The 57,671-nt window shown below is 41.9% G+C and carries 58 protein-coding genes, 1 tRNA gene, 1 riboswitch and 1 other annotated feature (2 of these 61 running past the window's edge); of the genes, 10 read left to right on the top strand and 49 right to left on the bottom strand.

Annotated features, from left to right (window positions below):
• Positions 1-1,134: the 5' portion of an acetolactate synthase large subunit gene (gene ilvB, locus M1D84_RS06195; protein ID WP_025092480.1), read on the bottom strand. It extends 591 nt beyond the left edge of the window; the window shows 1,134 of its 1,725 coding nt (coding positions 1-1,134); it begins with the start codon at positions 1,132-1,134; its stop codon lies off the left edge, out of view.
• A gap of 122 nt (positions 1,135-1,256) precedes the next feature.
• Positions 1,257-1,502, bottom strand: a binding site (T-box leader).
• A gap of 8 nt (positions 1,503-1,510) precedes the next feature.
• Entirely contained in the window at positions 1,511-2,425 is a 915-nt protein-coding gene (gene ilvE / locus M1D84_RS06190) for a branched-chain-amino-acid transaminase (RefSeq protein ID WP_122631800.1), read from the bottom strand.
• Positions 2,426-2,857: 432 nt separating this feature from the next.
• Here ilvE and M1D84_RS06185 point away from each other — a divergent pair, with 432 nt between their 5' ends.
• A complete protein-coding gene (locus M1D84_RS06185) occupies positions 2,858-3,901 on the top strand; it encodes a lactonase family protein (RefSeq protein WP_034621158.1) in 1,044 nt (347 codons plus the stop codon).
• 32 nt (positions 3,902-3,933) lie between these two features.
• Here the strand turns inward: M1D84_RS06185 and M1D84_RS06180 are convergent, their stop codons facing one another.
• From M1D84_RS06180 to M1D84_RS06150, 7 genes are all read right to left on the bottom strand, one after another.
• Positions 3,934-4,353 carry a YkvA family protein gene (locus tag M1D84_RS06180; protein WP_024423190.1) on the bottom strand — a complete coding sequence of 140 codons (420 nt, stop codon included), beginning with the start codon at positions 4,351-4,353 and terminating at the stop codon, positions 3,934-3,936.
• 95 nt (positions 4,354-4,448) lie between these two features.
• A complete protein-coding gene (dltD, locus tag M1D84_RS06175; RefSeq protein ID WP_025092477.1) occupies positions 4,449-5,615 on the bottom strand; it encodes a D-alanyl-lipoteichoic acid biosynthesis protein DltD in 1,167 nt (388 codons plus the stop codon).
• Positions 5,615-5,851 carry a D-alanine--poly(phosphoribitol) ligase subunit 2 gene (dltC, locus tag M1D84_RS06170; RefSeq protein WP_024423191.1) on the bottom strand — a complete coding sequence of 79 codons (237 nt, stop codon included), beginning with the start codon at positions 5,849-5,851 and terminating at the stop codon, positions 5,615-5,617. The genes dltD and dltC overlap by 1 nt, the downstream gene beginning before the upstream one ends.
• A gap of 21 nt (positions 5,852-5,872) precedes the next feature.
• Positions 5,873-7,057: a D-alanyl-lipoteichoic acid biosynthesis protein DltB gene (gene dltB, locus M1D84_RS06165; protein ID WP_332284051.1), complete on the bottom strand. Its 1,185-nt coding sequence runs from the start codon at positions 7,055-7,057 to the stop codon at positions 5,873-5,875.
• The gene (dltA, locus tag M1D84_RS06160; RefSeq protein WP_332284050.1) at positions 7,054-8,559 is read right to left on the bottom strand and encodes a D-alanine--poly(phosphoribitol) ligase subunit DltA; all 1,506 of its coding nucleotides are present in this window, start codon (positions 8,557-8,559) and stop codon (positions 7,054-7,056) included. The genes dltB and dltA overlap by 4 nt, the downstream gene beginning before the upstream one ends.
• Before the next feature lie 14 nt (positions 8,560-8,573).
• Positions 8,574-8,723 carry a teichoic acid D-Ala incorporation-associated protein DltX gene (locus M1D84_RS06155; protein ID WP_024427820.1) on the bottom strand — a complete coding sequence of 50 codons (150 nt, stop codon included), beginning with the start codon at positions 8,721-8,723 and terminating at the stop codon, positions 8,574-8,576.
• Between the two features lie 252 nt (positions 8,724-8,975).
• Positions 8,976-10,277 carry a Kelch repeat-containing protein gene (locus M1D84_RS06150; protein WP_415474723.1) on the bottom strand — a complete coding sequence of 434 codons (1,302 nt, stop codon included), beginning with the start codon at positions 10,275-10,277 and terminating at the stop codon, positions 8,976-8,978.
• A 230-nt stretch (positions 10,278-10,507) separates the two neighbouring features.
• Here M1D84_RS06150 and M1D84_RS06145 point away from each other — a divergent pair, with 230 nt between their 5' ends.
• Entirely contained in the window at positions 10,508-12,079 is a 1,572-nt protein-coding gene (locus M1D84_RS06145) for a T7SS effector LXG polymorphic toxin (protein WP_415475364.1), read from the top strand.
• Between the two features lie 20 nt (positions 12,080-12,099).
• Positions 12,100-12,489, top strand: a complete 390-nt coding sequence (locus M1D84_RS06140) for an immunity 50 family protein (protein ID WP_008345913.1) — start codon at positions 12,100-12,102, stop codon at positions 12,487-12,489.
• Positions 12,490-12,678: 189 nt separating this feature from the next.
• On the opposite strand, the gene M1D84_RS06135 is transcribed toward M1D84_RS06140, so the two are convergent.
• Together M1D84_RS06135 and M1D84_RS06130 are read right to left on the bottom strand one after the other, a co-directional pair.
• Positions 12,679-12,948 (bottom strand): DUF4241 domain-containing protein, encoded by a 270-nt coding sequence (locus M1D84_RS06135; RefSeq protein WP_332284047.1) that lies wholly within the window; start codon positions 12,946-12,948, stop codon positions 12,679-12,681.
• Positions 12,949-12,988: 40 nt separating this feature from the next.
• Positions 12,989-13,150 carry a DUF4241 domain-containing protein gene (locus M1D84_RS06130; RefSeq protein WP_415475361.1) on the bottom strand — a complete coding sequence of 54 codons (162 nt, stop codon included), beginning with the start codon at positions 13,148-13,150 and terminating at the stop codon, positions 12,989-12,991.
• A 414-nt stretch (positions 13,151-13,564) separates the two neighbouring features.
• On the opposite strand from M1D84_RS06130, the gene M1D84_RS06125 reads away from it, so the two are divergent.
• Positions 13,565-14,284 (top strand): hypothetical protein, encoded by a 720-nt coding sequence (locus tag M1D84_RS06125; RefSeq protein WP_332284046.1) that lies wholly within the window; start codon positions 13,565-13,567, stop codon positions 14,282-14,284.
• Between the two features lie 153 nt (positions 14,285-14,437).
• Here M1D84_RS06125 and M1D84_RS06120 read toward each other — a convergent pair.
• From M1D84_RS06120 to M1D84_RS06075, 10 genes are all read right to left on the bottom strand, one after another.
• A tRNA-Arg gene (locus tag M1D84_RS06120) sits at positions 14,438-14,511 on the bottom strand.
• A gap of 120 nt (positions 14,512-14,631) precedes the next feature.
• A complete protein-coding gene (locus M1D84_RS06115; RefSeq protein ID WP_185853743.1) occupies positions 14,632-15,156 on the bottom strand; it encodes a YfcE family phosphodiesterase in 525 nt (174 codons plus the stop codon).
• A 14-nt stretch (positions 15,157-15,170) separates the two neighbouring features.
• Positions 15,171-15,773, bottom strand: coding sequence for an XTP/dITP diphosphatase (locus M1D84_RS06110; protein ID WP_162860205.1), 603 nt, complete (start codon positions 15,771-15,773; stop codon positions 15,171-15,173).
• A gap of 10 nt (positions 15,774-15,783) precedes the next feature.
• Positions 15,784-16,512 carry a ribonuclease PH gene (gene rph / locus M1D84_RS06105; RefSeq protein ID WP_024427165.1) on the bottom strand — a complete coding sequence of 243 codons (729 nt, stop codon included), beginning with the start codon at positions 16,510-16,512 and terminating at the stop codon, positions 15,784-15,786.
• Between the two features lie 151 nt (positions 16,513-16,663).
• Positions 16,664-17,725, bottom strand: coding sequence for a GerMN domain-containing protein (locus M1D84_RS06100; protein WP_024423204.1), 1,062 nt, complete (start codon positions 17,723-17,725; stop codon positions 16,664-16,666).
• A 100-nt stretch (positions 17,726-17,825) separates the two neighbouring features.
• Positions 17,826-18,644: a glutamate racemase gene (gene racE, locus M1D84_RS06095; protein WP_369810464.1), complete on the bottom strand. Its 819-nt coding sequence runs from the start codon at positions 18,642-18,644 to the stop codon at positions 17,826-17,828.
• A 7-nt stretch (positions 18,645-18,651) separates the two neighbouring features.
• Positions 18,652-19,092 carry a MarR family winged helix-turn-helix transcriptional regulator gene (locus tag M1D84_RS06090; protein ID WP_024423206.1) on the bottom strand — a complete coding sequence of 147 codons (441 nt, stop codon included), beginning with the start codon at positions 19,090-19,092 and terminating at the stop codon, positions 18,652-18,654.
• A 149-nt stretch (positions 19,093-19,241) separates the two neighbouring features.
• Entirely contained in the window at positions 19,242-19,466 is a 225-nt protein-coding gene (gerE, locus tag M1D84_RS06085) for a spore germination transcription factor GerE (RefSeq protein WP_003184172.1), read from the bottom strand.
• 205 nt (positions 19,467-19,671) lie between these two features.
• Positions 19,672-20,988: a CitMHS family transporter gene (locus M1D84_RS06080; RefSeq protein WP_185853744.1), complete on the bottom strand. Its 1,317-nt coding sequence runs from the start codon at positions 20,986-20,988 to the stop codon at positions 19,672-19,674.
• 153 nt (positions 20,989-21,141) lie between these two features.
• The gene (locus tag M1D84_RS06075) at positions 21,142-22,002 is read right to left on the bottom strand and encodes a LysR family transcriptional regulator (RefSeq protein WP_024423208.1); all 861 of its coding nucleotides are present in this window, start codon (positions 22,000-22,002) and stop codon (positions 21,142-21,144) included.
• Between the two features lie 135 nt (positions 22,003-22,137).
• On the opposite strand from M1D84_RS06075, the gene M1D84_RS06070 reads away from it, so the two are divergent.
• A complete protein-coding gene (locus M1D84_RS06070) occupies positions 22,138-23,268 on the top strand; it encodes a 2-methylaconitate cis-trans isomerase PrpF family protein (RefSeq protein ID WP_171464563.1) in 1,131 nt (376 codons plus the stop codon).
• A gap of 27 nt (positions 23,269-23,295) precedes the next feature.
• Here the strand turns inward: M1D84_RS06070 and M1D84_RS06065 are convergent, their stop codons facing one another.
• From M1D84_RS06065 to M1D84_RS06045, 5 genes are all read right to left on the bottom strand, one after another.
• Positions 23,296-24,015 carry a biotin--[acetyl-CoA-carboxylase] ligase gene (locus M1D84_RS06065; protein WP_024427167.1) on the bottom strand — a complete coding sequence of 240 codons (720 nt, stop codon included), beginning with the start codon at positions 24,013-24,015 and terminating at the stop codon, positions 23,296-23,298.
• Positions 24,016-24,092: 77 nt separating this feature from the next.
• Positions 24,093-24,554: an acyl-CoA thioesterase gene (locus M1D84_RS06060; RefSeq protein WP_024423210.1), complete on the bottom strand. Its 462-nt coding sequence runs from the start codon at positions 24,552-24,554 to the stop codon at positions 24,093-24,095.
• 121 nt (positions 24,555-24,675) lie between these two features.
• Positions 24,676-25,440 (bottom strand): succinate dehydrogenase iron-sulfur subunit, encoded by a 765-nt coding sequence (sdhB, locus tag M1D84_RS06055; protein ID WP_047202633.1) that lies wholly within the window; start codon positions 25,438-25,440, stop codon positions 24,676-24,678.
• Between the two features lies 1 nt (position 25,441).
• On the bottom strand, positions 25,442-27,202 hold the full coding sequence (gene sdhA / locus M1D84_RS06050; RefSeq protein WP_024423212.1) for a succinate dehydrogenase flavoprotein subunit: 1,761 nt from the start codon (positions 27,200-27,202) through the stop codon (positions 25,442-25,444).
• A gap of 37 nt (positions 27,203-27,239) precedes the next feature.
• Entirely contained in the window at positions 27,240-27,848 is a 609-nt protein-coding gene (locus M1D84_RS06045) for a succinate dehydrogenase cytochrome b558 subunit (RefSeq protein WP_024423213.1), read from the bottom strand.
• A 283-nt stretch (positions 27,849-28,131) separates the two neighbouring features.
• On the opposite strand from M1D84_RS06045, the gene M1D84_RS06040 reads away from it, so the two are divergent.
• A complete protein-coding gene (locus tag M1D84_RS06040; RefSeq protein WP_024423214.1) occupies positions 28,132-28,575 on the top strand; it encodes a YslB family protein in 444 nt (147 codons plus the stop codon).
• Positions 28,576-28,729: 154 nt separating this feature from the next.
• Here the strand turns inward: M1D84_RS06040 and M1D84_RS06035 are convergent, their stop codons facing one another.
• The 15 genes from M1D84_RS06035 to zapA form a co-directional block, all read right to left on the bottom strand.
• Positions 28,730-29,965, bottom strand: coding sequence for an aspartate kinase (locus M1D84_RS06035; protein ID WP_103131856.1), 1,236 nt, complete (start codon positions 29,963-29,965; stop codon positions 28,730-28,732).
• A gap of 133 nt (positions 29,966-30,098) precedes the next feature.
• Positions 30,099-30,276, bottom strand: a riboswitch (Lysine riboswitch).
• 61 nt (positions 30,277-30,337) lie between these two features.
• Positions 30,338-32,110, bottom strand: a complete 1,773-nt coding sequence (gene uvrC, locus M1D84_RS06030) for an excinuclease ABC subunit UvrC (RefSeq protein ID WP_024423216.1) — start codon at positions 32,108-32,110, stop codon at positions 30,338-30,340.
• Positions 32,111-32,249: 139 nt separating this feature from the next.
• The gene (gene trxA / locus M1D84_RS06025; RefSeq protein WP_007501629.1) at positions 32,250-32,564 is read right to left on the bottom strand and encodes a thioredoxin; all 315 of its coding nucleotides are present in this window, start codon (positions 32,562-32,564) and stop codon (positions 32,250-32,252) included.
• 246 nt (positions 32,565-32,810) lie between these two features.
• A complete protein-coding gene (locus M1D84_RS06020; RefSeq protein WP_103131855.1) occupies positions 32,811-34,289 on the bottom strand; it encodes an alpha-N-arabinofuranosidase in 1,479 nt (492 codons plus the stop codon).
• 75 nt (positions 34,290-34,364) lie between these two features.
• Positions 34,365-35,342, bottom strand: coding sequence for an electron transfer flavoprotein subunit alpha/FixB family protein (locus tag M1D84_RS06015; RefSeq protein WP_103131854.1), 978 nt, complete (start codon positions 35,340-35,342; stop codon positions 34,365-34,367).
• Positions 35,343-35,385: 43 nt separating this feature from the next.
• Positions 35,386-36,159, bottom strand: a complete 774-nt coding sequence (locus M1D84_RS06010) for an electron transfer flavoprotein subunit beta/FixA family protein (protein WP_024427173.1) — start codon at positions 36,157-36,159, stop codon at positions 35,386-35,388.
• Between the two features lie 31 nt (positions 36,160-36,190).
• Positions 36,191-36,970: an enoyl-CoA hydratase gene (locus M1D84_RS06005; RefSeq protein WP_025092456.1), complete on the bottom strand. Its 780-nt coding sequence runs from the start codon at positions 36,968-36,970 to the stop codon at positions 36,191-36,193.
• 26 nt (positions 36,971-36,996) lie between these two features.
• Complete coding sequence (locus M1D84_RS06000; RefSeq protein ID WP_024427175.1) at positions 36,997-37,581, bottom strand: TetR/AcrR family transcriptional regulator; 585 nt, start codon at positions 37,579-37,581, stop codon at positions 36,997-36,999.
• A 168-nt stretch (positions 37,582-37,749) separates the two neighbouring features.
• A complete protein-coding gene (locus tag M1D84_RS05995; RefSeq protein WP_041115046.1) occupies positions 37,750-39,468 on the bottom strand; it encodes an AMP-binding protein in 1,719 nt (572 codons plus the stop codon).
• Positions 39,469-39,567: 99 nt separating this feature from the next.
• Positions 39,568-40,023, bottom strand: a complete 456-nt coding sequence (locus M1D84_RS05990) for an immunity 63 family protein (protein ID WP_073208389.1) — start codon at positions 40,021-40,023, stop codon at positions 39,568-39,570.
• A 162-nt stretch (positions 40,024-40,185) separates the two neighbouring features.
• Entirely contained in the window at positions 40,186-40,590 is a 405-nt protein-coding gene (locus M1D84_RS05985) for a DUF350 domain-containing protein (RefSeq protein WP_007501637.1), read from the bottom strand.
• Positions 40,591-40,604: 14 nt separating this feature from the next.
• On the bottom strand, positions 40,605-42,962 hold the full coding sequence (locus M1D84_RS05980) for an endonuclease MutS2 (RefSeq protein ID WP_024423224.1): 2,358 nt from the start codon (positions 42,960-42,962) through the stop codon (positions 40,605-40,607).
• Positions 42,963-42,983: 21 nt separating this feature from the next.
• Positions 42,984-44,696 carry a DNA polymerase/3'-5' exonuclease PolX gene (gene polX, locus M1D84_RS05975; RefSeq protein WP_458106428.1) on the bottom strand — a complete coding sequence of 571 codons (1,713 nt, stop codon included), beginning with the start codon at positions 44,694-44,696 and terminating at the stop codon, positions 42,984-42,986.
• A gap of 114 nt (positions 44,697-44,810) precedes the next feature.
• Positions 44,811-45,344: a CvpA family protein gene (locus M1D84_RS05970; RefSeq protein ID WP_024423226.1), complete on the bottom strand. Its 534-nt coding sequence runs from the start codon at positions 45,342-45,344 to the stop codon at positions 44,811-44,813.
• Positions 45,345-45,351: 7 nt separating this feature from the next.
• Positions 45,352-45,609 (bottom strand): cell division protein ZapA, encoded by a 258-nt coding sequence (gene zapA, locus M1D84_RS05965; RefSeq protein ID WP_012010831.1) that lies wholly within the window; start codon positions 45,607-45,609, stop codon positions 45,352-45,354.
• 179 nt (positions 45,610-45,788) lie between these two features.
• Between zapA and rnhC the strand changes: the two genes are divergently transcribed.
• Together rnhC and M1D84_RS05955 are read left to right on the top strand one after the other, a co-directional pair.
• Positions 45,789-46,667: a ribonuclease HIII gene (gene rnhC / locus M1D84_RS05960; RefSeq protein ID WP_044335331.1), complete on the top strand. Its 879-nt coding sequence runs from the start codon at positions 45,789-45,791 to the stop codon at positions 46,665-46,667.
• A gap of 111 nt (positions 46,668-46,778) precedes the next feature.
• Positions 46,779-47,929 (top strand): IS3 family transposase gene (locus tag M1D84_RS05955; protein ID WP_206534229.1). Its coding sequence is split into 2 segments (ribosomal slippage): positions 46,779-47,052 and positions 47,052-47,929, totalling 1,152 coding nucleotides; the frame shifts between segments, so codons are not numbered across the junction.
• 64 nt (positions 47,930-47,993) lie between these two features.
• Here the strand turns inward: M1D84_RS05955 and pheT are convergent.
• From pheT to M1D84_RS05940, 3 genes are all read right to left on the bottom strand, one after another.
• Positions 47,994-50,408, bottom strand: a complete 2,415-nt coding sequence (gene pheT, locus M1D84_RS05950; RefSeq protein ID WP_024425728.1) for a phenylalanine--tRNA ligase subunit beta — start codon at positions 50,406-50,408, stop codon at positions 47,994-47,996.
• Positions 50,409-50,423: 15 nt separating this feature from the next.
• Positions 50,424-51,458 (bottom strand): phenylalanine--tRNA ligase subunit alpha, encoded by a 1,035-nt coding sequence (gene pheS / locus M1D84_RS05945; RefSeq protein ID WP_024425727.1) that lies wholly within the window; start codon positions 51,456-51,458, stop codon positions 50,424-50,426.
• 376 nt (positions 51,459-51,834) lie between these two features.
• Positions 51,835-52,578: a TrmH family RNA methyltransferase gene (locus M1D84_RS05940; RefSeq protein WP_024425726.1), complete on the bottom strand. Its 744-nt coding sequence runs from the start codon at positions 52,576-52,578 to the stop codon at positions 51,835-51,837.
• 113 nt (positions 52,579-52,691) lie between these two features.
• Here M1D84_RS05940 and sspI point away from each other — a divergent pair, with 113 nt between their 5' ends.
• The gene (sspI, locus tag M1D84_RS05935; RefSeq protein WP_024425725.1) at positions 52,692-52,913 is read left to right on the top strand and encodes a small acid-soluble spore protein SspI; all 222 of its coding nucleotides are present in this window, start codon (positions 52,692-52,694) and stop codon (positions 52,911-52,913) included.
• A 41-nt stretch (positions 52,914-52,954) separates the two neighbouring features.
• On the opposite strand, the gene cstA is transcribed toward sspI, so the two are convergent.
• Complete coding sequence (cstA, locus tag M1D84_RS05930; RefSeq protein WP_024425724.1) at positions 52,955-54,751, bottom strand: carbon starvation protein CstA; 1,797 nt, start codon at positions 54,749-54,751, stop codon at positions 52,955-52,957.
• A 344-nt stretch (positions 54,752-55,095) separates the two neighbouring features.
• A complete protein-coding gene (locus tag M1D84_RS05925; protein ID WP_024425723.1) occupies positions 55,096-56,184 on the bottom strand; it encodes a M42 family metallopeptidase in 1,089 nt (362 codons plus the stop codon).
• A 179-nt stretch (positions 56,185-56,363) separates the two neighbouring features.
• On the opposite strand from M1D84_RS05925, the gene M1D84_RS05920 reads away from it, so the two are divergent.
• Positions 56,364-56,768 carry a hypothetical protein gene (locus tag M1D84_RS05920; protein WP_024426127.1) on the top strand — a complete coding sequence of 135 codons (405 nt, stop codon included), beginning with the start codon at positions 56,364-56,366 and terminating at the stop codon, positions 56,766-56,768.
• A 17-nt stretch (positions 56,769-56,785) separates the two neighbouring features.
• Here the strand turns inward: M1D84_RS05920 and M1D84_RS05915 are convergent, their stop codons facing one another.
• The 3 genes from M1D84_RS05915 to rpmI all read right to left on the bottom strand — a co-directional run.
• Positions 56,786-57,052: a DUF1294 domain-containing protein gene (locus M1D84_RS05915; protein ID WP_024426128.1), complete on the bottom strand. Its 267-nt coding sequence runs from the start codon at positions 57,050-57,052 to the stop codon at positions 56,786-56,788.
• A gap of 63 nt (positions 57,053-57,115) precedes the next feature.
• Complete coding sequence (gene rplT, locus M1D84_RS05910) at positions 57,116-57,475, bottom strand: 50S ribosomal protein L20 (protein WP_007501659.1); 360 nt, start codon at positions 57,473-57,475, stop codon at positions 57,116-57,118.
• Between the two features lie 31 nt (positions 57,476-57,506).
• On the bottom strand, positions 57,507-57,671 hold the 3' portion of the coding sequence (rpmI, locus tag M1D84_RS05905) for a 50S ribosomal protein L35 (RefSeq protein WP_003216324.1). The gene runs 36 nt beyond the window's last position; 165 of the gene's 201 nt are visible here — the last part of the coding sequence; its start codon lies beyond the right edge, outside the window; the stop codon is at positions 57,507-57,509.

The raw sequence follows: 57,671 nt of genomic DNA, 5'->3' as shown, positions 1-57,671 counted from the left end.
AAAGCCTTCTGCTTCGTTTTCAACGTACCAGAGTGGATATTCTTCCTTCCACTGATCTAATTGATTTTTCCATTCGTCTGATTCCCCTTGCTTCCCGTCTTGCTTGATCAGTTCTTCAAGAACGAGCTTACTGTCTCCAACAACCGGGATATGGGTATGAATGTTCTTGCCGATTTCCGCTGGGTCGATGTCAATATGAGCGACCTTCGCATGTTTCGCAAAATGATTGAGGTTGCCTGTTACCCTGTCATCAAATCTTGCTCCGATTGAAATGAGCAGATCACATTGATGAAGAGCCATGTTCGCTGCATATGTGCCATGCATACCAGCCATCCCTAGGAAAAGAGGATGCTTTGCCGGGAATCCGCCAAGTCCAAGCAATGTATGAGCGACTGGGATTTGCTGCTGCTCTACATACTGTCTTAATTCTTCAGATGCTTTGCCATGAAGAACGCCGGCTCCTGCTAGAATGACTGGTTTTTTCGCTCTGCTGACAGCTTCTACTAATTTGCGAATTTGCAAATAGTTCGGCTCTACTTTTGGCTGATAACCAGGTAAATCAATTGGCTGATCATATTCAAAGGTTCCTTCAATGCCTGCGACATCTTTTGGAATATCAATTAAGACTGGACCAGGTCTGCCTGTTGTTGCGATATGGAATGCCTCTTTAATGACACCTGGTAATTCCTCTGGATTCCTTACCTGGTAGCTGTGCTTTGTAATTGGCATTGTGATGCCGAGTACATCTGCTTCTTGGAATGCATCCGATCCAATGACTGACGTTGCCACCTGCCCTGTGAATACAACAAGGGGAAGTGAATCAATCATCGCATCTGCAATTCCTGTCACAAGGTTTGTCGCTCCCGGCCCTGATGTGGCAATGACCACACCCGGTTTACCAGATACTCTTGCGTATCCTTCTGCTGCGTGAATCGCTCCCTGCTCATGTCTTGGCAGGACATGAAATAAACCAGAATCGTAAATTTTATCGTAGATTGGCAAAACTGCTCCGCCCGGATAGCCAAAAATGACTTCTACTTTTTCTCTTTTGAGTGCTTCAATTAACATGAGTGCACCGTTCATCGTTTGTGGTGCTTTTGATTTTTCCGTCTCCATTTGTACATTTGTCCCCATTTGATTTCCTCCTCTTTGTCTTGCTTCAGTCAAGTCCTTTCACCCTTTTCCATTCAAGATAGAGATATGAGACCATATAAAAAAGCCTTCTCACCCCACAATGACACTACTTTTCACTAGGTCAAAGGGGCGAAAAAGCTTTGTTTTTCGCGGTACCACCCTTGTTCACGGCAACCCTGCTGCCGTCTCATGGACATCTTTCGTCCATTTTGGTAACGAGTGAGCAATGTCACTCGGCCTGCCCTACTATCATTTCAAGCAGACACTCAGAGGTGAGTTCACTTTAGAAAGTAACACCGGTTTCCAGCTAGCACCGGCTCTCTGTAGATACTGACTCTAAAGCTACTAGTCCTCTTCAACGTTTATCGATATCTATTTAACTTGCATGAATGTTTTCATCTGCAAAAACGACTTTTTCTCCCTCTTCAACTACTCGCTTACGGAATTGTTCAAGAAGTTTGTTTGTGTGGAACCCAGGTTTTCCTTCACCGATTGTACGGCCGTCAACTTTTACAACGGCGATAACTTCGGCTGCGGTTCCTGTTAGAAATACTTCTTCAGCTGTATACACATCATGTCTTGTGAATGGTTCTTCTTTCACTTCGTAGCCTAAGTCTTCTGCAATCTCCATGATGGCATTTCTTGTAATGCCTTCAAGTGCGCCAATATAACCTGGCGGTGTAAAAAGCTTACCTTTTTTATAAATAAACACGTTGTCTGCAGAACCTTCCGCCACGTACCCTTGATCGTTCAGCATCAGCGCTTCACTCACACCGGCCATATGGGCTTCGATTCGGACAAGAATGTTATTCAAATAATTTAATGATTTCACTTTTGGGCTAAGGACATCTGGACGATTTCGTCTTGTTGGAACCGTCACAATATCAATACCCGTTTCATATAGGTGCTTTGGAAAAATGGCCAGCGGCTCTACAATGATCACTGTATTGGCTCTCCCGCAGTTGTTAGGATCTAACCCAAGATCACCTGCTCCTCTTGAGACGACAAGGCGGATATAGGCATCCTTTAGGCCGTTCCTTTCAACGGTATGAATCATTTTTTCCGTGAGTTCCTCAAGTGAATATGGAATGTTCAGCATAATGGATCTAGCGGAATCATACAGGCGGTCTAAATGTTCTTTCATTCGAAAGATATTTCCGTTATACACGCGAATCCCTTCGAAAACACCGTCGCCATATAAGAAGCCATGATCGTAAACTGAAATTTTCGCATCCTCTTTTTTCACGAGTTCATCGTTTAAAAAGATCCACTGTTCCTTTTGGTCTTCCATTTTCAGTGAGCACCCTCTCTTTCAAACAAAAAGTAGTTGAATTTTCAGACACTTTATATTGAAGTGTCTCTCGCTTGCACTGCGTGTTTGTTTAGCTTTTGTTGAACCCATCTTACGCCGCTTTCCATACAGTGTCAACAGCATTTTTAAAATTATTAGACAATTTAGACTAATCAAAATTAAATGTATACGCTTACACCTTTGCTAGACAAGGAATGAAAAAACTTAAAATTTTTTGTATTTTTTCTTCAATTTATTTACTTTACATGAACGGTTTTCTTTTGAGAAAACTTTTGTGATATTTTTTCACAACATTTTTGATGAATATTGTGAGATTTCTTTGGCTTTGTTTTTCTTTTGGCATGCCTTTCTAAAGCGTTTTCCTATGAATTTATGATAGAATGAGAGCATCTAATAGAAGGAGGGCAATACATGGCTAACATCAGAGGTTATATCGGTACGTATACAAAGGGAGACAGTAAAGGTGTTTATACGTTTACATTAAATACGGACAAGCAGCAGATTGAGCAAGTAGAAGTTGCTGCTGAACTTGAAAATCCTACATATTTAACCGTGTCAGAGGATCAAAAGTTTGTTTATGCTGTTGTGAAAAAAGGATCACAGGGCGGCCTTGCTGCGTATCAAATTGATTCAACAACAGGCAGACTTCACTTCATCAACCAAGAGCTTGCCGATGGAGCTTCTCCTTGCCACGTCAGCGTGGACAGTCAAACGAAAACGGCGTATACAGCGAACTATCATAAAGGGACAGCAGAGATGTATGAAATCGATGCTGAAAACGGCTCAGTGATCCGCACGCTCTCACAGGCGCAGCATGAAGGAACTGGCCCTAACGAAGATCGTCAGGAAAAGCCGCACACTCACTTTATGGGTCTCACGCCAGATGAACAATTTGCAGTGGCTGTTGACCTTGGAACAGATGGAATTTATACGTATAAGAAAGAAGACGGCAAACTTGAGCTTGCTCATACATTTGAAACAAAGCCAGGCAGCGGACCTCGTCATATCACATTCCACCCAACGAAACCTGTGGCATATGTCATGACAGAGCTAAGCTCAGAGGTCATTGTGCTTCGTTACTTTGAAGATGGTCATTTTGAAGAGATCCAAACAATCGCGACCATTCCAAGCGATTTTACGGAGAACAATCAAGGAAGTGCCATTCATGTCTCTTCAGACGGACAATTTGTTTATGCAGGAAATCGCGGTCATGACAGCATTGCGATTTTTAAAACAGACGCTGATGGCCAATTAAGCCTAGTCGAGATTGCTTCTTCTGAAGGAAACTGGCCTAGAGATTTTGTACTTGATCCAACAGAAGAATTCCTCGTCGGTTCAAACCAAGAATCTAGCAATCTTGTGTTATACAAACGCGACAAAGAAACAGGACGACTCACTGTCTTACAATCAGACATTACCGTCCCTCATCCAGTTTGCGTGAAATTTTTAGGGTAAAGAAAAAAGCCTCCAATAACGGAGGCTTTTCTTTATACAGACGGCATACCGCCATCTTCAAGCTTTTGATCAATCAAAGACGTATCGGTTTTTTCGCCGAACCATTTTGACAGTCTGTCTTTTGCTTTCCCTTTCACATCATCATCAATGTACATTGCTACTTGAAGCAAAGCAAATGTAATGGCTCCTAAATCATCTGTATAGCCGACACCAATCAATGTATCCGGAATGAGATCAAGTGGAAGGATAAAATAGCCGAGTGCTCCAATAATCAAGGTCTTTGCTTTGACCGGCACTTCGGGTTTTTGCAATGTATAGTAAAGTAATAGCACAGCATAGACAAGAGAGACACCAGCTTTTTGTGCCGTCTTTTTTAACTTTTCCCAAAAGGCATGATCATTAAAATGCTTCTTCGAACGCTTTAATAGTTCTTTTTTCTCAGAACGATTCATCATATCGCCTCCATCTACAGCATAGCCCTTTTCCCTTAGTTATACAAGATATCCGCCGATTCGACAAACAAAAAGCAGCAGAAAGCTGCTGCATTCTACTGCTCTTTGTAAAACTTTTCAATTGCCTTATCGATGTACACCCATCCTTTATAAGACACATGAATCGTATCTTTAAAGAAATATGGATCGTACTCATGCTTAGTCAAATCCGCGACTTCATACCCATTATCTCGAATTTGACGATTGATTTTTTCATAATAACCTGTACGGCCTTCTTTCGGAAAACCGGTGTAGTCATACCACTTTCCGTTGACAGGAATCGTTACAAACAAAGGCTTTGCCCCTGCCTGTTTTAAAATATCAAGCATGATTTGAAAATCTTTATATTCTGGTGATTCCGCATAAGAATGACCTTCACGGGAATCTTTCATCTTTTTCATGATCGGTTTCAGCTTGTGGTCAAACAGTTTTTGATTAATATAAAACGGGTTGTCCCCTGCTCTTTTCGCACCAAAAATGCTCGCTTCTTTTTCAAGCTCAGCCCATGTTTTTCCTTTGACTGAAGGAGACGGTTGAAGCTTGCGCTCATGCCCCGATCCAATCGTATAGTACATGTCTTTCTTTTGAAGCATGCCATAGTACATTTTCGCAATAGGAGAAATCGCGCCATAAGCGAACTTGTTCCCAGATAGCTCTGCTTTAAAAAGCTCTGTAATCACCATGTCGTTTTTGACTGCTTTAAATTTCATGATTCTTTTAATCAGCTCTTTTTTCACAGTTGGATCAATTTCTTTATTATAGGCAAGATTCAGCGCTTGAAGCGCTGAATAGTTAGGTGCAAAGTGATTCTCGTCAGATCCCCATTTCACAAACCACTGCGGGGACACGATAAATACAAGCTTCTTCCCTTTCAATTCATCCATATGCGCTGCGAAGTTCATCGCATGAATTAATGATTGCGATCCACCTTTTCCAATAAGATAAGGTGTAAACCCTTGAGGATTCTCATGAAAGAAATTCGAAGGGTGATATGGATCAAAACGTGATAGTTCAGAAGATCCATAGATCGGCAAATAAGTTGGATCTTTTAGCATTTCATCTTGTAAATAGAGCCCTTGGAACATCCCTGGATCTAATTCTGTGGCTGACTTTTGTAATTTGTCTTTTGGGATCAGGTGTGAGAGCCATGCATTTGGTACAAGAAGAACACCAATGAATAGAACAGCCGCTAAAATAAGCGGCCCAAAAAAACGCTTTTTCATTACTTCATCTCTGCCAGCTGCTCAGCAATATGATTCGGCGTATCCCACACATCACGATCGAATTCTGTAATCGGAACAGTGATTCCGAGTTGACTTTCAATTGCCATAAGCAGTTCTACTGTACCAAATGAATCAAGAAGACCTTCTTCAAAAATCGCAATCTCTGGATTTTCTTTCACAACGTCGTCCTGACAAACCTCTGCAATAATACCGTATACTTGATTTTTAAATTCCATAATTTTCTACTCCCTTAATCATTAATGATGAAATGGTTTTCCTGAAAAAATATAAAATCCGAAACAAATCACATGGAATGTAATAATGATTGACACAACCATTGTGACCTTATTATCCGGCCACCACTTGTGCTTTTTATTCCATTTCTCAAATAAATTGTAACCGGACATGACAACTGCATGATATAGTCCGTAAATAATATATTGAAGGGCAAGGCCATGCCAAGCACCCATCAATAGAAAGAGGACAAAGTACCCAATATTTGATACAGCCATTCGGTTCTTGATCCACTTCTTTTTGGTCATAAAGAACACAAATCTCATAAACACGTAGTCTCTGAACCAGAAGGACAGGGACATATGCCAGCGATTCCAGAAGTCTTTAATGTTTCGGCTGATAAACGGTTTATTAAAGTTCTCTGGCGACTTAATGCCCATAATATAACTCACACCTACAGCAAACATTGTATATCCAGCAAAGTCAAAGAACAAATACATGCTGTAGGCATACATATACGTTAACTGCTGAACAAAGTGACTGCTGCTAATATGATGGATATTCATCAGAATATATGTGTGAATTAGATAACCAATAATAAACTTATATAAGAAGCCAATGAAAATTTTATGAATACCGGCATATAGAAGATCACTGTATGCTTCCTTTTCAGGCGGCGTATCCATATCCTTTTCAAACCGGCGGTAACGGTCAATCGGACCTGATGAAATCGTCGGGAAAAAGACAATGAAATAGACCAAACGGTGAATCGGAATTTTCTTCTTAATCAAGCCGTCTCTTGTCTCAATAATTAACTGAACACCTTTAAATGTTAAGTACGAGATCCCCAAAAAGCTCAGCCAGTTCATTGGCGGCGGCTGGTGCGGCTGATGAGTTAAAAAGAACGGTAAAATCTTTGACAGTACAAGCGGCAAAATAGATGCCACCACTGCTGCATAGAAAACAGATGCCTGATTCGCCTTTAGCCGGTATGCAAGGTACAGGCGGATGATGAAGACTTGCCACACCGTGAACAAGAAGAGCAGCAGCGCGCCATGGGCATCCTTTGAGAAAATAAGTACCAGCGCCACAACCGTTGCAAACATGTTGTAGCCCTGCATTCTTTTGCCGCGAAGTCCAAGAATGATCGTCGGCAAAAGAAGAATACCAATTAGAATGAAGAAAAAGAATGAACTAAACGGAATCATAGAAGAACCTCTTTCGCGATTCTCTTACGGTCAACCTTCCCGTTTGGTGTCATGTACAGCTGCTCAAGATAGACAAACTTTCTTGGGATCATGTACGCTGGCAGTGAATCCGCCATTTCTTTCTTAATCGCGCTTGTCAGCTGATACTCTTTTTCAAATGAATGAGCTGCTGGAACAATCGCTGCAATCAAGTACTCAACATGACCGTTTGGCTGGAATGGCACAATCACACAAGCATTGACATAGGTTGTCTCGCTCACATGATATTCAATTTCTTCAAGCTCCATTCGGTATCCATGAAGCTTAATTTGATAGTCGAGACGGCCATGGCACGTAATTAAACCATCATGCGCCACACCCGCGTCACCTGTACGGTAAGCAGGACGTCCTTCGTATTCAAAGAACACTTTATCTGTCAAGGCTTGTTCACCTAAATAGCCACTCGTGACGCTTGGCCCCACGATGACAATTTCGCCTTTTTCACCATCAGGAAGTGTCTTGCCTTCTTCATCTAAAATGACGATGTCTGTATCAGGTTTGGCATAGCCGACTGGTAAAGAATCGTGCTGATCGAGAATCGCCTGTGTGACTTCAATCGATGTGATCGCAACAGTTGCTTCAGTTGGACCATACGTATTAAAGACCTGCGCCTTTGGAAAACGCTCCAGAAGTGAACTTGCTACAGCTACAGGAAGCGCCTCACCGCAGAACAAGAAAACTTTCAGCTCTGGTAAAAGCTCCCCTGTAAAGGATGGGTCCATTAAGCACATTTGCACAAAAGAAGGTGTTGATGTCCACACTTCAACGTCAGATTGACCAAGTGCTGCAAACATATCCTTTGGCTTATTGACGAGATCTTTTACTAAACAGTAAAGCGTGCCGCCTGATTGAAGCGCTGGATAGAGATCCATCACTGATAAGTCAAAAGAAAATGGTGCTTGATTTAAGAATGTGCGTCCCTCACCAATTGGGAAGTCACGGCACATCCAATCTGTAAAGCTTTCTAGATTATTGGCTGTTACCTGAACGCCTTTCGGTTTTCCGGTACTGCCAGAGGTATAAATAATGTAAAAAACATCATCTTGTTGAACCCACTGCGTGGATGGCGGTGCTTCTTTTTCAAGTGCTAAAAGCGATGCCGCACTCTTCACTTCAATGTGTTCTTCTACATCTAATACATTCTGCTCATTTGCACAAATCAATAGACTGGCTTTTGAGCTTTCAATAATTGAGACGATACGCTCGACAGGTATTGAGATGTCGACCGGAATATATGGTCTGCCTGATTTCACACTGCCTAAGAAAGAAATCAGCATCTCTGGCTCCATATGACCGTATACAATGACAGGTTCACTGCCTGCTGCGACTGCATCGATCGCACCAGCCATTTGGTCTGATAAATACCAAAGCTCATCATATGTGATCGACGCATGTTGAGAAACAAATGCTGGCTGTGTTGGTTTTGTTTGCTGGTATTCATGAATCGTTTGTAATAGTTTCATAGTTTAATCTCCAATTAAAAATCGTTGTAAATGAATGATCCCGTATTTGCTGTATGGAATCCGTAAATAAAGAACAATAATAGCAAAATAAGTAAGTAAAAGCTTGTATATCCTATCCATTTTACAGACTTATTTTCTGATAGCTTTTTGAATAGCATATTGATAACCTCTTTTCTTTTGACACTTATAGAGACGCATGACTCAATCAAAGAGTTTCATATCAAACCATAAAATTTTTAAGAAATACTAAAAAAATGTCGAACCTTGGAACGTCTCATTTGAGCAAAGCTGTCTTATTGTAACAAAGATTTAATACATTTGAAATGAAATCCGATCTTAAATTTGCCTTAAAATTGCTGAAAGCTGTCGAACTAACGCAAAAGCCACCTAGTGGGACTAGATGGCTTTGATGTCATTTACTTCTTATATTTATTGACTTCGAACATGAGAATGTTTTTAAACACTACATAATCCTTTTTACTTTCAAATGGACCTTTGTTGTTGTCATGCTCATCAATTTCATAAAAACCTGGTCCTTCTCCTGCATCACGCTTTTTGTACCAGGATAGGAAGGCGTTGACTTCTTTCATGGAAAGGTCATACTCTTTCTGCAAGCCATTGACCATTGTGATGATGAGAAGGGCATCACCGTCTTCATTTGTTGTATCGTCTGTAGGCGGTGTGGTTGGTTCTGGGTCTTTGTCTCCTAGATTTGTAGAATCATCTTTTGGTGGTGTTGTCGGTTCTGGATCTTTGTCACCGGGTGTTTCTGTGTTGTTTGGAAGTTCCAGGTCTTTTAAGGAGATAGAGATGACCGATTTATAGTTTCTATCAGCTAATTGAGTAAAGTTATTGTTGGGTATTCTACCTCCTATGATATATAAAGTATCATCTATAATCACAGAAGAATGAGCAATACGCATATCGCTTTGCGGCGTATTCACATAAGATTTCTGTTCTGTATTAACGTCATAAAGATATTGATATTTTGGAGCAACTGCCGTAACTAATATATTTTCTTTATAATTAACAGCAGACAAATACTCCCCTTTAAATCCGTCTTTTTTTTCTGTCCACTTATTATTAGAAGGGTTGTATTCATAGATTATAGATTTTGTATTACCGGAAACTGCATAAAACTTCCCTTTCGAAACCACACTTGTAGCATTTTTAATTATTACACTTGGTTGTGGTTCTTTTACCCATTCGTGTGTGGTTACATTATAACTATAAAATTCATCTCCCCCACCTAGAACATAAATTTTGTTATCAATAGCTCCAGCCTGTACATTATATGCTCCTTTTAATGACTTAAACGGAACATTTTCTAACTTAGTCCATTCATCTTTTTTTGCATCATAAACTTCAAAGCTATTAAACTTTCTATCTTCAGATCCCCCTGCTATAACATAAATTTTGTTGCCAATTGTTACTGTTGCCGCCCCTCCCCTAGCAGTTGGCATTACACTTTTTTCAAACCATTTGTTCATGCTGGGATCATACATATAAGTTTGATCTGAATATCCTTTATTATAAGAACCTCCCCCTATAATATAGATGTTTCCGTCTACTACTCCTGTACTAGCACCAATTCTTGCCTCCGGTAAGTCCGCAAGCTTTTTCCATTCTGCAGTTGCAGCTTGTGCTACTTGATGTGATTGCAGAATAGCAAGTACAAACAAGATCATTACTAATAACCATTTTTTCAAGAATATCACTCCTTCAGATAGTCTTACTCTATATGTATCGGATTAAACTGTACATTTTCTACCACAAAATAGAAGTGAATTTAGAATAGTAGTGTTCTTCTCTAATTCACTTTCATATCACTCGCTACTTTTTACCTATTCATTACCTATTTTTATATTGTTAAAATAAAACATAATTATTTGAGAAGGGAGTGAACCTTCTGGGCAAGATACTTGATGCAAAAGCACTAACAAGTGCCATGGACACGAGGGCAAAACACTACCAGGAACTCCGCGAACAAATGGTAGATTTAAAAAAGGCATTACAAGGTGTTGCCAATCTCGGTGATGATTTCACTGGGAAAGGAGCCGATAACATTAAAAGCTTTTATAAAGAGCTTGCTGGAAATGTAGACATGTTTATCAGCTTCATTGATAAGCAAAAAGCCTTTCATGAAGGTGTTTCTGGGACACTGGATGATACGAGCTTTGGCGGCGATACCTTTATAGAGGAACACTTTTTAGACAACGCAGTACATATGGGCATCAAAAACGCCAAAAGCATTGTGAAGGATCAAAAAAAGGCACTCAAAACCATTTTTCAAGACATTGATGACCTCATTTCCCTAGAGGTATTTGATAGCCAAACCTTTGATGAAAAAATAGAAGATGCGGAAGATGAACGAAAAAAGACGGTCAAAGAACTAAGAAAGCTTGATCAAAATTTAAAAGATGAATATGCTTTGTCAGAGACGGAGCAGCAAGCTACAATGGCATTGTACGCTGAAATGATGAATGCGACAAATGACGGAAAAGCGATTTCGCCTATGAATTTTGACAAGAAAGCGTATCAAAATAGCGAAATCTACAAGGCAAAAAGCGATATTGAAAAGCAAACTGCTGAATATCTGAAAATCAAAAAAGAACAAGAAGAAGCCCGCAAGATCGCAAAGGAACAAGAAGCCCTCGCCAACCGCCCTTGGTATGAAAAAGCCCTCGATTATGGTGGAAACATCGTGAATGAACTGACTGGCGTGAACGATGCAAAACGTGCCGCAACAGGCGTTGATCCAATCACAGGCGAGGAACTCACCGCGGGACAGCGAGTCGCGGCAGGCGGCATGGCAGCCGCAGGCTACATCCCAATCGTCGGCTGGGCAGGCCGCATTTTCAAAGGCGGGAAAGCAGTCTATAAAACCACCCAAGCCACATCAGCCGCGGTCAGGGCAGTCGACATTTACAAGACATCACAAAAATCCTTTGACGCCCTGAAAACATCTCAAAAAGGTTTATATGGCCTCACCGCCACCAACGGCTTCAGCGAGGCGATCACAGGCCGGGATATGTTTGGAAACAAGATCTCAAAAGAACAGCAGGAAGCGAGTATGAACGCAGCGCTTGGAATGCTTTTGCCGTTTGGACTAAATGGTGTAAATAATAAATTAAAAAATAAAGCAACACTAGACGTACAGAAAAACTTAAATAAAAACCATCATGAATCTAGAAAAGCTAGTTTAAAAGAAATTAAACGCCAATTAAATATACCAAGAACACAAAACCCTGAAAGTCAAAAGATGGTGCCCTTAACAGATAAAAATGGAAAAAGAATATTAAATGAAAAAAACCAACCAATCCTTACGAGAGAGCTTACGTATGAAGTTAATGGTAAAAAGATTGTTATTCAGGATCATTCAAATGGTCACGATTTTGGAGAAGGAGGCATCGGAAACCAACCTTCACACCACAATGTAAGACCTGAACATAACACCCGCAATGGTAAAGTCGAAGGTGTAGAAGACCATTATTATTTTGAAAGAAGAAACAATAAATAACTCAAACGAGGAGTATCCAAATGATTAGAGAAGAAAAATTTATGAACCCACAAGCGATGACTCAAATTTTCGGGGGGATCCCCCATTTTAAAAATGCAGAAATCATGAATGTTGATTTAAACAGAGATGGTCCTACCCTATTTATAAGACTAATGACAAAAGACTCCGTGAAGAATAAACCTAAACGTTGGGGGAATTTTGATGTTGTCTACGTTGAATTATCATTCATTGGTGTAACGGATTTAAAAATTAATCATTTAGGAAATAATAATATAATTGATCATTTTGAAATTAACACAACAGAGAATGAAGGATTTCTAAAAATAAATTGCAAGAATCAAATGCAAATCGAAACCATATTTGATTGGGCAAGGGTTGAACAAATTTCACCGGGGCTAATTGGTTCTTAAAATCGTTTCGCAGTACGAAAGTGGCTTCAGCCACTTTCGTATAAAACCTCATTATACACTTCATGACTTCTATTAATACACTGAAATTATGATCAAAAAACAATAAAAAGAACCTGTGGTTTCATGATTTTCTCATCATTCCATGATAAGAAAATCCGTCACAAGGCAAGCGGCTTTTTCCGTTTTGATCTAGTCCCTAAAAGCTTGGGTATATCCCGTCACCAAGCCTGTTGTAAACATGGCAATATCCACCTTGCCATGAAAACGGGTGACGAGCAAGTCCCTTGCGTGCTTGTAGTTTTGTTCAAGCGCTTCTGCAAATTCCTCATAAAGATAAAAATCATTGTCTTCATTAAATCGCTTATCCTCATAAGCTTGAAGATATAGTGCTGACTCCGCATCCATGAAACAGCCCATTCCCATATTCACACCGTAGCCGAAGAACTCGTCTTCTTTCAAATGTTTGAGTTACTCCCCTGCTCTTGTGGCAAGCCCCATTCTATTGCTTGCATTGCTCGTTTGTGAACTTAATCATTGCATAAGCTGCGCGTTCGTCTCCGCTTTCTAACCGCTTAACTAGAAGTAAAATAGGATATTTCCCTATAGCAACCTTCCTCGTAAAAGATTGGTCACCTTCTGAAACAAAAGGATCACAGGCAATGATTTGACCGATCTGTTTGGCGAATAATTGATTACCTTCTGAGTGGTTTGTTGTCTCTCCATTTTCATATAGTAGGTTTGTTGGATTGATATTTTACAAGTGATCATTCCTTTCGGCACTTTTCAAAGGCATGTTTGGAACATAAATCCCAATTGTGAAATTGATAATTTTAAAAACAGGTCTATTTAGATCAAATTCATTTTTTACTATTATATAAATAAAATTATTCTTTGGGAACAATAGTAATGTTTAAATTAGAATCAAATCATGGAGCTTTTTAGTTATTTATGTTATGAAAGCTTACTAATTTTATGATTTTTCATAGATTCTTTAAGTTTTCATTAAGTGTGAATTTTTATTTTTAGAGGATAAATGTAACTATCTAGCGAAATATAGCCATAAGGAGGGGTAAAGTTGACTGCAGTTTTATCATATGTAAATAAAGAATTTTCAATTATTCTATCTGATAACAGAATAAACTTCGGGCGCTACCAAGAACAAGGTTTTGAAGATGGTCATGTTAAACTTGTTAACTTGAGAAATATGGGATGGGCGAGTGGAGCAGGTCTGTCCGATTATCTATTTAAACTAAAAGAAACATTAGCATCACATGAAATTAAAGATACAAATAATATTGAAATTTTATTTAAAAGTGTACTAGAAGCATGTAAATCTGAAAATCCAATATTTGAAGAAGATATAGATGCCAGCGTAGTAGTCGCTTCTTGGATAGGTGCTAATGAAACGAGTATTTTCCTTAGAGTTGGAGTTCTCTCAAACAAACATTTTGGAACAAATCTCACAATTTTAGAAAATGGATCAATAAATATTGTATATCCAGGAGATTTCCTTGAATCTCCCAATAGGATTAAATTCACAGAAAAAAAATATGATTTAAATATTGGTGAGAAAGATTTTTGGGGTAGTTTAAGGATAATGCTTAATATTTTTAAAGATATTTCACTTAGCTCAAAACAAGTAAGTAGAACTTGTGATATAGGAGTGCACCTCATACAAGAAGATGGGATTTATAAGTTTAAAATTAGTGGAGAGATAGAAACATTATTGAGCGAACTTGATACAAGAAGCATTCAAGATCGAATTGAAATTATTAGTTCTATAACTAAAAATTAATTAAATACATCTTTTTACTGCTTTGTTTTATTACATTTACTTGAACACATCACTTGATTTTAAAAGACTATTTCAAAGCCGGGAAATAAGCAATCAAAAAAACGTCCAAATATTAGGTTAGACGTTTTTTTGTAATCATTCATTATTTAATTACGTCCCAGGAGAGATTCGAACTCCCGACCGACGGCTTAGAAGGCCGTTGCTCTATCCTGCTGAGCTACTGGGACATGTTGTTATGTAGTGTGCTTTGGTGTATTACCTCAGCGACAAGATTTATTATATTACTATTGTTCTTTAAAGTCAACGGTTTTTCGAAAGTTTTTTCATAAGGGGCAAATGCTGCACCCTTATGAAATACCTTCCAATGTGACAGTGTTTTCGAGGTCTTGTATGGCCTGACCTTCGTCCGTGAAAAACTGTACGTTTGCTTCGCTTCCATCTAGTGTCAGTATAGCATAGCTGCGCTCTTTTCGCACTCTTGGCAAGTGCACGCTGCCTGGGTTAATGAGGAGTTTTCCTCTTAGCAGTTCACTGCCTGGAATGTGCGAGTGGCCAAAGCAGATAATGTCTGCGCCCAGCTCTTCTGCACGGTAGTAGACTTGAAGCAAGGATTGTTTGATGCCATGCAGATGTCCGTGAGTGAGAAATAGTTTTCCGCCTCTATCAAGTGGGAGCAGGAGCTCTTCTTCAAAATCGCCCATAAAGTCACAATTTCCTTTGACGACTTTGTATCCTTCAAGTGCTGGATGGTTCGTTTCGAGTTCTGAATCTCCGCAGTGAATCATCATGTCAACTTCAGCCGCATGCCGTTTGGCAATGGTTTGAAGTTCGTCTGTGAGTCCATGACTGTCACTAATGATGAGTATCTTCATGGCTTCATTCCCCCTTATTCATTTGCGTCTAGCAGTGATGAAAGCTTTTGAAGCGCGACCGCTCGATGGCTGATCTTGTTTTTCTCCTCTGGTGATAATTCGGCCATCGTCTGGTCTTTGTCTTTGACGATGAAAATTGGGTCGTATCCGAAGCCATTTTCGCCGATTGGTTTTTCTGCGATGAAGCCTTCTACTGATCCTTCTACCGTCTTTGTTTCTTTTCCCGGTATGCTGACAGCAAGGGCACATCTGAATCTGGCTGTGCGGTCTTCTTTTTCAATGCCTTGAAGTTCGCTCAGCACTTTTTCCACATTCTCCGCATCGTCTTTATGCTCACCTGCGTATCTCGCTGAATACACGCCAGGTTTTCCGCCCAGATAATCAATCGACAGACCGGAATCGTCTGCAATGACCATTTCACCTGCTTTGGCTTGAATGGCCTCCGCTTTGATGATGGCATTTTCTTCGAAGGTTTGTCCTGTTTCTTCAATTTCTTCAGTAAAGCCAATGTCTGCTAGTGTTTTGACCGTGAATCCTTTTGGCTCAAGAATGGCTTTGAATTCTTTCGCTTTGCCCGCATTGTGCGTTGCAATGATGGCTGTTTTCATCCTGATCAAACCCTTCTCTTTATTCGATGACTTCTCCTGTTACTGCTTTTTGCTTTTCGATTAATTCTTTGATGCCCTTTTCGGCTAAATCAAGCAGTCCGTTTAGCTGTTCTCTTGAGAATGTCGCTTCTTCGCCTGTTCCTTGAAGTTCAACAAAGCGACCAGCGCCTGTCATGATGACATTCATATCTACTTCAGCAGAAGAATCTTCTTCATAGTTTAAATCTAACAGAAGACCTTGCTGAGAATCAATTCCGACGGATATCGCCGCTAAATAATCAGTAATCGGGTTTTCTTTGATGACTCCTTCAGCTCGCAGCTTTTGAATCGCAAGTGTCATGGCAACAAAAGCACCTGTGATGGATGCTGTGCGTGTGCCGCCGTCTGCTTGAATAACATCACAATCAATCCAAATGGTGCGTTCGCCAAGCTTTTCTAAGTCAACGACTGCGCGGAGTGCTCGTCCAATTAAACGCTGAATCTCCATGGTACGTCCTGTGACTTTTCCTTTAGATGATTCTCTTATCGTTCTTTGTGCAGTTGCTCTTGGAAGCATGCTATATTCTGCTGTAATCCAGCCTTTTCCTTCTCCTCTTAAAAAAGGAGGTACGCGGTCTTCGATCGATGCGTTACAAATCACCTTCGTATTTCCCGCTGAGATTAAGACAGAGCCTTCTGGGTGCGTGATGTAGCCTGCCTCTATTTCAATTTTTCTCAATTCGTCATATTGTCTTTCATCTAATCTCATGTTTTACCTCCGTTACGATATACATTCCTCGCGAGTGCCAGCGGGGTTCTCCTACTAACTTTGACAACCTCAGCTCGTTCTAATCGCTTGGAATAAAAAAGAGGCAGCGAATATGCATGCCTCTTTTTCTCCATTATATCAATGTGTGACGTTAAAAACTACCTGTATTCACTTGTTCTGGTCGTGAAACCGGCTTTGTAAGCTCTGCTCCTTTTTCGTTCACAAGCTCAGCCTTGCCGTTCACCTTGACAGATACGCTTTTGACGTCCGGCAGCTCGGTTAATGTGAGCACAATGCTATCAAGAACTTTTTGTGAAATGACCTTTTTCTTTTCATCTGCACTGCCAAAAATAGATTCGTTGAAATCAAGTGTCACATGGCCATCTTTTACTTTTGGTACATCATTCAGCTTCACATCTTGATCAAAGTCTGTAAGCAGATGGCTTTTTTTGCTTGGTCCAGAAACGAGCTCATCAATCGCTGCTGTAATCGGATCATCCTCGTCTTTTGGCGCTCTTTTGGTCACTGGAACATAGTACGTCTGTTCATCAGATTCAGCTAAATAGTAAACCGTCACTGGCTTTGTCGCTGTCATATCAGCAGCAGCCTCGTGCTGGATATTAATACCGTCTTCTCTGCTTAAATCATCTGAGATAGGTGTACCGTTCACAGGCATTTCTTTTAGTTCATGTCCATTCATCTTCAATTTGACTTTGGCTATGGAATCAAACTGAGTTAACGTCCAAGTGACAGATTGCAAAATGCGCTGCTCGTCTTCTTTTTTATAGTTTTTAAATTCATTTGAAAAATCGACAACCGCCGTTCCGTCTTTAATATCGACAGATACGCGCGTATCCGCTGGCAGCACTGCTCTGAAGCCATTCGGCATTAAGTTAGAAATAGGTCCCCCGTCCACGAGATATTCAAGGGTTTGTTTTGCACTTCCTTCATTTTTCGGCAGTGGAATGGATTGAGAGACGACATACCCGTTTTTATCAATTAAATATAGTTCTCTCATGACCGTATCTGCCTGCTTCTCTTCTTTTCCTTCTTTGGCTGTTTGTTTATCTTCTTTATTTTCTTTCACATATGTGACGTTTTGTGGTGGATCAATCTCTGTTTTCGCTTGGTCTGTTTGAAACAATCCGCATCCTGACAAAAGCATGGCTGACGCGATACACGTAACAGCTGCTGTAGATCCTTTTTTCAGCATACTTCACCCTCCTCTAGTAGTTTGTACTACTATGTATACGAGCTCCCTCGGAGGATTAGACCCTTTTCATAAAAAAATAACCCGCTTCAAGTAGAAGGGGTTATTGCTGGTAGATGTGTTCAAGTGACACGGTTTCGACCTTCCCTGGCAGGTAGCCAAACCAGTCACGAGCGATGTTTTGGAAATTTTGCTGCTGCCCTGTTGTGTAAAATGTATGGACAGGCGTTTCTTTAGAGGTATTTAACAGCCCTTTATATGAAAGAATCGTACTTGCTTCTCTCGCTGTCTCATCTCCTGATGAAATGATGCTGACATCACTGCCCATAAAGCGCTGAATCGGCTCTTTTAAAATCGGATAGTGTGTGCAGCCAAGAATAAGTGTATCAATTCCTGTTTCTTTCATCGGTTCAAGGGAATCTTTCACCACTGCCTCTGCTGTCTGATCTAAAAACGTACCGCTTTCCACAAATGGGACAAGGAGCGGACACGCCAGACTTTGAACCGTTAGACCTGCTTTTAGTGACAGCAGCGCTTCTTTGTATGCCTCGCTTTTGATCGTATTGATTGTGCCAATAACGCCAATATGCTGGTTGTTTGTCACCTTGATCGCTGTACGGGCGCCAGGCTGAATGACGCCAATGACCGGAATATCAAGCGTTGCTTTGATTTCATCCAGTGCGATCGCCGTTGCTGTGTTGCATGCAATGACGAGCATTTTAATATGGTGGTGTTTTAGTAAGTAGTGTGCCATTTCCCACGTATATTGAAGAACTTCTTCTTCTTTCCGCGGGCCATATGGACATCGTTTTGTATCGCCTACATAAATGATTTTTTCTTTTGGCAGTTGTCTCATGATTTCCTTTGCAACGGTTAAACCGCCGACGCCGGAATCAATGACGCCGATTGGTTGATCCAACAAAATCGCCTCATTTTCTTTTCATTTGCTGCTGTAGTTTCGTTAAGGATTGGTTGAAAACGATGGCTTCTTCTTCTGAGAAAGCCCCTAGAAGTTCACTGACGTATTCTTGGCGTTTAGCAATCACTTCTTGAATGATCCGCTCGCCTTCAGGCAATAAATGAATGCGAACCACGCGGCGGTCAGATGGATCTTTCACCCGTTCGACAAGTTCACTTTTTTCCATTCTATCAATTAAATCAGTGGTTGTGCTGCAAGCCAAGTACATCTTTTGTGACAGCTCGCCTATTGTCATATCTCCGAATTCATAAAGCCACTGAAGCCCGATGAATTGTGGAGGTGTAATCGTATATTGATTGAGGATTTCTCTGCCTTTTTGCTTAATAATTGCGGCAATGTGGCGTAATGATTTTTCAATCTCTGCAACATGGCCTGATTCATTCGTTTCCATTTTATTGATACCTCACTATAGCATCTCACTTTGATTAAAACGTATATGTCTATTTTCCTCGTTTTTTAAAGAAAATGCAAGAAGAGACTCATGGAAACCATATAGAAATAACCGGTTCCTCCCCAATATGGAAGGAAAACCGGCTGACTTTAGAGCTCTAGCTCACCCATACGCAGAAGCTCGACTACGGCCTGTGAACGGCCTTTGACTCCTAGCTTTTGCATGGCATTCGAAATGTGATTTCGAACAGTCTTTTCGCTAATAAAAAGCTCGCTTGCAATTTCTTTTGTTGTTTTATCTTGGACGAGCAATTCGAATACTTCTCTTTCTCTTTTGGTTAATAGCGGCTTGGATTGAAACTCTTTCTCCTTCAAGTATTGTAACCCTCCTTGCTAAGGTGAGAGCTCTAGTCTCTATAGAATGGGATTCTGTATAGTCGAGATATCATATGCCGGGTGCCTGAGGTAGGTGACGTTAAAATCAAGAAATCCCGCATATCAGCGTCCAATTTCTGCGCTTTCATCCACGCAAAAAAGGACGAGTCTCCTCCCCGAGACATCGTCCTTTTTTGCGTGGTATTTAAAAGATTGAAATGGCGCCTGTTAACAATGCAATAAGTGTTGTAAAAAGGGCAGTTAACACGGTCCATAGCAGTGCATATTTTTGCAAATCACCAATATCTTTGTTCAGCATACTGACAAGCAGCAGTGTTGAAGCTACAAGCGGACTCAGTAAGTGAACAGGCTGCCCTATGATAGAGGCACGTGCAATTTCCACCGGATCAATCCCGTAAGCTGCGCCGGCTTCAGCCAGGATTGGCAGCACTCCGAAATAGTAAGCATCGTTTGAGAGCACAAATGTAAATGGCATACTCGTCAAAGCAACAATCAGCGGGAAAAATGAGCTGTAGGAATCCGGAATCATGTAAATGACCAAATTGGCAATGGACTCAACCATTTTTGTTCCAGAAAAAATCCCTGTGAAAATCCCTGCTGCAAATACAAGTGTGATAACCGTTAATGCGTTTCCTGCATGAGATAAAATTCGCTCGCGCTGATCTTCAACCTTTGGATAGTTGATCATCAGAGCGATGACAAATCCAATTAAGAACAGTACAGGAATTGGTATGATATCCATGACGAGTGTGACCATGACCACAATTGTTAAGAAGAAGTTAATCCAAATCAGATTCGGTCTCTTGATATCGGCTACTCCATCTTCAATTGACGCAGCCAATTCAGGAGAAATGGACGGCTCTTCTTTGTACTGAATCTCTGCAATCCCAATCCGTTTTCTTTCTTTTTTCCCAAGTACATAAGCAGTAAAAAGTATAAAAAGACCGCCTCCAACCATCGTTGGGAGTAATGGAATGAAAAATTCGCCTGCATCTAATCCAAGCGCCGCGATTGCACGAGTAGCTGGACCGCCCCATGGCGTCATTCCGCTCATAATTCCTAATGATAATAATGAAATTGTTCCTAAAATTAATGGGTTCATCCCAATTCTTAAGAAAAGTGGCAGCATAGCTGATACGGTAATCATGTACGTTGTTGTTCCATCACCATCTAATGCAACAAGCATAGACAAAATCGCTACCCCAAAAGCAATTTTGACAGGATCACCTTTTACAATACGTAGAATGAGTTTAATCAGAGGATCAAACAATCCAGCATCCAGCATGACACCGAAGAATAAAATCGCAAATAACAATAAAGCAGCTGATGGTGCAACAGTTTTCAGTCCATCAAGCATCATGTCCCCTAACCCTTTGTTAAAGCCGCCGATCAATGCAAATATGATAGGTACAACGGTTAGAGCCACCACCGGATGCATACGTTTTGTCATAATGAGAAATGTAAATGTCAAGACCATCAAGATCCCTAAAATAGCTAGCACTTTATATCCCTCCATCCTCTTCTTTACATGATCTGCAAGCGCCCCCTTGCACTTGCGATCTATATGTTAGCGCTTTCTATTTCAAGGATATAATAGCTTTTTTTATAATGAAAATATCGATTTTTTCGTATATTCAATAAATTTCTTTTATAATCAACCTTGCTGATTTCTTAAAAACTCAATGAACGCTTTCACCACAGACAAATGAAGTGAGTCTGGCTGGTACATGAGCCATGTATCTCTTAAAACAGGCTGTCCATCTTTATACGAAAGTCCTTTTACAAATAACTCATCACTTGGTCTGAGGCAAATTTCTGGGACAATGGCATAGCCTAAACCATGCTTCACCATCTCTTTTGATGTATCCTGACGGTCTGTCTCCATCGTGACAAGCGGAGGCATTGTGAATGTTTCCTGCCACCATCTGTTAATCAGCCGTTTTAATGAACTGTCTGTATGATAGTCAATGAGCGGCAGATTCGGGAGATCCTTTAGCTGAATTTCTGATTTTGAAATAATGCAAAGACGCTCTTTATCAAGCAAAAAACGCTCTCCATTCCAGTCATAATCGCCTCTTAAAATCCCTAAATGCACACTTGATGTTCCTAATAAATCCATTACCTTTGTGCTCCAGCCTGTGTTGACCATAAATTGAACATGTGGATACTGCTTAGAAAATTCCTTTAATATTTCTGGCAGTTTATACTGGGCAAAGTTACTTGAGACCCCTAACCGAATGGTTCCTTTGACCTTTTTTTGCATATTGAGCATGCCATCTTTCGTTTGCTGCAGCTGTTTGAGCATGTCATTTGCGTATTTAGCCAAGTATTCGCCCTCTGATGTAAATTCAATTCCTCGTTTTCTTTTAAAGAAAAGTTTCATATCAAACTCCTCTTCAAGCTGTTTCAATCGATAGCTTAAGGCAGGCTGAGAGACAAATAATTTTTCTGCCGCTTTTGTGATGTTCTTTTCTTCATAAAGTACCTTTAAAAACCGCCAATCTTTTTCATCCATTGTATGCCCTCCTTTTTTACTAATTATAAAATATTTTTATTGATTTCTCTCAAAATAATGTATTTAACTTATTTCTTATTATACTTTACCATTTTGGTTAGATAAACAGTTAATTAAAAATTGAGGGTGAGAGTCATGAGAAAAGTTCCAATCACAATCATGCGAGGCGGTACAAGCAAAGGAGTATTCATTCACGCTGACAATGCACCATATGAACACGATGAGCTCGAGGCATTTCTATTAGACATTATGGGCAGTCCTGACCGGCTGCAGGTCGATGGGATCGGCGGCGGTAATTCTTTAACAAGTAAAGTGGCCATTATCGATAAAGCCACACGTCCGGATGTGGATGTGAACTATACATTTGCACAGGTCAGTATTAATGAGAGATATGTCGACTTTAAAGGAAACTGCGGGAACATCTCATCAGCCGTTGGGCCGTATGCGATCATTAAAGGACTTGTTCAAGCAGTTGAGCCCATTACGACTGTACGTATCCTCAATACCAATACAAATAAAGTCATTACGGCAGAGGTCGAAGTTGAAAATGGGGAAGTAAAATTTGAAGGACAGGCAGAAATTCCAGGTGTAAAAGGAACTGGTTCTCCTATTTATTTATCCTTTGAGAAACCTGAAGGAGCAGTCACAGGTAAAACCTATCCGACTGGAAACAAAATTGATACGATTCAAACAAAGTTTGGTGAGATTCCAATCTCGATCGTTGACATTGCAAATCCAATTGCCTTTATTCGTGCGAAAGATATTCAATTAAAAGGAACTGAATTACCTGAAGAGTTTACAGACGAATTACTGGATGATTTAGAAGAAATTCGTTCCCTCGCTGCTGAAATGTGTCACTTTGCACCAAAAGAAATGGCCACATTACAGTCTCCAGCTGTTCCAAAGCTTGCGCTCATCAGCGAGCCTGCTGATTATGTAGATACAAATGGAATCTTGAGACGAGCAGAAGATATGGATATCATCGTTCGTATGCTATCGATGCAACGACCGCACCAAGCACTTGCCATTACCGGTTCTGTCTGCGTGACGGCCAGCTGTTTCTTGGATGAAACGCTTCCTTCTCAGCTGTTCCAAGGTCAAGGAGACACACTTCGTATTGGGCATCCTGCCGGGATTATGCAAACGGAAATTGACATCTCTCAAAACAGAGTCAAAGTCATTCGAACTGCAAGAGAAATTCTAGACGGAGTTGTTTTCACAAAACAAGACTATGTGATTCAGCCTCATATTAAAAGAGAAGCTTAAAGCAGACGATGTTCTCGTCTGCTTTTTTTAATGCTGAAGCGGTGCATCGATATCTCCAGCAGAATGAGCTTTTATCTGCCCTTTCTCATCTTTGAGCTGGAGATGACCGTAGCGGTTGACTCCGCAGCAAATGCCCTCTTCCCATGTTTGTTTTTCACGGTCTAACGAGATCCGCAGCGGTTTATGAAGACGATATAACCGTTTGTTATAGAGGGAAGTGAGTGCTTCAAACCCTTCATTCTTCCAGCGTGTATGATATTTTTCAAAAGCGGCTGCAAGTTCCTTCACAAGCTGATCGGCTTTTACCTCTGTAAGCTCTGATAGGCAAATGGTTTTGTACGGAACATGCTCCGGCTTTGTCTTCACATTGATGCCAACCCCGATATAAATGGCGGTACGGTCCGCTTCAATCAATGTGCCTGATACCTTTGCTTCATTGATGAGAATATCATTTGGCCATTTAATCGCCAGCTGATCCTCAGCCCTGATGAGAGGTTTGAGTACATCGTAGATCGCTAGTGCCGTCAGCGGAGCAATCGTTGACTGGGTGGAGAGTTCTTCTGGCGGCAAAACCGTCATGGTCAAAGCGACATTCCCTGCAGGCGTTTCCCACGGCCTGCCTAGCCTGCCTCTCCCTTCTGTCTGCTGATGTGCATAGACAGCAAATGAAGGTTTTTCTCCTTGCTGAATGAGCCTTTTCGCTTCATTATTTGTACTATCAATGGTGTCATATTGAAAAATCTTCATGTGTTCTCCTTTTGTTCTTCTTGATATGGTCTTTTTATTATAACAAAATGAAGCTTACACGTTGCTGAGGCTGCATGCTACCCATTTCGCTGAGCTTGAAATGTCTCTTTTTCTTCCTCTGTAAATGGGACAGATGCGCCTGTTTCTTTATTAATTTGCACCATGGTGACTGAGCCTGTAAAGCATGGTTCCTGCTGCTCGTTTTCTCCTAAATAATGAAGGATAAGTGAGCTTGATCCGACTTTTTCCGGCTTTACATACACACGAAGCCGCTCCCCAATCTCCACCTGTTTGATGTAATCACATTGCAGGTTTGCCACGACTGTAATCGTCTCTTTCACACGTTTCATTCGTTTATCCACAATTCCTGTTTTTTGAAAAAAGGCAATCCGTGCTTCTTCAAAATAGACAAAAGGGGTGACATTGTTCATATGGCCGAACATATCCGTTTCTGAAAAACGGACAGTCGTTTCGACATAAAATCGAAAGGATGCTCTCCATTCTTCAAATGGTTCCTCAATATATGATGGAAGTCTCACTTCATCATCTCCTTATTCATCAATAAACGCCTCTCCCATATTGGAAGAGGCGTTTATTTTGTGTTCCATCCAGCCTCTTGTAAACACTCATCATGATTGGCAAAGAGGACTGAATGTGATGTTATTCTGCGTGATCGCTTCCGAAGAAGTTACGGAAAGCTTGTAATGTTGTATCTCGGTTAAGTGCTGCAATTGACGTTGTCAGCGGGATTCCTTTCGGACAAGCCTGCACACAGTTTTGAGAGTTCCCGCAGTTCGCAAGACCGCCGTCTCCCATAATTTCTTCTAGACGGTCAGACTTATTCATCGCACCTGTCGGATGTGCGTTAAATAGACGAACTTGCGAAAGCGGAGCAGGGCCCATAAAGGAAGACTTATCATTTACGTTTGGACAAGCTTCAAGGCAGACACCACATGTCATACATTTAGAAAGCTCATACGCCCATTGACGTTTTTTCTCAGGCATTCTTGGTCCAGGTCCAAGATCATATGTGCCATCGATCGGCACCCATGCTTTTACTTTTTTCAAGGAGTTGAACATGCGGCTTCTATCAACCTGCAAGTCTCTCACGACCGGGAATGTCTTCATCGGCTGGAGACGGATCGGCTGATCTAACTTGTCAATCAAGGCTGTACATGACTGGCGCGGTTTTCCATTAATGACCATAGAACAAGCTCCGCACACCTCTTCAAGACAGTTCATGTCCCAGTTGATCGCCGTTGTTTTTTCACCTTGTTTATTGACCGGGTTACGTCTAATTTCCATGAGTGCAGAAATGACGTTCATATTCGGACGGTAAGGGATTTCGAATTCCTCATCATAAGACTTTCCATCTGCTGTATCTTGACGTGTGATTATGAAATGAATTGTGTTTTTTTCACTCATCTTATTTCTCCACCTTTTTCTTCGAGTAATCTCGTTTACGAGGTGCAATTAACGATACATCGACGTCCTCATAGTGGAATGCAGGCTTTTGATTTTTCCCTTTGAACGTAGCCATCGTTGTTTTAAGGAATTCTTCATCGTTTCTTTCTGGGAATTCCGGTTTATAGTGTGCGCCTCGGCTTTCATTCCGGTTATATGCCCCGATCGTAATGACTCTTGCCAGCTGAAGCATGTTGTCAAGCTGACGCGTGAAGGCAGCGCCTTGGTTGCTCCATGATGCGGTATCATTGATGTTGATCTTCTTGTAGCGCTCCATTAGTTCTTCGATCTTCTGATCTGTTTTTAAGAGTTTGTCATTGTAACGAACCACTGTAACGTTATCCGTCATCCATTCACCAAGCTCTTTATGAAGCACGTACGCATTTTCTGTTCCGTCCATGCTGAGGATGTTGTCCCATTTCTCTTGCTCTTTCTTCACGGCGCTGTCAAATAGTGCAGAAGAAAGGTCTTCCGCAGATTTTTCAAGACCGTTAATGTACTTCACCGCATTTGGTCCAGCGACCATTCCGCCGTAAATCGCAGAAAGAAGTGAGTTTGCACCAAGTCTGTTTCCGCCGTGCATTGAGTAATCACATTCTCCGGCAGCGAATAGACCTTTGATATTCGTCATTTGATCATAATCGACCCATAATCCGCCCATAGAGTAATGAACAGCTGGGAAGATTTTCATCGGCAGCTTACGCGGGTCGTCACCCATGAATTTTTCATAGATTTCAATGATTCCGCCAAGCTTAATATCAAGCTCTTTTGGATCTTTGTGAGAAAGATCAAGATATACCATGTTCTCTCCGTTGATGCCAAGCTTTTGCTCGACACATACGTCAAAGATTTCACGCGTTGCGATGTCACGCGGTACAAGGTTCCCGTATGCTGGGTATTTTTCTTCAAGGAAGTACCAAGGCTTCCCGTCTTTATATGTCCAAACACGTCCGCCCTCACCACGAGCTGATTCACTCATAAGACGAAGCTTGTCATCTCCTGGGATCGCTGTCGGGTGAATTTGAATGAATTCTCCATTTGCATAATGTGCACCTTGCTGATAGACGATAGATGCTGCAGATCCAGTGTTAATCATAGAGTTTGTTGATTTACCGAAAACGATTCCAGGACCGCCTGTTGCCATGATGACTGCATCTGAACGGAAAGATTCAATTTCCATTGTCGTCAAATTCTGCGCGACAATCCCGCGGCATACTTCCTCGTCATCTAAAACGGCGCCAAGGAATTCCCAGCCTTCATATTTCGTGACAAGTCCTGCTACTTCATAGCGGCGAACCTGCTCATCCAGTGCGTATAATAGCTGCTGGCCTGTTGTAGCTCCAGCAAACGCTGTACGGTGGTGCTGTGTTCCCCCGAAGCGGCGGAAGTCCAATAATCCCTCTGGTGTTCTATTAAACATAACACCCATACGATCAAGTAAGTGGATAATGGACGGTGCTGCTTCACACATTGCCTTTACTGGCGGCTGGTTGGCTAAGAAATCTCCGCCGTAAACCGTGTCATCAAAATGCTCATAAGGTGAATCCCCTTCACCTTTTGTATTGACCGCTCCGTTGATTCCGCCCTGTGCACATACAGAATGCGAACGTTTCACAGGTACGATTGAAAATAGTTGAACAGCTGTTCCCGCTTCTGCTGCTTTAATAGTTGCCATGAGACCAGCTAAGCCGCCTCCGACAACGATGATGCTAGAATTACTCATTGTAGCCCCTCTCCCTCTTCTACTAATCTATTTCCTCTTAAACAAAAGCGAAAATTGCTCTTAGCCCTACATATGAAAGCGCTATAAATATACCTAATGTCACATATGTGGAGATTCGTTGTGAGCGTGGTGAAACAGTAATTCCCCAGCTGACAGCAAATGACCACAAGCCATTAGCAAAGTGGAAAATAGTAGATAAAACGCCGACAATATAGAAGCCTAGCATAAATGGAGAGCTTAAAATATTCGCCATCATGTCATAGTTGACTTCAGCTCCAAGCTGAGCTTGAATTCGTGTTTCCCATACGTGCCAAGAGACAAAAATCAATGTGATAATACCTGAAATCCTTTGCAATCTGAACAGCCAGTTTCTTAAGTAACTGAAGCGAGACGTGTTGTTTTGTGCCGTAAAGGCTATGTACACCCCATAAACAGCATGATAGATCAGTGGTAAGAAAATCACGAACAGCTCAAGTGCATATCTGAAAGGAAGCTGTTCCATAAAGTGTGCAGCTTTGTTAAACGCCTCTGGTCCATTTGTCGCAAAGTGGTTAACCACTAAGTGCTGTATTAAAAATAGACCGACCGGAATGACGCCAAGCAAAGAATGCAATCTCCGATAAAAAAATTCTTTGTTCCCCGACATTACTTTACCCCCTAGTAAAAAAAGTGCAATTGCTTGAAAATTGTCTTACCCCCGCTTCTTTCAATTGTAAGCACTTTATTCAAATTTATTGACAATTTCATTTTACTCCTATGTCAAAAAAGCGTCAAGAAACCGCGTACATAAATTAAAATTTTCCGAAATTTAAAAGTTTTAAATCAAAATTCGTTTTACTACAATAAGAATTTCTTAGACTTCAGGGAAAACTCTGTCATCATATGCCCACATAAGCTATAATAAATTGTTGAAAGAGGGGAGCCGTACAATGAATAAATTCGAATCTAACTTAGAACAGCTAAAAGAAATTGAAGTCAATGGATTTGCCTACGAGCTGATACGCGAAGTTCTGCTGCCTGATATTCTTGGTCAGGACCATTCATCTATGATGTATTTTGCGGGTAAACTGCTTGCTCGTAAATTTCCTCAAGAGTCATGGGAAAAGATCCCCGAATTTTTCCATGATGCCGGATGGGGGACTCTCACGATGGTCCATTCGAAAAAACAGGAAATTGAGTTTGAGCTCGAAGGTCCACTAGTATCCAATCGACTCACCTATCAAAAGGAGCCATGCTTTCAGATGGAAGCGGGTTTTATTGCTGAACAAATTCAGCTTCTGAATGAGCACGTGGCTGAATCCTATGAACAAGTGAAAAAGCGTGCTGAGAAAGTCATTTTAACCGTTAAATGGGATTTAAGAGACCCTAGCTAATACTCTTGATAAAAGGCGCGGACTTCAGGTCACGCCTTTTTTATATGTCTACATCTATCATAGCATACTTAATGAATAGGTTTACGCCCGTTTCAGCCGTTTCCATATAGAAAAAAGAGGCGACCCTCTTTCATAAGATCACCTCTTTACCTTTTTAAGAGTGAGCAGCGGCGCTCACCTTTGATAAATCAAACGCGTCATGCAGCGCTTCAACCGCTTTGACCATATCATCACGGCCAACGACCGTTGAGACTTTGATTTCAGACGTACTGACCATTTTCACTTGAATGTCTTTTTGCGCTAACACAGCAAACATTTCAGCAGCTACCCCTGGATTTGAGACCATTCCAGATCCCACGATGGATACTTTCGCTAATTTGCTTTCTGTCTCAATCTGCTCGTAGCCAAGCGCCCCTTTATATTCTTCTAATACTTCAACTGTTTTGGACAAATCATCCGTTTTGACAGAGAAAGAGATGGAAGTCTGGTTGGTGCTTGTGACCGACTGAATGATGATATCGACATTAATATTCTGTTTCGCAAGCGTCGTAAAAATGGTCGATAATGTTGTTAAACCGCTTGAAAGCCCGCACACTGTCACACGTGTAATCTGATCTTCAAATGCAATGCCTCTGACAACTAAGTTTTGTTCCATGGATGATTCCTCCTCAATTAACGTACCCGATTCATTTTCAATACTAGAACGGACTTCTAGCGGGACTTGATAATTTTTCGCAAATTCAACAGCTCTTGGATGCAGAACCCCAGCTCCTAGATTAGCCAGCTCAAGCATCTCATCGTATGAAATACCTGCAAGTTTCCGCGCAGATGATACATAACGCGGATCTGTCGTAAACACTCCTGGTACGTCTGTGTATATATCACATTTATCAGCTTTTAGTGCGGCAGCCAGTGCCACAGCTGTTGTATCTGATCCGCCGCGGCCAAGAGTTGTGATATGTAAGTCATCTGCAATTCCTTGGAAGCCTGCCACAACAACGACTTTCCCCGCACTTAATTCATCTTTTATTCTTGATTCATCAATGTCCACGATTCTTGCATTTCCGTGTACATGCTCTGTTTTCATACCAGCCTGCCAGCCTGTAAAGGAAATGGCATCATAACCTCTTGCTTGGAGCGCCATCGCTAATAATGAAATGGTCACCTGCTCACCCGTTGCGAGCAGCATATCCATTTCTCTTTTGCTTGGATCGTCTGTGAGTTCTTTCGCTAGGTCTACTAGAACATCCGTTGATTTGCCCATCGCTGATACAACCACAACCACATCATGTCCTGCCTCGCGTTCAGCGATCACTCTCTCTGCGGCATTGCGAATTTTTTCTGTCGATCCAACGGAAGTTCCGCCAAATTTTTGTACAATTAGTCCCATGTCTACCACCCTTTTTCAAAAGTTCACGTGTGAGAGAAGAGGCAGCTTTGGAGACTGGCCGCTCACTGCAAATAAAAAAGCAATGAGAGAACAAATCTCCCATTGCTTTAAAATCATCATTAAACGATGCAAACAATGAGATAGCCCTCCAAGAAATGAATTCTTGACAGCCCTACATTTCTTCAATGTACAGCCAGCGAATAAAATGAGTGGATTTTATTCACTTCGGCGACGCTCCCCTTTCAGCCCTCTTCTTAGATCCCATCGATCTCCGAAGGCTTACTCTTGAAGTTCGCACCTCTATCTTCAACAAACAACACGTTCATTTATTAAATTAGTCACATCTTAACAGACTTTTGGTAAAAGTACAATCTATTTTTTTAATGCTTCCATTAAAAGTTCAGCCGTCTGTTTCGGAATGCCAGCCTCCTGAAAGTCTTGGATAGAGGCTTCTTTCATCTTTTTCACAGAGCCAAAATGTTTGAGGAGCTGCTTTTTACGCTTCTCTCCGATACCTGGTACATCGTCTAAAATAGACTGGAATGCATTTTTTCCGCGCAGCTGCCGGTGAAAGCTAATGGCGAAGCGGTGCACTTCATCTTGGATGCGCTGCAATAAGTAAAAGGCCTGACTATTTCTCTCCAGCGCAACAATTTCAAGTGTATCTCCCATCATGAGATTTGAAGTCCGGTGTTTTTCATCTTTTACAAGACCTGCGACCGGGACAGACAGATTCAATTCATTTTCAAGCACATCGATAGCTGCGTTGATCTGTCCTTTTCCTCCGTCAATTAAAATTAAATCTGGCAGCGGCAGTTCATCCTTTAACACGCGGGTATATCGTCTTCTAATGACTTCACGCATGGATGCATAATCATCTGGCCCTGAGACGGTTTTTATTTTGTATTTTCGGTATTCCTTTTTATAGGGTTTCCCGTCCTGAAAGACGACCATGGCAGAAACCGGATCTGCTCCTTGAATATTTGAGTTATCAAATGCCTCGATTCTGTATGGCATATAAATATTAAGCGCATCCCCGAGCTGCTTCACCGCACCAATTGTCCGCTCTTCATCACGCTCAATGAGCGAAAATTTTTCTTTTAAGGCGATTTTGGCATTTTGATGCGCAAGTAAAAGCAAATCCTTTTTCTTTCCTTTTTTCGGCTGGTGAACGTTCGTCTCAAGCAATTGCTCAATCATCTCTTGATCGACACTGTCCGGCACCAGAATTTCCTTCGGCAGAAAATGGTTGTTCTTTTCATAAAATTGCCCCATGAACGTGAGGAACTCCTCTTCAGGGTCCTGATACATTGGAAACAGGCTCACGTCACGTTCAATCAATTTCCCCTGTCTGATAAAGAAAACCTGGACACACATCCAGCCTTTATCATAGGCATAGGCAAAGACATCTCGATCTGATAAATCACTCATCGTCATTTTCTGTTTTTCCATCGTTGAGTCGATATAAGCGATTTGGTCTCTCAGTTCTTTTGCCCGTTCAAACTCTAAATTTTCAGCGGCTTCCTGCATCTTTTCGGTGAGTTCTTTTTTGATTTGCTGATGTCCCCCGTTTAGAAACCTTGTGATTTCGTCCACGAGCTGCTTATTCGTTTCCTCGGAAATGTCATACACACATGGCGCAAGACATTGTCCAAGATGATAATAAAGACAGACGCGGTCAGGAAGGGTGGCGCATTTTCTCAGTGGATATAAGCGGTCGAGCAGCTTTTTTGTTTCTCGAGCTGCTTGTACGTTTGGGTATGGACCGAAATATTTTCCTTTGTCCTTTTTTACATTGCGGGTGACGATCAGCTTAGGATGGCGTTCATTCGTAATTTTTATAAAAGGATACGTCTTGTCATCCTTGAGCATGACATTGTATTTTGGGTCATATTTTTTGATTAAATTCAGCTCTAAAATAAGCGCCTCGATATTAGAAGAGGTGACAATGTATTCAAAATCTTCAATTTCACTGACAAGCCGCTGCGTTTTGGCGTCATGTGATCCAGTGAAATAAGAGCGCACCCTGTTTTTTAAAACCTTTGCTTTTCCCACATAAATGATCGTATTTTGTCTATCTTTCATTAAGTAACAGCCTGGTTGATCCGGCAGGACTGACAGCTTTTCTTTAATTAGTTTGTTCATATTTTCATCCGTCCTTGTTTTCCTCTTTCACTCCTTCTAGTGTATCACGAACATTTGTTTTATACCATGCTGAAAGAAAAGCGGCTCTCGTCTTTACGAGAACCGCTTCAATGATTATGCCGCTTGGACATAGATCGGTTTATAGATGTTTGTTGACAAGTTCAGCAAGTGCTTCTTTTGGTTTGAAACCAACAGAAGTTTCTACAACTTCACCGTCTTTTAAAACAAGAAGTGTTGGGATACTCATAACGCCGTATTTACCAGCAGTTTCTTGGTTATCGTCTACATCAATTTTTACGATTTTCATTTTGTCGCCCATTTCTTGATCAAGTTCTTCAAGAACTGGAGCAATCATTTTACAAGGTCCACACCATGGTGCCCAAAAGTCTGCAAGAACAACACCTTCTGCAGTTTCTTGTGAAAATGTTGCGTCAGTAGCTTTTACGATTGCCATTATTCATTCCTCCAATGTAAATTATGCTTTTTAGTATAGCATCTACCAATGTGACTTGCGAATGAAATGCTTACGAATCATTTTTTAGGAAATGAATTAAAAAACAAACCGTATAATCGCACCAATAACAACAATCGCACCGATGATCATTAGAATGGTTCTAAGCATATGACATGACACCCTTTCCGCTTCATTTACAATGTATGATGCCCCAACATTCTTCTCATCAAACATCGAAATATGCAATTAAGCGAGGTCGACAGTTATCATGACCACTGACATTGGCGGCAGCTCCACTGTTAATTCGCCGGACTTTACAGTCATTTGCTGAAAGTCTTTTGGCTGAACAGAATGAGGTTCATCGAATGTATTATGGGCATTCATGCGATCGGCCGTCAGCACACGTCCAGTGACTTTCGTTTGTTCATCAATCCCTGCAATGGCAAGGGATATCTCTGTTTGTTCATGCGGATTCAAGTGACAGTAGCTAATATGCATCTTCCCTGATGAACGCGAGGCTGACACACTGACCTGAGGAATTTTTTCACCTCTTCGTTCATACGGCGGTGAAACGAACTCCACTTCAAGCGCTTCTTCCTCTTGATGCACTTGAAACATGTGAAATACATGATACGTAGGTGTCAGAAGCATCTTTTCGTCCTTTGTTAATACCATCGCTTGCAGCACATTGACCGTCTGAGCAATATTTGCCATATGAATCCGCTCGCAATGGCGATGAAAAATATGAAAATGGAGGGCGGCCACAAGGGCATCTCTTAGCGTGTTTTGCTGATATAAAAACCCAGGATTTGTTCCTGGCTCTGGGTCATACCATGTCCCCCATTCATCAATAATCATCCCGATTCGCTTGTCTGGGTCATAACGATCCATGATTTCTCCATGGTCTTCGACAAGCCGTTCCATCTCATAGGCCTTTTTCAGCGTGATAAACCATTCATCCTCATCGAATTCAGTCGCTGATCCTTTCTTCTCCCATGTACCAGGTACAGTGTAATAATGTAAACTGAGCCCATCCATCCACGGTGCAGCCCGCTCCATCAATACTTTTGTCCAATTCACGTCATTAGAGTTCGCACCGCAGGCGATTTTATAAATACGCTGCCCTGCAAATTCTCTTACGTACGTTTGATAGCGTTTATATAAATCTGCATAGTATTCAGGCGTCATATTCCCGCCGCAGCCCCAGCTTTCATTGCCTACACCAACATAGGTCAGCTTCCAAGGCTCTTGTTTTCCATTTTGAATGCGCCAGTCTGACATAGGTGTCCCTTTTGGAAATGTCATGTATTCGACCCAATCGGCTAATTCTTGAACAGACCCGCTTCCCACATTGCCGCAAATGTATGGCTCACATTCAAGCAGCTCACACAATGCCATAAATTCATGCGTCCCAAATGCATTGGATTCAACCGTACCACCCCAATGGGTATTGACCATTGGCTTTCGTTCACTCATTTCACCTACACCATTTGCCCAGTGATACTCGTCTGCGAAACAGCCCCCCGGCCACCTCAGCACCGGAATATGTAATGCTTGAAGAGCCTTTAGCACATCGGTACGAATCCCTTCAATATGATCAATCTCTGAGTCTTTTCCTACCCAAATCCCATCATAAATCCCTCTTCCTAAATGCTCTTGAAAGTGCCCATAAATGTGTTTAGAAATGCGTCCGATCACGTCATTGACTTTTACTGTCCCCTTCACTTGTCAACCGCTCCTTTTCTGCTTAATCACATACAAAAAAACCCAGAATACCTAGGCATTCTGAGTGTATGAGCGTTACGAGTGGATATTCATCTTTTTTAACTCTTCATTCAAAAGCGGTACCACTTCAAACAAGTCACCGACGATTCCGTAATCGGCGATTTTGAAAATTTCCGCTTCTGGGTCTTTGTTGATTGCCACAATGACTTTACTGTTAGACATTCCCGCTAAATGCTGAATCGCTCCTGATATCCCGCATGCAATATAAAGATCAGGTGTGACGACTTTTCCCGTTTGACCAATTTGCAGGGCATAATCACAATAGTCAGCGTCACAGGCTCCGCGCGAGGCTCCGACTGCTGCCCCCAGCGTCTCAGCGAGTTCATTCAGCGGTTCAAAGCCTTCCTTGCTCTTAACCCCGCGTCCTCCAGCAACAATGACCTTTGCTTCCGATAAATCTACACCTTCTGACGTTTTTTTAATGACTTCCTTCACGATCGTCCGAAGGTTCTGAATATCGACAGAAACCGGTGTGACTTCTCCGCCTCGTGACACATCCCGCTCAAGTTGTGCCACGTTGTTTGGCCGGATGGTTGCTAGAAGCAGGCGGTCTGTCGAAATGACTTTTTCAAAGGCTTTTCCAGAGTAAATCGGTCTAGTGAAAACAAGATGTTCACCGGTAACGCTTACATCGATCGCATCTGAAATCAAGCCAGTCTGAAGACGTGCAGCTATTTTCGGCGACAAGTCTTTTCCGATCGACGTATGGCCAAAGAGCACAGCATCCGGATCGACCTGATCTAATATGGCTTGAAGTGCCTGCGCAAAACCATCTGACGTATAATATGAAAGGTGCGGATGCTCCACAATCATGACATGATCCGCTCCATAGTAAAGCAGTTCATCTGCTAGGTCTTTGACGTCATCCCCTATTAACACGCCAATGACCTCACCGCCATCTGCCACTTTGTGAGCGGCAGCAATGGCTTCAAATGTCACATTTCTTAACTTACCGTCACGACTTTCTCCAAGTACAACAACTTTTTTACTCATCTTCAAGCTCCCCCTTGTTCTCGTGATATCGTAAAGTGGATGTTTAGATGACTTTTGCTTCATTTCTGAGTAGATCTGTCAGTTCTTTGACTTGATCCTGAAGCTCGCCGCTCAGCACCTTGCCACCCTCTTTTTTCTCCGGTAAGAAACGTTCAATTGTTTTGATTTTATATGGTACATCGTCTTCATCCAGATCTAAATCATCAAGTTCCAATTCTTCTAAAGGCTTTTTCTTTGCCTTCATAATGCCTGGTAATGATGGATAGCGAGGCTCATTGAGTCCTTGCTGAGCTGTGACGACAAGCGGGAGTTCGGCAGAAATGACTTCCACATCCCCCTCTGCATCTCGTTCAATCGATACAGAGCCGCCGTCAATTTGAATACTTGTTATCGTAGTCACATATGAAAAACCGAGTAATTCAGCAAGACGCGGGGCTACCTGTCCAGAGCCGCCGTCAATTGCTACATTCCCTGCTAAGATCAAGGAAGCCTCTTTGTCTTTTAAATAGTGATAAAGAATGGTAGAAGCTGAATATTGGTCCCACTCTTCTAAGTCATCTTCGACGTTTAATAAGACGGCCCTGTCACAGCCCATAGCAAGTGCTGTTCTCAGCTGTTTCTCTGCATCCTCACCGCCAACTGTCACAACGGTCACTTCTCCCCCGTGCTCATCGCGAAGCTGAATGGCTTCTTCAATGGCATACTCGTCATAAGGATTAATAATGAACTCTGCTCCATCTTCTTGAATTGCACCAGACTGAATCGAAATTTTCTCTTCCGTGTCAAACGTACGCTTCATCAAAACAAATATATTCATTTATTTCTCCCCCTTGTGTCGTACTTATCCCTTATTCCCCTTTAAAGTTCGGTTTGCGCTTTTCTATAAAGGCCTGGATGCCTTCTTTGGCGTCATTTGATTGGAAAACCTCACCAAACTTTTTGGCTTCCAGCTTCATTCCGCCATCATATGAATACAATTTTGTGGCGTTCAATAAATCAAGCACATATTCAAGTGATTTTGGGCTTTTCGCGGCAAATTTCCCCGCAAGTGTTTTAGCCGCTTCGAGCGCTTCTTCCTCTGTTTCTGCCAGCTTTGTAACAAGGCCGCACGTAAATGCTTCTTCACCTGTAATCGGTTCAGCTGTTCCCATCATTTCAAGCGCTTTAGCAGAACCAACGTAGCGAGGGAGGCGCTGCGTGCCGCCGAATCCTGGAATAATGCCGAGGTTTAGTTCTGGCAGTCCAAGCTTTGCATCTTTTGTTGCGATTCGGATATCACAAGACATAGCAAGCTCAAGGCCTCCGCCTAATGCTGCTCCGTGAATCGAGGCAATGACTGGCTTTGGACACTGTTCAATCCGTTCAAAGACTTGCTGTCCTCTATCAGCGAGGCTTGCATAATCAGACTCTTCCTGTAAAGTCGTAAATTCTTTAATATCAGCACCTGCTGAGAAGAATCTGCCTTCTCCGTGGATCACAATCGCTCTTACTTCTTCATTCTGTTCGAGCTTATCAAACATGTCATTAAGCTCAGTGAGCAGCTGAGAGGATAAGGCATTTGCAGGCGGGTTCTGAATCGTGATGAGCGCTGTCTGTCCTTCATGATGTAAGCTGAGTATTTTTTCCATGTCAATCATCCTTTTTCACATTGTCTTTAGGATTGATGTATTCCGTTTAACAGCAGATCATGTACACTTTCTGCGAGTGCAGGCAGATCATACTTTTGATCATTCATAACCCATGTTGTTGCGGTTTCATCAATCGTCCCAAATACCATTTGTCTTGCTAAGCGGACATCTAAATTTTGTCTGAATTCTCCTGTTTTCTTTCCTTCTGTTAAAATCGACTCGAGCATATTTAAATACCCTTTTAGCACCTCATTGATTTTTTGCCGCAGCTCAAGGTTTGACTGCCTGAGTTCAAGCTGTGTCACAAGAGCCAAATGATGATTTTGCGCCAGCATGCGAAAATGCTCCTCAATCAACAGTAGAAGCTTTTCTTTTGCAGACGGCTTCTTTTGAATATCTGTCTCCATCCGTTCGATGAATTGTCCCATTTTTTCTTTGAACAATGAGATGAGAATATCCTCTTTGTTTTTGAAATAAAGATAAATGGTTCCGTCTGCCACCCCTGCTTGTTTCGCAATCTTTGAAACTTGTGATTGATGATAGCCGTTCTCTGCAATCACCACAACTGCTGCATCAATAATTTGCATGTACTTCGGTCTTTTCTGCTTCAATGTGCTTCGTCCCTTTCTAAATTGAATGAGCATTCATTCATAACTTTATGTTAAAAAGAAACGGGTGATTTGTCAAGAGATCTTCTTCTTTCTTTTCAACCTTTATCATACCAGAGCAGACTGTCATCATTCAAATCATCCGGCCGCTCGACCGGATGATGAAGGTCGTTATTTCTTCAATTGATCGACAGGTGTCTCAGATGATGAAGCTTGCTTTCTTTTTTCTTCTTCAATTAATACTCTGCGCAAAATTTTTCCGACAGCCGTTTTAGGCAGTGATTCTTTAAATTCATACACGCGCGGTACTTTAAATGAAGCAATTCTCGTTCTGACAAAGCGATCGAGTTCATCCTCTGTTAAATAAGCATCCTTTTTCGGCACAACAAACGCTTTTACTGTTTCTCCTCTATAAGGATCTGGTATACCTGCGACCACGACTTCTTGTACAAGCTCATGCTCATATAGGGCTTCTTCGACCTCTCTTGGGTAAATATTATAACCGCTCGCAATAATGACATCTTTTTTCCGGTCAACGATATAGAAAAAACCGTCCTCATCCATATACCCAATATCTCCGGTGAAAAACCATCCATCCCTTAATACAGCTGCTGTCTCCTCTGGCTGATTCCAATAGCCTTTCATAATTTGCGGCCCTTTGACGATAATTTCTCCGTGCTCATACGGCTCTTTAAGGCCACCCGTTTCCTCGCAATAAATGCCTGCGTCTGTCCCAGGCCACGGACAGCCAATGCTGCCTGTTTTGTTTGCTCCCCATAAAAAGTTAGAATGGGTCACTGGCGAAGTTTCTGAAAGACCATACCCCTCTACTAAACGCCCTCCTGTTAATTTCTCAAAGCTCTGTTTGACTTCAACAGGAAGAGCCGCCGAGCCGCTTAAACATGCAGTGATGGACGACAGGTCATACTTTTCAATGTTTGGATGATGCAGCAAGGCAATATACATGGTGGGTGCACCTGGAAAGAGCGTCGGTTTCTGTTTTTCAATCGTTTTGAGGGTATCAGCTGCGTCAAATCGCGGAAGGAGAATCATTGAATGCCCTTCTTTGACAGCAAGATTTAATACGGTCGTCATTCCGTATACATGAAAAAACGGAATGATGCCAAGGATTCGTTCTTTGCCTCTTGTCGTTTTATACATCCAAGAAGCGCACATTTCAGTATTCGCTAAAATATTTTCATGCGTCAGCATGACCCCTTTTGGTAAACCAGTCGTTCCGCCTGTATATTGCAAAACAGCGACATCCTCTTTCGGTTCAAAGGCAAGCGCCGGAATCTGTTCTTCTGACGATTCTTTCATGATTTGTGAGAAGTGATGAATGGTCTCACTTTTCTCTACTTGGATGACCATTTTATTTTTTCTTTTTTGGACGATAGGAAACAGAATGTTTTTCGGAAATGGTAAATAATCCTGTAGTTTGGTGATGATCAAGTGCTCCATACTTGTCAGCGCTTTCATTTTATAGGCCTTTGGATACAATAAATCCAGTGTAATCAGCACTTTTGAGCCGCTGTCCTCCATTTGATATGCCAGTTCTTTCTCCGTATAAAGCGGGTTCGTTTGAACAACGATGCCGCCTGCAATTAAAACAGCATAATAAGAAATGACAGATTGAGGACAGTTTGGCAGCATGATCGCTACTCTGTCGCCTTTTTTCACGCCAATTTTCATCAGGTGACCAGCTAGTTTCAATGCTTCTTCCTGGAGCTGTTCATAGGTGATGTTTTTTCCTAGAAAATGAATGGCTGTATGCTCAGGTGCAGCCTCTGCGGAGCTGAATAAGTAAGATTGTAACGTCTCATTTGGGATGGTGAGTTCGTGGGGAATTTGATTCGGGTAATGCAGAAGCCAACGTTTATCTGACTGCATAAAAACCCTCCTTCCTGAACTTTCGTACTATTTTATTATAGCAAACTTTTCCTTAAGGCAGTTTGCTTTTTTCAAATAGAGCTTGGTTCCATGCCATCTTTATTTCTTCGCTGGTGTTTCGATCGATGCTCTTTTTCCTTCATGATGCCACTGTTCATATAATCCACCAATTGCACGGAATGACTCATTTACTCTCTCCACGATCTGTTGATGGATACTCGGATCATTCGGTAAATGCGTCTGAATGTTGTCGACTTGATACTGCCTCATCATGTCTATGTAGACTGTGAGAAAGATCGTGTCTTCTAAAATCCAGTAAATGACTTCATCCGCCGCTTTTGTTCTTTTATGCAGCATTTGGATTCCTCGTTCATATTGAATGAGAATATAGCCACTCGGATCGATTTGAACATAAGGGCTCAAATCATCAAAAAATCCAGTCGTTTGAAATGGACGTGCAATATACGGTTCATATATGTCTCTTGGCAGAGAAGTCATTTGGAGACAAGTATCAATACGCTTTATGAGTTCGTCTTTTTGCAGAATTTTCTTCATGTGATTCGCCGCCTTTGGGTGAGATAAAAGCTGCCAAGGAATCCCTGACAGCTTTCGCACTTTGTCTTCTTCATTTCACAGGAACATGTAAACGGCACCAATGACCGCAAAAGTGCAGGCAACTACGATTAATACTTTTGCTAGCTTTTCCATGTCGTCTCCTTAAATGCCGGCTGCTACTACGTAAGACAGCCCAACTGAAATAATGAGTGAAATAAACCCGACCGCTCTATTATCATTCTCAATCTCTTTGTCTACTTTAAATCGCGGTGTTAAAAATTCAAAAATGAAATAGCTGACAAGCAGCATCACAAAGCCGTATACGCCCCATCCAACCATTTGCAGAAGGGAATTGTGCTGTGCGATTGAATGCTGAAACACATTCGCAATCCCAAAAATCTTTCCGCCTGTTGCCATGGCAACAGCTAAGTTCCCACGCTGGATCTCTTCCCAGTTTTTATAGGAGGTAACGAGTTCAAAAATGGTTAGAAATAAGACAAGACATAGGACGGCCACGCTGTAATAGGCGGCAATTTCCACAAGTTCATTTTCCCAAAAGGCTTTCATGCGTTTTCTCCTTTTTACTTTAATTCGACGATGGTAACGCCTGATCCTCCCTCGCCTTGTTCCCCAAAACGAGCATTTTTCACACTTCGGTGCTGTTTCAGTAATTCCTGAACCCCTTTTCTAAGGGCGCCAGTTCCTTTTCCGTGAATGATTGACACTCGCGGATAACCAGCTAAGACAGCATCATCTAAATATTTCTCGACTCTGCTTAAGGCATTTTCATAACGCTCGCCCCTTAAGTCAAGCTCAAGTGATACATGATAGTCTTTTCCTTTGACTGCCGTAATGGCTTTTTCCTGCTTAAATTCAGGTGCTGATTTGATAAATTCCATATCTTTTTCTTTTACTTTCATTTTCAGAATGCCCATTTGGACACTCCATTCTTTGTCACCTGTTTGTTCAAGCAGCGTTCCTTTTTGCCCGAAGGTGAGCACTTTCACTTCGTCGCCTGATTTTAGCTGTCTTGCTGCTTTTTTCACCGGCTCAGGCTTTTTCTTCCGGTCAAACTCAGGAACTGCTTCTTCAAGACGCTTTCTCGCATCGATGAGTTCATGCTCTTTGAATGAGCGATGCTCATTTTTTATCGACCGAAGCTCTTGAATGATGTCTTCTGCTTCTTTTGAGGCTTGTTCAATCTTTTCTGCTGCTTTTTGTTCAGCTTCTTCTAGCAGTTTGTCCTTTTGCTCATTCCATTCAAGAATTTGTCTCTGCAATTCTTTATGAAGCTTTTCTGCTTCTTTTCTATAGATTTCTGTCTCATGCAACTCTTCTTCTGCTTGTTTCTTGCTGTCTTCTAATGAAGCAATCATTTGGTCTACTTCATTATGTTCGGCATGCATATCCGCTTTTGCCCGATCAATGAGGTGATCTGGCAAACCAAGACGTTTAGAAATTTCAAATGCATTACTTCGTCCGGGCACACCGATGAGCAAGCGGTACGTTGGTGATAAGGTTTCAATGTCAAACTCCACGCTCGCATTTGTGACACCTTCTCGGTTATATCCGTAAGCCTTCAGCTCAGGATAGTGAGTCGTTGCGATGACGCGTGCATTTGTTTGATGCACTTCATCTAAGATACTCATGGCCAGCGCGGCACCTTCAGCAGGGTCTGTTCCTGCTCCTAATTCATCAAATAACACGAGTGAGTTAGATGTCAAATTCTTTAAGATATCCACAATATTGACCATATGAGATGAGAACGTACTCAAGCTTTGCTCAATCGACTGTTCATCTCCAATATCAGCAAATACTTGGTCAAATACCGCCACTTCCGATCCTTCTTCAACTGGAATATGAAGGCCTGACTGCGTCATCAGCGTCAAAAGACCAAGCGTTTTTAAGGTAACTGTCTTACCCCCTGTATTTGGGCCAGTAATGACGATGGTTGAAAAATCTTTGCCGAGCTCGATGTCATTTGCCACAACCTGATCCCTAGGCAATAGAGGATGTCTTGCCCGCTTTAAATAAATCTCCCCTTGATCGTTCACAGCAGGCTTTGTGGCTTTTTCTGCCTTTGCATATTTGGCTTTAGCAAAAATAAAATCTAACGTCTGAAGCTCCTTTACATTGTGAAGCAGTTCCTCAATGTGTTCTGACACACTCTCTGTCAGCATTTGCAGGATCTTTTCGACCTCTTGTTTTTCTTTTAAACGGGTTTGCTGCAAGGTGTTATTTAGATCCACGACCACTTGCGGCTCGATAAAAAGGGTTGCCCCAGATGATGACTGATCGTGAACAATTCCGCCGTAATTCGAGCGGTACTCCTGCTTTACCGGAATCACAAACCGATCATTACGAATGGTGACAATCGTGTCTGACAGCATTTTCGAAGCAGATTGTGAACGAATCATGGATTCTAATTTATCACGAACTTTTGATTCAAGTGAACGTAATTGTATGCGCAATGAACGAAGTGCCGGGGTGGCATGGTCGAGAACTTCTCCATTATCACCAATACAGCTTTCGATTTCTTTTCTCACTTCAGGCAGTAAAATCAGTGTCTCTGCATATGTATGAAGCCGTGGTATGTCTACACCATCTTCATACATGGACTTGAGAAAATGCTTCATATTCTTCACAGCATATAATAGTCCTGCAATTTCCATGAGCTCAGACGGGCTTAATGTACTGCCGATTTCTGCCCGTTTGACCCCGCGTCTAATATCCGTCAGCCCGCCAAATGGCGCCGATCCCTTTAAGCGGATAACATCCTGTGCTTCTGCTACCTCTTCCAGCAAATGCTGAATGGTTTCTATATCCGTCAGCGGCGTTAAATCCTGCGCTCTTTCTTTTCCTAATGAGGATGCGGTATAGGACATGACTTTTTCTTTTACTTTATGAAATTCTAATGATGCTAACACTTTTTGTTGCAGCATGGTCCAGCCTCCTAACGACTACCTGTCACGCGTTAAAAACTTTTTGATCTCGCTTAGAGAAAAAGTATTCACGACATTTGCTTTTGGTGTCCAGCCTTTTCTTGCAGCTGTTACACCAACTTCCATATGATCCAGCATGGCGATATTGTGTGCATCTGTATTGATCATGATGTTTACACCTGCTTCGTTTGCTTTCATTAAATGCTCTGTTTTCAAATCAAGTCTTGACGGGTTGCTGTTGAGCTCTAGTGCAGTTCCCGTTTTCTTCGCAAGCTCTATAAGCTGATCTATATTTAAGGCATAGCCGTCCCGTCTGCCGATCAAACGGCCTGTTGGATGTGCAATTAAATCCACATGCTGATTCCGCAGGGCATTTTCAAGGCGCTCCATGATGACTTCCTCTGGCTGAGAAAAGCTCGAATGGATGGACGCAACCACAAAATCCATGTCTGATAAAAAGTCATCATCATAATCTAATGATCCATCCGGGAGAATATCCATTTCGACCCCTTTGAAAATGTGAAAATGCTCAAATTCTTGATTCAGCTTGTCAATTTCTTTTGCTTGCAGACGTAAACGTTCTTTTGTTAAACCGTTTGCTACTTTTAAATATTGCGAGTGGTCTGTAATCGCCATGTATTCATAGCCTTTTGCGATACATGCCTCTGCCATTTCGCGAATAGAAAATGCGCCGTCACTCCAAGTCGAGTGCATATGAAGGTCGCCTTTCATATCTTTTAACTCTACAAATTGCATACTTTCTTTATACGTATCAATCTCCGCTCCGGTTTCACGAATTTCTGGCGGAATGAGCGGAAGTTCAAAATGCGCATAAAAAGCGGCCTCGTCTTCAAACGTTTTGACTTCTCCAGTTTCAATTGTTTCCACACCATATTCACTAATACGCTCTCCGCGTTCCTTCGCCAGCTGGCGCATGCGAATATTGTGATCTTTTGAGCCGGTGAAATGATGCAGCGTTGTGGCAAATTGATCTGTTGTCACAAGCCGGAAGTCTACACTGATCTCAAAATCAAGGGCAAGAATGACAGATACCTTCGTATCACCGCTTGCGATAACGTCTTTGACATCATCGAGTGCAACGAGCTGCTCTCTGACTTGTTCAGGATCGCTGGTTGCAATGATATAATCTAGATCTTTGACAGTTTCCCGTGCACGTCTTAAACTGCCAGCTCTTGAAAAACGAAGAATACCCTTCATCTGTTCAAGCGCATGATCAATTCGCTCTGCCACATCTAATGCAAAGCCAATTGGCAGTCGTTCTGGCTGCTTTCCGGCCTCCTCAAGAGCAGCGAGAATCTTTTCTTCTGTTTTTTTACCGAAGCCTGCAAGCGCTTGTACTTTTTCCGCTTCACATGCTTCCTTTAATGACTGTGCATCATGGACTCCAAGCTCTTGATAAAGCTTAGCAATCTTCTTCCCGCCAAGTCCTTGCAATTTTAAGAGCGGGACAAGTCCTTCAGGCACTTCCTTTTTTAATTGTTCAAGTGTTTCTGATTGTCCTTTTTCGATATACTCTGTGATCACAGCAAAGGTTCCTTTTCCAATGCCGGGTAATGCTAATAGATCATCTATTTGAGAAAGGCTGCGGTCGTCTTGTTGCAGTGCCGCTGCTGCTTTACGAAAGGCAGAAATTTTAAAAGGATTATCTCCTTTTAGTTCCATATATACTGCAATTGTTTCAAGAAGTTTGATAATATCTTTTTTATTCATCTCTCATCCTCCAGCCGCTTTGGCATCTTCCTATATAAATATACAAACTTTCCCTTCATCCTACAACTTTCTGTCATGGAATGAGAAAAAACTTCTCCAGGAAAGGAGAAGTTTTTAAACTCCATACGTCGACCAGAGGTCTTTGACAAGACCGGACAGGTAAGGGGTGTTGTTTACGATCACATCTGCTAACATTGATTTGCTCATCATTGTTTGCAGCGCATCTACTGGAAGTAATGCAGCGACAAACAATAGAATAAACACAAATAAATAGGTTTCAAGAAATCCTAAAACACCGCCAAGCAGTTTGTTCACCTGTTTAATCACAGGTATACTTGCAATGGTTGTGAGCAATCCGCCAATGATGGCGAGCAGGATTTTGGTCAAGATAAACAGAATGATAAACGCAATGGTATTATAATAAGCTGTTTCTAGATTCCCGCTAAAGAAAGCGAGCTGCGGTTGACCGCCGCTAAAATTAGGTGCCGGAATCCACGTAAGCTGTGGTGCCAGTGACTGATAAAACATGGACGCCACTAAGATAGAAACAACAAAGCTGATCAATTTAATAAATTGAAGAATAAACCCGCGTTTTAGACCGACAAGCGTTCCCATAAGAAGCAAAAACAAAATGATGATATCGATCACGGTAATTTCATTCCTTTTCTTTTAGCTGAATCTCTAATTTTTCGTATTGCTCTTTTAATTTCAAGTAGTCGTGGACGACATTGACTGCTGTCAGTACAGCTAATTTGTTTATATCAAGGTATGGATTTTTTTCATTTATTTCTCTCATTTTATCATCAACAATTGACGCAACATGCCGCATATGCATCTTCGTTTCTTGACCGATGATCGTATAGGACTGTCCGTATATCTCAACTGTTGTTTTCGTTTTACCGCCGTCAGACAACGTTTCTCCTCCATTCCACGAGAATCCTAGTCTCTATCATAACATGTTTAGACATTGAATGGAAAGACGAGCCCTTACCTGTTATGGTACACTTTAGAAATCAATGATATCAAGGTAAAAAGGAGTTATCCACTGTGCCCCAATCCGTTTTAAAAGCAACATCAGAAGACCTCAAAAAAATGAAGAGCGCGTATGCGCACCATTTAACAGACACTTTGCCGCCAGGCGCCCTCTTTCAAGCAAAAGTCCCTGGCTGTACGATTACAGCTTATCGATCTGGAAAAGTGCTCTTTCAAGGACAAAAGGCAGAAGCTGAAGCCAGTCAATTCAGCCATTTACAAGCAGCTGATACGAAAAGTCAAAAATCACCTGCTGTCACAAAATACAGTCCGCCGCCTGGCATTGCTTCCATGTCGGTCGTCGGTTCAGATGAAGTAGGTACAGGTGATTATTTCGGACCGATCACAGTCTGTGCGGCCTATGTTGATGCCAGCCAGCTTGCTTTAATGAAAGAGCTTGGCGTAAAAGACTCAAAAGGATTAAAGGACCCGCAAATTATCAACATTGCCAAGGATCTCATCAAAACCATTCCGTTCAGTCTTCTCGTTCTCCGAAATGAAAAGTACAATACGATGCAGGAAAAGGGCATGAGTCAAGGAAAAATGAAGGCACTGCTTCATAACCAAGTCATCACCTCTGTGCTAGAAAAACTCGATGGAAAGCAGCCTGAAGCCATTTTGATTGACCAATTTGCAGAACCAGGCATTTATTTCAAGCATCTGGCCGGGAAAAAAATTATCCGGGAGCGGACGTATTTTAGTACAAAAGCAGAAGGCATCCATTTGTCAGTCGCTGCAGCTTCCATTATCGCAAGGTACGCCTTTTTAATTGAAATGGACAAATTATCACAGGCTGCAGGCTTTGACATCCCAAAAGGGGCCGGTCCTCATGTAGATAAGGCCGCCGCCAAGCTCATCAAAATGCATGGTGAAGATGCTTTACGTCAATTTACAAAGCTGCATTTTGCCAACACACAAAAAGCGAAAAAAATGCTATAAAAAAAGCTAGGGCCCAGGGACTGACCCCATAAGATGAGACAAATAAAAAACACCTTCAAGTTTGAAAACGGATCGTTGTAATCCGAAATAAAACATGGAGGTGTTTTTTCTATGGGGACAAGAGTGAGTTATCCGGTTGAAGTCAAGCAGAAGGCTGTAGACATGAGATTGGCAGGCGTATCTATGAAAGAGATCATGCAGGAATTGAATATCAAAAATAAAACGCAGGTTCAGACATGGGTGAGGTGGCATAAGGCTGGGGATACACACCGGTTCGAACAGCCTGTTGGAAAACAATATACCTATGGAAAGGGTCCCGAGTACTCTTCCGAATTAGAGAGACTGCAGGCAGAAAATCGCTATCTGAGTCAACAGAATGAAGTTTTAAAAAAGTACAACGAATTGGAAAGGAAGTTGATAAGGAAACGTCAATCAAACTAGTAGAAGAATTGTGCAAAATGATGACAGTACAGGACATTTGTGTCCATTTAAGCATCTCTCGCGCTTCGTACTATAGATGGAAAAAAGATCTGACTCAGAATCATTCTAAAAAACAACTAGAGAAGCAAATCGGCACGTTGTGCCGAGAGCACAAGTATCGATATGGATACCGAAAAATCACAGCCTTACTAAAAGTGAGAATGCGTATTAACCATAAAACTGTTCAACGTATCATGCAGAAAAACCAGTGGCAGTGCCGGGTTAAAATGAAAAAGCGTAAGAAGAATGGGCAGCCCTATGCCGTGGCCGGTAATATACTGGATCGGAACTTTCAGTCTGATCGTCCTCTTGAAAAACTAGTAACGGACATCACGTATTTGCCTTATGGACAGAAACAATTGTACCTTTCCAGTATATTGGATTTATATAATGGAGAAGTGATTGCGTTTACGATTGGTGATAAGCAGGACACAGACTTTATTTTAAACACACTTGATCAGCTCCCAGCACTGCCTGAAAACTGTGTGTTACATAGCGACCAAGGTTCTGTGTATACATCTTACGAGTATCAGAAAGCTGTTCATATAAAAGGCATTACCATGAGCATGTCCCGTAAAGGGACGCCCGCTGATAATGCCTCCATCGAATCGTTTCATTCCTCGCTAAAGTCTGAAACGTTCTATCTTAACAGCATTGATCGAACTACGACCACCATCGTAGAACGCACTGTCAAAGAATACATTTATTATTATAACAACATTCGTATTCAAACAAAACTAAACAACCAATCACCGATCAACTATCGGCAATTGGCTGTATAAAGGTGTTTTGATCCCTGTCTCAAAAACGGGGGTCAGTCCCCCATGAGGCCATAGCTTTTTTTCTTTAACCGCGTAAGACGGCTTGATACGTATCTTCTAGTGCTTTCAATACTTTTGTATGAACAGCTGTGACTTCTTCCTCGGTCAACGTTTGTTCAGGGTTTAAATATTGAAGAGAGAATGCCACAGATTTTTTGCCTTCTTCCATATGTTCCCCTTCATATACATCAAATACAGATAGGTCTGTGAGTAATTGACCGCCTGCTTCATAGATCACACGCTCCAGCTGTCCGCTTGAGATATGCTGATCGACAACAAGTGCAATATCTCTTGTCACAGCAGGGAATCTCGGAATCGCTGTATATTTCATATCCTTCGTTTCAGACGTCATCACATCTGTTAAATCAAACTCGAACACATACGTTTCTTTTAGATCCAATTCTTTTTCAACGACTGGATGCAGGGCGGCAACAAAGCCAATGACTTGACCATTTAAGTGAACATCTGCTGTTCGCCCTGGGTGAAGACCCTCACGCTCTGCTTGAACATATGTGATTTGGTCTGACACACCAAGCTTTTCAAACAATCCTTCAGCAATTCCTTTCGCTACATAAAAGTCGACAGCTTTTTTCTCGCCCTGCCAAAGATTCTTATGCCATAAGCCTGTCAGCGCACCAGCGACATGTTCTTTTTCCACTGGTTTTGCCCCTTCAGCTTCTGCTAAGAAAACTGAGCCCGTTTCATAAAATCCGAATGAATCAGCTTGTCTTGCCAAGTTATATGCTACAGAATCAAGTAAGTTTGGCAGAAGACTTTGTCTTAGCACACTGCGTTCCTCACTCATTGGCAGAGAAAGTCTCGTTTTATAAGCTGGATGCAGGGCAAAAGCTGTGGACTTATGCTGATTCGTCAATGAATACGTAATCGCTTGAGAAAGTCCTGCGCCCTCTAAGAAACGTCTGACCTTTCTCCGCTTTACTTGGTATGGTGTGAGACCGCCAACAGTGCCGGCTGTCGCAGGCAGTGTAGATGGAATATTATCGTAGCCGTATAATCTTGCAACTTCTTCAATGAGGTCTTCTTCAATCGTAATATCCATTCTGCGGGAAGGAACCGTTACGACAAGAACATCATTTGATTCGCCTACTGTAAAGCCTAGTTTGTTGAAAATCTGAATCATATCTTCTTTTGAAATGCTCATTCCAAGCACCTTGTTCACACGCTCAGTTGATACGTGAATGACATTCATACTTGCTTCAAGGTGATTTTCCTCAACTGTACCACTTAGCACTTCACCGCCTGCATACATACTGATCAATTGAGCTGCTCTTTCTGCTGCCGGTTTCGTACGCTGCGGATCGAGTCCTTTTTCAAATCGTGTGCTTGATTCACTGCGAAGCCCTAAGTCTCTAGATGCTTGACGGACTGTTTGACCGTTGAAATATGCCGCTTCTAAAAGAATCGTCGTTGTCTCATCACGCACCTCTGATTCAAAGCCGCCCATGACGCCAGCTACCGCGTGCGCTTTCGTTCCATTCGTGATGACAAGATGCTTTGATGATAATGTACGCTCCTGCTCATCGAGTGTTTGAATGATTTCGCTGTCAGACGCTTTACGTACAACCACCTGCTTTGAACCAAAGCGGTCATAATCAAAGGCATGAAGCGGCTGGCCGTATTCAAGCAGTACAAAGTTTGTAATATCCACGACGTTGTTAATTGGACGGATGCCTGCATTCATCAATCTTGTTTGCATCCAAAGCGGTGCTGGTCCAACCTTTACATTTTTAATGATCTTCGCTGCATAAAGTGGATTCGCTTCTTGATCCTCAATTTTAACAGAAATATAGTCTGCTGCTTTTTCGGAAGAAGTGTCATGTGCTGTATCAGGAAGCTTGATGTCTCTTCCTAAAATGGCGGCAACCTCATAAGCCACACCCAGCATATTCAGGGCATCGGCACGGTTTGGTGTTAAGCCGAGCTCAAGCACCGCATCATCTAATTGAAGTGCTTGGAGGGCATCATCCCCTGGTTTCACGTCATTCGGGAAAACAAAAATCCCTTCTGCATATTCCTTTGGTACGAGCTTGCTCTCTACGCCTAATTCTTGCAGAGAACAAATCATGCCATGAGACTCTTCACCGCGCAGCTTTGCTTTTTTAATTTTAAAGTTGCCAGGAAGGACTGCGCCAACCGTTGCGACGGCCACATACTGTCCTTTCTCCACATTCGGCGCCCCGCAAATAATTTGCACCGGTGCGTCTTCGCCGATATCAACAAGACATTTGTTTAATTTATCCGCATTCGGATGCTGTTCACGCTCAATGACGTGTCCAACGACAACTCCTTTGATGCCTTCGCCTTTATATTCAACGGCTTCCACTTCAATTCCGCTTCTTGTAATTTTTTCTGCTAATTCGGCCGGCTTGATGCCTTCTAAATCGACATAGTCTTCTAACCATTTATATGAAACAAACATGTTGATTTCCTCCTCTTAGTCCTGCTTGAATTGCTTTGTGAATCTAATGTCATTTGTGTAGAAATGGCGAATATCATCAATGCCGTATTTCAGCATTGCAATCCGTTCCACACCCATTCCAAAAGCAAAGCCTTGGTAAGTTTCTGGATCAAATCCGCTCATTTTCAGGACATTCGGATGAACCATTCCTGCACCTAAAATCTCAATCCAGCCTGTTCCTTTACATACAGAGCAGCCCTTCCCGCCGCATTTAAAGCAAGACACATCGACTTCGACAGATGGTTCTGTGAATGGGAAAAAGCTTGGACGCAGTCTAATTTCACGATCTTCCCCAAACATTTTTCTTGCGACTGTCTCCAGCGTTCCTTTTAGATCACTCATGCTAATATTGTGATCGACGACAAGCCCTTCAATTTGCATAAATTGATGTGAATGAGTCGCGTCATCACTGTCACGTCTATATACTTTCCCAGGACAGATGATCTTCACAGGACCTTGTCCGTTATATTTCTCAAGTGTACGTGCTTGTACTGGTGATGTTTGTGTTCTCATCAGTGTATCTTCGGTAATATAGAAGCTGTCCTGCATATCACGTGCCGGATGCTCCTTTGGAAGATTCAGCGCTTCAAAGTTATAATAATCCGTTTCCACCTCAGGACCTTCCTCAACGGTATAGCCCATTCCGATAAATAAATCTTCAATGTCTTCGACAACTATCGTTAATGGATGTCTTGCTCCCATTTTGATTGGACTTGCCGGCAAAGTAACATCGATCGTTTGAGAGGCAAGTTTATTCTTCACTTCTTCTGCTTCCAGCTGTTCATTTTTTTCAGCAATGGCACTAGCAATCTGCTCTCTTACTTCGTTTGCGAGTGCCCCCATTTTCGGTCTTTCTTCTGCGGAAAGCTTGCCCATTCCGCGAAGTACTTCTGTAATCGGTCCTTTTTTCCCTAAATATTGAACACGAATGTCATTGACCTCTTTGAGCGAGCTGGCTGCTTCAACCTTTGCTAACGCCTCTGTTTCAAGCTGTTTTAACGTTTCTTGCATGAGTGTAATCCTCCTTTTGATATACAAAACCGCTCGGATAAACGGCTGTTTGATCGTTTGAAGACAATAAAAAAACTCGTTCCTCCATAAAAGAAGGGACGAGTTGTGGTCGCGGTACCACCCTTGTTAAGCACAAATGCATGTGCGAATAAGCTTCATTGACATAACGGAATCAAACGAATCCGGTTCACCTTTACGCAAAACCTGCGGTCCCGGTGACAACTCCAGAGGTGAATTCCTGTTTCAGCATTCCTTAAATGCACTTTCAGTCTACGATGCATTCTCCCTAAAAGGCCGCTTCTTGAAACAATCTTCCTCTATCATGGTTTTTAAAATATTAGTTTTATTATAGTGAAAATAAACGCATGTTGCAACATTATCCACGCAAATGATAAACAAGAACAGCGGCTGCAACAGCTACATTTAATGATTCTGCCTGCCCATACATTGGTACATATAAATTTTGATCTGTCATTTGCAGAATGTCTGGGTCAATACCAGCTCCTTCATTTCCAACAATTAATGCAAACGGACCTTCTGCCGTTACGCTTTTATACTCTTTCGCATTTTTTAAGGCACTTCCGTATACAGGTATGCCTCGTTCTTTCAGCTCCGTGATCGCCTGTTGAAGGGTTTGCTTTAAGATAGGCAGGTGAAAATGAGACCCTTGTGCCGAACGGAGCGTTTTTCCGTTAAACGCATCAACTGTTCCTTCTCCTAAGATCACAGCATCAAGACCAGCGGCATCTGCTGTTCGAATGAGTGTGCCTAAATTCCCCGGGTCCTGCACTGCGTCTAATAAAAGAAGCCGTTCAACCTTCTTTTCTTCAAAAACAGGAACTGTACAGACTGCGGCAATGTGCTGAGGCGTTTCTGTTTCTGTCATGGCAGAAAAGGCCTCTTCGCTCAGTTCATAAAGCTCAATGTCTGGCTGGATATGAGAAGGAAGCATATCGGGCGAGGTGACCATTAATTCCTTCACGACCCCGCTCTTTAGTGCTTCTTCGACTAAATGTATTCCCTCAACGAGAAACAGCCCCGTTTTCGTTCGTTCTTTTTTCGTATGGAGCTTTTTCCACTGTTTAATGTTTGTGTTTTTAGCTGATTCTATATATTTCAAGCGACGTTAACTCCTTTAATTATCATGAATTTATTATATCTCATGCACACTACATAATAAACCTGTCTTTGAGACAGAATAGGGCTATTACCATCAAAAAAGGAGTGTGGGCAATGGATTTTAATTTAAGAGGCGCAGTCATTCAAAACATTACTGGCCATAATCAAGAGCAGCTTGAACATACGATTTTAGATGCTATTCAAAGCGGCGAGGAAAAAATGCTGCCAGGCCTTGGCGTGTTGTTCGAAGTGCTATGGCAAGAAGCATCAGAAAACGAGAAAAATGAGATCCTTGAAACATTAGAACAAGGCTTAAAACCTCAACAGCAGCAATAAAAGAAGCCGGTTTGCTTATAAAAGCAAGCCGGCTTTTTCATTTAGCCAGTGATAGGTGTTTCCATTCGAAGCGCTGGATCACGCCAGATTTCAACCCATTTTTTAATCGCAAACACAATAATGACAAATCCTAAGATCAGCATGATGATCGAAAGCACCGCATTCAGCACGCTGTAGCCAGATGCTTCAGGATTGAGATAGACATTTGCTACCATCCAATAGCCTGCATAATTCACCGTCACATATAAGTAAGCAAGCGGAATTAAACAAGTGAGCATATATCGCCTTTTATCTGCAATTTTTAATACAACAGTTGCCCCAATGATTAACCCAACCGAAGCCATTAACTGGTTTGAAACCCCAAACAGCGCCCAAATAGAGCCAATGTCCCCTGAGTAAAGTAAGTATCCCCACATAAAACAAGCAAGCGCACTTGCAAACACCGAACCAGGTACCCAGTCAGTTCGTTTAAGCGGTTTATATGCTTCACCTAAGAAGTCTTGAATCAAATAGCGTGCCACACGTGTCCCCGCATCAATAGCAGTTAAAATAAATACAGCCTCAAACATAATGACGAACTGGAAGAAGTAAGAAGCCAAATGACTAAAGAACGGAATCCCCGTAAAGATATACGCCATCCCTACAGCCAATGTCACGGCACCACCCGTTCTTCCTTCTAAGTCCAGGCCGATTTCCTTACTCAACTGCGGAAGGTTTTCGACACTCATACCGAGTGTACGGAACACTTCTGGCGTACTGTTTATCGCAAAATAATCCCCTGGATGCAGAGCAGTAGCCGCAATTAAAGCCATAATCCCAACTAAGCATTCCACTAGCATTGCGCCAAACGCAACAGGCTTCATATCACTCCATCGGTCCAGCATCTTAGGTGTTGTCCCTGAACCAACAAATGCGTGGAAACCAGAAATGGCACCGCAAGCAATGGTAATCGAAATAAATGGCCAGACAGGACCAGCTAATACAGGTCCTCCTCCATTCACAAACTCTGTAAACGCCGGGAATTGAATGGACGGATTCACGACAAAGATTCCGGCAATCAGCGCAATGAATACACCAATTTTCATAAAACTACTTAAATAGTCCCTCGGTGCAAGCAGCAGCCAAACTGGCAGAGCCGCAGCAAAAAAGGCATAGATCGGCAGGGCAAGAGCAAGCGTTTTTGTATCAAGTGTTAAAAAATCACCGAGTGCTGTTCCTTGAATATTTGGCCCAAGGAATACACCAAACATCAGCAAAATAAATCCCGCAGATGTCGCCAGCTTTAAATTGCCTGTTTTTTTATAATACAGACCAACCCCCATTGCAATCGGAATCGTGATTCCAACTGCAAATGTCCCCCAAGGGTTACGTTCTAAAGCATGAAGCACAACCATAGACAAACCTGCCATTGTGATGGTAATAATAAACAGCATCGCAAGCCCTGTACAAAACCCGGCAACAGGTCCCAGCTCTTCCTTCGCTACCTCTGATAATGATTTCCCCTTTTTTCGCATCGACGCAAATAAGACGACTAGATCATGTACAGCTCCGCCTATGACTGCACCAATTAAAAGCCAAAGGAGACCAGGTAAATATCCAAATTGAGCGGCTAAAATCGGACCCACTAACGGGCCAGCAGCTGCAATCGCAGCAAAGTGATGCCCAAATGTGACCCATTTATTTGTCGGCACATAATCTTTCCCGTCCTCTAGCGTGTGAGCCGGTGTAGGATGATCATCTGTGACCTTTAATACCTTGACCATCATAAATGTGCCATAAAGACGATAGGCAATCGCTAAAATACACATAGATCCTATTACAATTGTAACCGCATTCATTTAACCATCCCCTTTGTATAAACAATTTGTTACAAATATAACATAAATTGATTGATTTTTCTTTCTTTTAAAACCAAGTTGACAAATAAGAATAATGTGTTTATTCTTAAGGTAGCTTCACCTACTTCCATAAACTCTCTTTTGACAGGGCATTCTAGCTCTGTCCTTTTTATTGCTTTCATCTTACAAAAATAAACGCTCGATCACATGTGCCTTATTCACTAGGAAACACTCTCTCCTTTTACCAAAAACAGTTCTTTTGGCTCAACTTGAACACACCGTTCATTTCCTGGGAAATTCAATAAAAAAAGCCTTTCCCCTGTACTGAGGAAAGGCATTCTTACTTAAGAACCGTACGTAATCTGTTCAACGGTTTTTTGATCAAGTCTTTTGATCACTTCTGTTAAAAGCTTCACTGCATTTTCATAATCATCTCGGTGAATCATTGCAGCATGGGTATGAATATATCTGCTCGGAATCCCGATAGATAGTGATGGAACTCCATGACCTGTTAAATGAATACCGCCAGCATCTGTCCCGCCGCCAGGCATTGAGTCATATTGATAAGGAATGTTCAGCTCATCAGCTGTTTGGACAACAAAATCACGAAGTCCTTTATGAGAGACCATTGAAGCATCAAATACAACAATCGTTGGGCCTTTGCCAAGTTTGCTAGTTGCTTCTTTCTCAGTGATGCCTGGTGTATCTCCTGCTACACCTACATCAATGGCAAATCCAATATCGGGCTGAATTGTAGCCGCTGCTGTTTTGGCTCCGCGCAGGCCTACTTCCTCTTGGACAGTTGCGACGCTGTAAGCAATATTCTCATGCTGAGCATTGTGTAAGTTTTTCATGACATCAATGGCCACTGCACAGCCAATGCGGTTGTCCCATGCTTTTGCAAGGAGCATTTTTTCATCATTCATGACTGTAAACTCAAAGTAAGGAACGATTTGATCTCCAGGCAGCACGCCCCACTCCATTGCCTGTTCTTTGCTTGACGCCCCAATATCAATAAACATATCCGTAATCTCAATTGACTTTTTACGAGCTTCAGGTGACAAGACGTGTGGTGGCTTTGAACCAATTACCCCTGTGATCTCTCCCTTTTTCGTCACAATGGTGACACGCTGGGCGAGCATGACTTGTGACCACCAGCCGCCGACTGTTTGAAAACGAATGTAGCCTTTGTCATCAATTTTTGTCACCATGAATCCTACTTCATCTAAGTGACCAGCGAGCATAATTTTAGGTCCGTTTGCGTTTCCTTCCTTTTTAGCGATCAAGCTGCCAAGGCGGTCTGTAGAGACTTCATCTGCATATGATTCTATGTATGTCTGCATGACTTTTTTGACATCACGTTCATTTCCTGGAATCCCTTTTGCATCCGTTAGGTCTTTCAGCATAGTTAATGTTTGATCGAGCTTTGTCATTCCATTTATCCTCCTTTATCTTCATGGTGCATTCTTATTATACAAAACCTCTTTCGTTCAATACGATCTTTTTATGAATATTTTTTCGTTTTACGAAATATTTTTTTAAAAAAAGTTGAAACCTTTTGGCGATTTCATTCGTAGTACATCAGATAACGGTATTGGAGGTGCATCCTGTCATGTTTGTAATCCTCATGAGACTAGCTCTTGTTGCACTGCTTGTCTACATCTTCTACATGGCGGTAAAATTCTTCTCAAATCCGAGAAGAAAGCTGAAACAAGCACAATTAAAAGAAGGCTTTTATTTTATGGACGAACAGCAAAATGCGCGCAAAAATTTTAATTTCGTCTATAAAGGTGTCTTGTTTGAAGGGGAGAAGCATGTTCCTTCTAAGGATCATCCTCTGTTTGTCCACTCCATTTACGTTTGGACGGAGTCACCTGAGAAGCTGAGTGAATTTACATTAGAAGACTTTGAAAAACTGGAGGAAAACATAATCGAGCGTTATCCTCAAACAAAAATTGATTGGGATCAGCCTATTAAAAAAATCAAACAAAAAAAAGGAGCAGACACGCCGTCCTAATGGCGTCTGCTCCTTTTTCAAATAACTTGGATATATCCCAATAGAATCAACTGCAAAATAATTAATACAGGCATGCCGATTTGAAAGGCGGGATGCTTTGTTTTATGCCGGAAATACTGCATTCCTAGATACGATCCGGCAGCGCCAAAAAGAACCGCAGCACTCCATAAATGCGCCTCTGAAATTCTCCATTTATGTGCTTTGGCCCGGCGTTTGTCCTCACCCATGAGAAAAAAGCCGTAGCCATTCACTAAAATAAGCAGCAGGATCAAAGCCATATTCATTCATTTCACCTCACATGATGAGAAAAAAAGATCACCCCTCGAAGGAATGATCTTTTATAAAACTTACTTGTCTAGTTGTGCTTTTGCAGCATCAGCAAGCTGATTGAATGCATTTAGGTCATTCACAGCAAGGTCAGCAAGCATTTTGCGGTTTACTTCGATACCAGAAAGCTTTAAGCCATGCATTAAACGGCTGTAAGAAAGACCGTTCATACGAGCTGCAGCGTTGATACGAGTGATCCATAGTTTACGGAAGTCACGTTTTTTCTGACGACGGTCACGGAAAGCGTAGTTTCCAGATTTCATCACCTGTTGGTTTGCTACTTTGTATAATCTATGTTTTGAACCGAAATAACCTTTTGCTAATTTAAGAACCTTTTTACGACGCTGACGCGACACAGTTCCGCCTTTTACTCTTGGCATTGTAATTCCCTCCTATGATTCCTATTCCAAATTACTTGATGTTTGCAAGTTGTTGTTTGATACGTTTGAAATCTCCAGCACTTACGATTGCGCTCTTACGCAATTTACGTTTTTGCTTTGTAGATTTGTTAGCGAACAAGTGACTTGTGTACGCATGAGAACGTTTAAGTTTACCAGAACCTGTTTTTTTGAAACG

It is taken from the genome of Bacillus sp. PK5-006 (assembly GCF_054161415.1).
The sequence above is the reverse complement of the archived record's forward strand: the minus strand, read 5'-3'. Positions and strand labels throughout refer to the sequence as shown.

Excerpts from the sequence above, each read along its gene's own strand:
- ilvE (WP_122631800.1), bottom strand. The coding sequence starts at position 2,425 with ATGGAAGACCAAAAGGAACAGTGGATCTTTTTAAACGATGAACTCGTG.
- M1D84_RS06185 (WP_034621158.1), top strand. The coding sequence starts at position 2,858 with ATGGCTAACATCAGAGGTTATATCGGTACGTATACAAAGGGAGACAGT.
- M1D84_RS06180 (WP_024423190.1), bottom strand. The coding sequence starts at position 4,353 with ATGAATCGTTCTGAGAAAAAAGAACTATTAAAGCGTTCGAAGAAGCAT.
- dltD (WP_025092477.1), bottom strand. The coding sequence starts at position 5,615 with ATGAAAAAGCGTTTTTTTGGGCCGCTTATTTTAGCGGCTGTTCTATTC.
- dltC (WP_024423191.1), bottom strand. The coding sequence starts at position 5,851 with ATGGAATTTAAAAATCAAGTATACGGTATTATTGCAGAGGTTTGTCAG.
- dltB (WP_332284051.1), bottom strand. The coding sequence starts at position 7,057 with ATGATTCCGTTTAGTTCATTCTTTTTCTTCATTCTAATTGGTATTCTT.
- dltA (WP_332284050.1), bottom strand. The coding sequence starts at position 8,559 with ATGAAACTATTACAAACGATTCATGAATACCAGCAAACAAAACCAACA.
- M1D84_RS06145 (WP_415475364.1), top strand. The coding sequence starts at position 10,508 with ATGGACACGAGGGCAAAACACTACCAGGAACTCCGCGAACAAATGGTA.
- M1D84_RS06140 (WP_008345913.1), top strand. The coding sequence starts at position 12,100 with ATGATTAGAGAAGAAAAATTTATGAACCCACAAGCGATGACTCAAATT.
- M1D84_RS06115 (WP_185853743.1), bottom strand. The coding sequence starts at position 15,156 with ATGAAGATACTCATCATTAGTGACAGTCATGGACTCACAGACGAACTT.
- rph (WP_024427165.1), bottom strand. The coding sequence starts at position 16,512 with ATGAGATTAGATGAAAGACAATATGACGAATTGAGAAAAATTGAAATA.
- M1D84_RS06100 (WP_024423204.1), bottom strand. The coding sequence starts at position 17,725 with ATGCTGAAAAAAGGATCTACAGCAGCTGTTACGTGTATCGCGTCAGCC.
- M1D84_RS06090 (WP_024423206.1), bottom strand. The coding sequence starts at position 19,092 with ATGGAAACGAATGAATCAGGCCATGTTGCAGAGATTGAAAAATCATTA.
- M1D84_RS06075 (WP_024423208.1), bottom strand. The coding sequence starts at position 22,002 with ATGGATGAAAAAGATTGGCGGTTTTTAAAGGTACTTTATGAAGAAAAG.
- M1D84_RS06070 (WP_171464563.1), top strand. The coding sequence starts at position 22,138 with ATGAGAAAAGTTCCAATCACAATCATGCGAGGCGGTACAAGCAAAGGA.
- M1D84_RS06065 (WP_024427167.1), bottom strand. The coding sequence starts at position 24,015 with ATGAAGATTTTTCAATATGACACCATTGATAGTACAAATAATGAAGCG.
- sdhB (WP_047202633.1), bottom strand. The coding sequence starts at position 25,440 with ATGAGTGAAAAAAACACAATTCATTTCATAATCACACGTCAAGATACA.
- sdhA (WP_024423212.1), bottom strand. The coding sequence starts at position 27,202 with ATGAGTAATTCTAGCATCATCGTTGTCGGAGGCGGCTTAGCTGGTCTC.
- M1D84_RS06045 (WP_024423213.1), bottom strand. The coding sequence starts at position 27,848 with ATGTCGGGGAACAAAGAATTTTTTTATCGGAGATTGCATTCTTTGCTT.
- M1D84_RS06040 (WP_024423214.1), top strand. The coding sequence starts at position 28,132 with ATGAATAAATTCGAATCTAACTTAGAACAGCTAAAAGAAATTGAAGTC.
- M1D84_RS06035 (WP_103131856.1), bottom strand. The coding sequence starts at position 29,965 with ATGGGACTAATTGTACAAAAATTTGGCGGAACTTCCGTTGGATCGACA.
- uvrC (WP_024423216.1), bottom strand. The coding sequence starts at position 32,110 with ATGAACAAACTAATTAAAGAAAAGCTGTCAGTCCTGCCGGATCAACCA.
- trxA (WP_007501629.1), bottom strand. The coding sequence starts at position 32,564 with ATGGCAATCGTAAAAGCTACTGACGCAACATTTTCACAAGAAACTGCA.
- M1D84_RS06015 (WP_103131854.1), bottom strand. The coding sequence starts at position 35,342 with ATGAGTAAAAAAGTTGTTGTACTTGGAGAAAGTCGTGACGGTAAGTTA.
- M1D84_RS06010 (WP_024427173.1), bottom strand. The coding sequence starts at position 36,159 with ATGAATATATTTGTTTTGATGAAGCGTACGTTTGACACGGAAGAGAAA.
- M1D84_RS06005 (WP_025092456.1), bottom strand. The coding sequence starts at position 36,970 with ATGGAAAAAATACTCAGCTTACATCATGAAGGACAGACAGCGCTCATC.
- M1D84_RS05995 (WP_041115046.1), bottom strand. The coding sequence starts at position 39,468 with ATGCAGTCAGATAAACGTTGGCTTCTGCATTACCCGAATCAAATTCCC.
- M1D84_RS05990 (WP_073208389.1), bottom strand. The coding sequence starts at position 40,023 with ATGAAGAAAATTCTGCAAAAAGACGAACTCATAAAGCGTATTGATACT.
- M1D84_RS05985 (WP_007501637.1), bottom strand. The coding sequence starts at position 40,590 with ATGAAAGCCTTTTGGGAAAATGAACTTGTGGAAATTGCCGCCTATTAC.
- polX (WP_458106428.1), bottom strand. The coding sequence starts at position 44,696 with ATGAATAAAAAAGATATTATCAAACTTCTTGAAACAATTGCAGTATAT.
- rnhC (WP_044335331.1), top strand. The coding sequence starts at position 45,789 with ATGAAGAGCGCGTATGCGCACCATTTAACAGACACTTTGCCGCCAGGC.
- pheT (WP_024425728.1), bottom strand. The coding sequence starts at position 50,408 with ATGTTTGTTTCATATAAATGGTTAGAAGACTATGTCGATTTAGAAGGC.
- pheS (WP_024425727.1), bottom strand. The coding sequence starts at position 51,458 with ATGCAAGAAACGTTAAAACAGCTTGAAACAGAGGCGTTAGCAAAGGTT.
- sspI (WP_024425725.1), top strand. The coding sequence starts at position 52,692 with ATGGATTTTAATTTAAGAGGCGCAGTCATTCAAAACATTACTGGCCAT.
- cstA (WP_024425724.1), bottom strand. The coding sequence starts at position 54,751 with ATGAATGCGGTTACAATTGTAATAGGATCTATGTGTATTTTAGCGATT.
- M1D84_RS05925 (WP_024425723.1), bottom strand. The coding sequence starts at position 56,184 with ATGACAAAGCTCGATCAAACATTAACTATGCTGAAAGACCTAACGGAT.
- M1D84_RS05920 (WP_024426127.1), top strand. The coding sequence starts at position 56,364 with ATGTTTGTAATCCTCATGAGACTAGCTCTTGTTGCACTGCTTGTCTAC.
- M1D84_RS05915 (WP_024426128.1), bottom strand. The coding sequence starts at position 57,052 with ATGAATATGGCTTTGATCCTGCTGCTTATTTTAGTGAATGGCTACGGC.
- rplT (WP_007501659.1), bottom strand. The coding sequence starts at position 57,475 with ATGCCAAGAGTAAAAGGCGGAACTGTGTCGCGTCAGCGTCGTAAAAAG.